Origin of the sequence: Pseudomonas sp. 5Ae-yellow, from assembly GCF_014077575.1 — a bacterium.
GTDB classification, from domain to species: Bacteria; Pseudomonadota; Gammaproteobacteria; order Pseudomonadales; family Pseudomonadaceae; genus Halopseudomonas; species Halopseudomonas neustonica.
In genome coordinates, this window is record NZ_JACGWE010000015.1 from 1 (window position 1) to 55,745 (window position 55,745).

Sequence of the window (55,745 nt, forward strand, 5' to 3'; positions counted from 1 at the left end):
CCAGCAACGCGGCATCGTGCTTGAACTCAGTTGAAAACGTACGACGTTGTCTTGTCATGGAACACCTCAGCTATGGCGGTAAATTTACCACCCATTTCGGTGTCCGGGATTAGTAGACCACTACACCTGATTCCATCGCGCCGCAACAATCACAAGCCACTTTTATTTCTTAAAATAATTTGAGGTCAGATGAAAATTAATTCTGAGCAAGCAAAATTAGAGCTATTGCCTTGCAATTACCGTTAAGCTACTTCGAAATCCAGATGATGGAGTACATCTAGTTTGATCGTATTGCGGGCTATCCAGAGGCCGTACATGTCCTGCATTGCCAACCAGCTTTCAGGTGTACGCCCAAGAACTTTGGATAGCCGCAGAGCCATTTCCGGGCTCACACCGCTAGCCCCTTTGAGCAAGCGAGACAGCGTAGAGAGTGAAACCCCCAAACTGGACGCGAGCTGACGGGAGCTGACGCCGAAAGGTTCAAGGTAAACCTCCCGAATGAACTCACCTAGATGCGGCGGATTATGCATAGTCTTCATAATCAAACCTTAGCGTGTTGCGCATCACGCAACAACCGTGTTTAGTACTGAAGACATGCGGCATCCACGCTGTAAGCTGTCCTCCTTGGCTCACCAGTAAGCCGAAAAGCGAACTACCGGTTTGCACATCAATTAGCTAGGCAGTATTCGTTCAGACACTTGATTTTAGGGGTGGCAGGTATGGACGCGAAGCGTCCGGGACTGCGTTCCCACGCTGGAGCATGGGGACGATCTGAGTGTTGAGTCTGAGGTTCGGTTTACGCTGCCAGGACGGGTAGACGCAGAGCGCCAGAGGCTGCATTCCCACGCTGGAGCATGGGGACGATCTGAGTGTTGAGTCTGAGGTTCGGTTTACGCTGCCAGGACGGGTAGACGCAGAGCGCCAGAGGCTGCATTCCCACGCTGGAGCGTGGGAACGATCAAGCTAGCAGTGGCGCCTCAATCCTGCGCAGGGATTGCCAGCCCCCGCTGCACCGCAGGCCGCGCCAGAAACGCATCGTACACCCGCCGTACCTGGGTGAACTGCTCGAAATCAATCAGCGGACCAGCCTCATAAAACTCCAACATCCCGCGAATCCACGGAAAGACCGCGATATCAGCAATGCTGTAATGCCCGCCCATGATCCAGTCCTTGCCTTTAAGGTGCTTGTCGAGCACACCCAGTAGTCGAGCCGTCTCATCGATGTAACGCTGACGCGGGCGCTGGTCTTCAACATCCTTGCCATCGAACTTTACGAAGTAACCCAGCTGGCCAAACATCGGCCCTATGCCACCGATCTGAAACATCAACCATTGCAGGCATTGATAGCGCTCGCCCGGATCGTGAGGCATCAGTTTGCCGCTTTTTTCTGCCAGGTAGAGCAGGATGGCGCCGGACTCGAATAGCGCCAGCGGTTGGCCGTGCGGCCCGTTGGGGTCGAGAATCGCGGGTATCTTGTTATTGGGGCTGACCGAGAGAAACTCAGGGGTGTGCTGATCACCTTCGCCAAAGTCGACCAGGTGTGGCTCGTAGCTGAGGTCGATTTCTTCCAGCATGATCGACACTTTGACGCCGTTGGGGGTGGGCAGTGAATATAGCTGCAACTGGCCTGGGTGTTGGGCGGGCCATTTTTCGGTAACGGCATAACTTGAAAGGTTGGACATGGTGCCTCCATTAATGGGTGGTGGCGGTATTCGCGATGGCGACAGGCGTGCTTTACTCAATGTCTGTCGCGCGTTTTCAAGATGTAACCCTGATAGCCTTTGGAGTCTGTATGTTAGGGTTCGTTCAGGTTTCAGCGTAAACCTTACGAGCTTGCGACAAAACGCCTTCGAGACCTGTTGTTTGGTCGTGAGAGCACGCAACAGAACCTATGACTTATGCAATTTTGCGGAGATGAAAAGTGCAGAACTGGAATGACGTAATGGCCCGTGCCACCAACGGCAACCCCGAGCCTGAGCGCCGGGTGAGCAAAACCGAAGCAGAATGGCGTGAGCAACTGAGCGAAGAAGAGTACCGCGTGACCCGTCAGGCGGGCACCGAGCGTGCTTTCAGCTCCGAGATGTGTGGTCTGTTCGAGCCCGGTATATACGCCTGTGTATGCTGCGGTACCGAGTTATTCGATGCTAATAACAAGTTTGAGTCGCATAGCGGCTGGCCGTCGTTTACCCAGCCACTAAAAGACAATGTGGTGGCCTGCCACGTGGATAATAGCCACGGTATGCAGCGTGTCGAAAACACCTGCAACGTCTGCGATGCGCACCTGGGTCATGTTTTCCCGGATGGTCCGCCGCCGACCGGGCTGCGTTTCTGCATGAACGCCGCGGCGTTGAAGAAGGTAGGCTAAACGCACTGCGCCGCGTGTGAGCGCGGCGCAGTCGTTGGTACTTATTGCGGGGCGTTTACATCGCGTCCCTTACATGGCGTCAATTACATTGCGTCCATTACATGGCGTCACCGTCCATGCGGTGCTCGTAGGTGGCGTTCAGGCGGTAGGTCAGATAATCCGAGCAGCTGATCGGCGGATACTTGGGTTGCTCGTCTGGCACTATGTCGCGCGGATCAACCATGGCGTCCGGGGCTACTTCCAGGAAGAAGGCGATGGAGTAACGCTCTTGCTCTGGTGGGCGCACGCGGTGCGGGGTTGAGACGTAAGTATCATTGCTCCAGCGCATCAGGCAGTCACCGATATTGCAGACAAAAGCGCCGGGGATATGCGGCGCTTCAATCCAGTTACCCTGCCGGGTAGCCACCTGCAGGCCCGCTACTTCGTCCGTCGCCAACAGCGTGACGTTGCCATAGTCGGTGTGCGCGCCTGCCCCACCATCTTCGCGGTCTATCTGGCCGGCGCTGGCCGGGTAATGCAGCATGCGCAGGGTGGCAATGGGCTCTTGCAGGTGCGCGTCGAAAAAGTCTTCCTTCAGTCCCAGGTCAATACTGATGCCGCGGTGAATCAGCCGCCCAAGGCCCAGGCAGGCATCAAAGTAGCCCAGCACCTGTTCGCGCCAGCCGTCGATAGGCGGCCAGAAGTTGACCCCGCGGAACGGCTTGCCCGCGACCACGTCAGGGTGGTCTTCGGGAAAGTCGGTGCCGATGTTGAACGCCTCTTTCATGTCGGCGCCGGCTTCGGGGTTGAGCTTCTCGTCGGCCATGGCGACGTAGCCACGGTTGTGCGGCGATAGCTTGATCGACATGGGCTGCTTGGTTTCCAGCGGCAGGGCAAAAAACGCCTTGGCGTTGCTGAAGGCGCTGGTCATCACGGCGCTTGGAATACCATGGTCGATAGCATAGAAAAAGCCGACTTCGCGGCAGGCCTTGCCGAGTTCGGCGGCAGTCGCGGCGCGAATGGCCGGGTCTTCACTGTTCAGGCCAGCGACTGAAATAATGGGTAGCGATGTCATATCGTCTGTTCCTATCGTTGAGCGTTAAAGCATAGCGGTGCGCAGATGGGAAATGTCCCGACACTGCTGGAAAAGGGCTAACCCCTGCTGTTGTGCCTCGGCCATCAAGCGAGCCTCGCTGACGCGGGTAGCGCGGCCATCGGCAATCAGCTGACGACCGTCAACCCACACGGCGGCGACGTTCTGCGTGCCAGCGGCGAAGACCAGATTCCACAGCAAATTGCCGCCCGAGGTATTGATCTCGGTCGGTGTCAGGTTGGGTTGTGCCAGATCAAGCAATAGCAGGTCGGCCTGCTTGCCGACTTCCAGCGAGCCGATACGATCGTCCAGACCCAGCGCGCGAGCGCCATTAATGGTTGCCATGCGCAGCATTTGCTCGGCGGGTAGTACGGTGGCGTCCAGCCGGGTGGCCTTTTGAATCAGCGAGGCGAACTTCATTTCCTCGAACAGACTGAGGCTGTTGTTACAGACGGGGCCGTCGGTGCCCAGGCCCAGATTGATCCCGGCAGCGAGCATCTCGGGCACGCGTGCCACGCCGCTGGCCAGCTTGGCGTTACTGATGGGGCAATGGGCGATACTGGTGCCAGTGCCGGCAATGCGCTGAATTTCGTCGTCGTTCAGCCACACGCAATGGGCTAGCAGCGTGCGCTCGCCAAGAATGCCGTAGTGATCCAGCTGGGCAATCGAACGACGGCCAAAGTGGGCACTCACCGCGTCATCCTCTTCTTTCTGCTCGCAGGCATGGGTGTGAATACCCACGCCATAGTCTTGCTGGCATTTAAGTGCTTCGCGGTAAGCGTCAGGGGTGCAGTAGAACAGGTGCTCCAGCCCCATCCACACCTGAATGCGGCCGCTCTGGGTATTGTGGTGGCTGTGGATCAGTGCGCGATTCTCGGCGCGGGTGGCGAAAAAGTCCTTGCCTGCTTCGTCGGCTACGTAGGGCGCCAGGTTGACGCGCAGGCCCAGCTCATCAGCCGCTTCGGCGCAGCGATGCATAAAGCGATACATGTCCATCACGCAGGTAGTACCGCTTTTCAACGCTTCCAGATAGCACAGCCGCGCGGAGTGATAGGCGTACTCCTCGGTCAGCGCACGGTGCTCCAACTGATAGTAGGGCAGCCAGTCCATCAGTTGCATGTTCTCGGTGACACCGCGCATCAGGCTGGAGTGCGAGTGGGTATCGATCAAGCCGGGCAGCAACGCATGTCCGCTGGCGTCTATGGTGGGAATGCCTGGCGGGATAATCAGCTGATCGCTGGGGCCAACGGCGCTGATACGGCCGTCCTCAACGATCAGGGTGCCACGGGGAATAACGCGGTTGTCGGCGTCGACAGTGAAAATGGCTGCGTCGCGCAGCGCAAAATGGCTCATCTGTACCTCGGCGGTCAGGAGCACGGCGGGCTCAGGGGCTGTCCGGCTGTAAGACTATGGGTTGAGTTGGCGTGAACTGGTCACTGTTTTTGGCAGAGCCTGGGGCTCGGCCATTAGCAGGCAAGCAAACACCTTCAGGTTATTTTTTAGGGGCCTCAAGGCCGCACCCGCGCAGGATAACATCAGTTAGAAAGTCGGCGGCGTGGTCAAAGTCCTTTTGTTCGTATTCGGCCTTGTTTTCGACCATCAGGATCTGCACCTGAAAGTCGGCGTAGTGCTGGGTTGAAGACCAGATCAGAAAGATCAGCTGCACCGGATCGACCGCGGCCATGCGCCCCTCATCGATCCATTGCTGTAATACGCCGGCACGGCCGCGTACCCAGTCACGCATATTGGTGCGCAGGTGTGGCATCAGGTAAGGCGCGCCCTGAATGATCTCCATGGCGAATAGCCGTGAGGCCAGGGGGTGGGTGCGTGAGGTTTCCATCTTGGTGCGAATAAAGGCAGCCAGGGCTTCGGCCGGATCGTCTTCAGGCTGCACGCTGGAAAATAGCGTATTCCAACGCGAGAGAATGTCGTCGAACATGGCGGCATATATCTTCTTCTTGTTGCTGAAGTAGTACAGCACGTTCGATTTAGGTAGTTCAGCTCGTTCGGCAATGTTCTGGATGGTGGCGCCACGAAAACCGTGCAGGGCAAATTCCTGCTCCGCTGCGGCCAGAATCAACTCGTGGTTGCGTTCTCGAATGCGTCCAGGCCGGTAGGTTTTGGTTTTTGCAGGGGCGGTTGTCATCGGGCGTATCTTCCGTACAAGGGTGTACCTGCTTTTTGAAAAGTGACCTGCCGTTCTTTCGCTTTTCAAAAAGCCGCTACTGGGAGCGAATGCCCGGCTTGCGCCGGGCCTCGCGGTCAATCAGAAGTGCCATTTCACCAGCGCACTGACGGCGTTTTCGGTTTCCATGACGTCGTCGTTCAGGCCGTACTTGTTGTTCCAGTAGGAGTACTCGATACCGGCGTACAGTACCTTGGGCGCGTTGAAGTAGTTACCAATGTCCAGCTTCAGCTGCGGGTTGAAGTGGAAGTCAGACTTGTGGTCGTCTTCAGCGGTAGACCAGTCGATGTAACCGTCGAACAGGATGCGCGTGGAGCCGAACTCCATGGGCATACCCCAGACCACAGTGGTCTGATAATCGTCATCGGTTTCGCTGTTCCAGACGCGATAGAAGTTGGTCTTGAAGTACTGGAAGCCCGGCATGTTCCAGACGATACCAGGACCAATCATGTAGTTATTGACGTCGGTGCCGCCACCCATTTCGTACTGACCGGATAGGGTGAAGTCCTTGATCCAGCCGCCTGCGGTGCTCAGGTCGTTGCCGGTTGCCCAGCCGAGGCTCAGGTCAGGCGCAAACTCGCCGTACAGATCGTCGGAGTCGGAATCTTTCCCGTGGCCCTGGTTGCGGTCAACGAAGAAGAAGGTGCTGCCCCAGTTGTGGCCGGTGGCGTTCTCGAAAGTGAAGAAGGTTTGAGAGGTTTTCTTGCCAGCACCGTCGAAGTTCACGCGGGCGTAATCATCGCTGTACAGGATCGACAGGCTGGAGTCGGAGAAGTACTTCTCGGCGTGTGCTGCGGGTACGAATGCGGCTGCCATGCAGGCCGCGATCAGCGTTTTTTGCATTGTGCTCATATGGTGCTCCTAAGAATCTCAGTTTTAGTTTTGATTGGCATAGTGGGTGACAAGTTATTTACTCGGCCTATAAGGTTGGCCGATTGATAGCGGTGTGTTGAGCCGTGTTCGGGTGGGATTCCAGGACAGCAGCACAAGCACCAAAATAGTGACTACGTAGGGCAGCATCGCCAGCAGCTCGGTCGAGCTCTGCCAGCCAAGACCCTGCAGCACCAAATGCAGAATGCTGGCGGCGCCAAACAGATAGGCTCCCAGCAACACGCGTTCGGGTTTCCAGGTGGCAAAGACCACCAGTGCCAGGGCGATCCAGCCGCGTCCGGCAGTCATGTTCTCGGTCCACATCGGGGTGTACGCCAGTGACAGGTAGGCGCCAGCCAGTCCGGCCATGGCACCGCCAAAAGCTACCGCCAGATAGCGCACCTTAAGCACTTTCAGGCCGTTGGCATTGGCTGCCTCGGGTGACTCGCCCACCGCCCGCAGAATCAATCCGCTGCGGCTGTAGCGCAGGAAGCAATAAACCACTACGAAGAGCACCAGCGACAGGTAGACCAGCGCGTCCTGGGTGAATAGCACCTGGCCGATTACCGGAATGTCGGAGAGCAGTGGAATGGCGATCTTGTCGAAGCCGTCAATGGCCTGGCCAACGTAGCCGCTGCCGACAAAGGAGCTGAGGCCCACGCCAAAGATAGTGAGCGCGAGACCTGCGGCATACTGGTTGGCCGCCAGAGTGACGGCCATCAGTGCGAACAGCATGGACATCATCACGCCGCCGAGCATGGCCGCGAGCACACCAATGGCCAGGCTGCCGGTGGTTACGGCTGCCATGAAGCCAATCACGGCGCCCATCAGCATCATGCCTTCCTGGCCCAGATTGAGTACGCCGGAGCGCTCGCAGACCAGTTCACCGAGGGCGACCAGCAATAACGGGGTGCCGGCAATCACGGTGGCGGCTAATACGTTGGTAATCAATACGGCGTCCATCTCAAGCCTCCCCGGCGCTGGCCGCGGGGGCGCGGCGGAAACGAATGCGGTAGTGAATAAAGGCGTCACAGGTCAGCAGATAGAACAGCAGCAACCCCTGGAATAGCCCGGTAATGGCCTTGGGCATATTCATGGCGATCTGCAGCATCTCGCCGCCCATGAAGGTCAGTGCCAGCAGTGCGGCAGCCAGGATGATGCCGACGGCCTGCATGCGGCCCAGAAAAACGACAATGATCGCGGTGTAGCCATAACCCGGCGACACCTGCGGTACCAGTTGCCCCAGTGGGCCGGTTACTTCACTGGCGCCGGCCAGTCCAGCCAGGCCGCCGGCCAGGATGAAAGCCAGCAGCGTTAGGCGCTTGGCCGGAAAACCGGCAAAGGCGGCGGCGCGTTCATCCTGTCCCAGCACCTTGAGTTGAAAGCCGATAAAGGTGCGCGCAAAGAGCACGCCGACTGCGACGGCGGCAAGCAGCGCGAATAGCAAACCTATATGCAGACGGGTATCGGGAATCAGTTTGGGCAGCAGCGCGGCGGCGGCAAACATTTCCGACTGCGGAAAGCCAAAGCCGTAAGGGTCTTTCAACGGACCGTGGACCGCGAACAGCAGCAGGTTCAGGGCAATGTAGTTGAGCATGATGGTGGTGAGGATTTCGTTGCAGTGGAACTGCGTCTTCAATACCCCGGCCAGCAAGGCCCAGAGCGCACCCGCGATAATACCCGCCAGTAGTACTACGGGTAGCACCCAGAAACCGGTTTGCTCACTCAGATAAAGAGCTGCCGCACTGGCCCACAGGGAGCCCATGAGGAAGTGGCCCTCAGCGCCGATATTCCAGATCTTGGCGCGGTAACAGATGGTCAGGCCAGCAGCACAAAGTAGCAGTGGCGCCATTTTCAGGCCGAGTTCGGCCCAGCCCTGGGCATCGCTAAGGGGAATCAGAAAGAAGAAGGTCAAGCCTTCAATCGGGTCTTTGCCGAGCGCCATAAACAGGAACAGTCCGGTAATGACGGTCAGTAACAGTGCCAGCAGTGGAGAAGCCCATTGCATGGCGCGGGAGTCGACGGCGCGACGCTCAAGCGACAGCATGTTTGGTCTCCGTAGTGGTATTGGTTGCAGCAGTGGGGAAGTCGCCCGCCATCCATTGGCCCAGCTTTTCAATGCTTAGTTCGCTGGTGGGCACCAAGGGTGAGAGCTTGCCGGCGCAGATCGCGCCCATGCGGCCACAGAGTTGAAAGAGTTCGTCCAGGTCTTCGGAGATCAGCAGCACGGCCGCGCCTTCGTCGCGTAATTTGACCAAGGCTTCATGAATCGCCACGGCGGAGCCAACGTCGACGCCCCAGGTCGGATGTGAGGCGACCAGTAGCTTGGGCTGTTGCAGGGCCTCGCGACCGATAATGAATTTTTGCAGGTTACCGCCAGACAGGCTGGTAGCGGCACTGTCGATGCCGGCAGCGCGCACGCCAAACTGCTCTACGACTCGGCCGGCGTAGTCCCTCACCTTGCCCAGGCCGACCCAGCCCTTGCTGATCATGCCCTGGCCGTACGCGGTCAGCAGGCTGTTGTCGACCAGCGACATAGACGGCACGGCACCGCGGCCCAGTCGTTCTTCCGGTACTACGGCTACGCCCAGCTTACGGCGTACGGCGGGACCACTGTCACCGATGCTCATGCCGCTGAGCTGCAGGCTATCGTTGTTGACCTTGGCTTCGCCCGACAGCGCCCGCAGCAGCTCGTCCTGACCGTTACCGGCAACACCGGCAATGCCGACGATCTCCCCGGCGCGCAGCGACATGCAGATATCCTGCAGGCTGGTGCCGAAGGGGTCGCGGGTTTGATAATTGAGGTTGTTGGTCTGCAGCAACAGCTCGCCCGGTTCGCTGGGATCAACCTGAGTCGACAGCGGGGTTTCGTTGCCGACCATCATGCGCGCGATATCGTCGGTGGTGATCTCGCCCGGATTGCATTCGCCGGTCACCCGGCCCTGACGCAACACGGTCGCGCGGTGACACAGATCGCGCACTTCCTGCAGTTTGTGGCTGATGAACAGAATGCTGCAGCCTTCCTTTGATAGCTGACGCAGGGTACGGAACAGTACCTGCACTTCCTGCGGCGTCAGCACCGAGGTTGGCTCGTCGAGAATCAATAACGAGCTATCCTGAATAAGGCAGCGTACGATTTCGACGCGTTGGCGCTCGCCGATGGAAAGGGTGTTGACGAAACGCCGTGGGTCCAGCGCCATGCCGTAGTGTTCAGAGACCTCGCGAATGCGTGTATCGAGTTTGCTGCGGTCACGGGCCTGGGCGGCTGGCAGGCTGAGTGCAATGTTCTCGGCAACGGTCAGGGTCTCGAACAGCGAGAAATGCTGGAACACCATACCGATGCCCAGTTCGCGCGCATGGGCCGGACCTTGCAAGGTAAGCGGGTGTCCGTTCCAGGTAAGGGTGCCAGCGTCTGGCTGAATTACCCCATAGATGATTTTCATCAGGGTGCTCTTACCCGCGCCGTTCTCACCCAGTAGGGCGTGTATTTCACCGGCCTGGACTGAAAGATGAACACCGTCGTTCGCCCGACAGCCGGGATACTCTTTAACGATGTTTTCTAGTCTCAAGCGTTCTGCGGTTGCCATCCAGCATCCTCAATTAAAATAAACTGACCATTCAATCAACATTTTGTCTGCGAGCAATTTGCTTGCCAAAAGCCTAAAAATATTAAAATCTTATTTTCAGACTAGTTGGTCAAGTTTTTGCAAATACCAACGTACAGCCTGCACAGCGCCTATAACTGCACTGTGGCAGACCTCCCGCCGGAAACCGGCGAATAGTGGATAGCGCGGAGACGACAGTGATTGAGTTTTATTTAAATGGGCAGCCGCAAAAACTTGACCAGACTGACCCAAACTTGAGCATTTTAGACTGGCTGCGCACCAAAATGCGGCTTAGTGGTACAAAAGAAGGCTGCGCATCGGGTGATTGTGGTGCCTGCACCGTGTTGCTGGGTAGTCTGGACCAGCACGAACAGTGGCATTACGTGGCCATGAACAGCTGTATTGGCCTGGTCGGCGCATTGCACGGCAAGCACCTGATTACCGTTGATGCGCTGCAGCGCGAACCGGCGCACCCGGTGCAAACGGCGATGGTCGAGTGCAATGGCTCGCAGTGCGGCTTTTGTACGCCGGGCATCGTAATGTCGCTGGTTGGCTTGCATCAGCAGGTGGCGAGTGCCGGGCAACATGCCAATGCGCATCAGTTGATGGAAGCGTTGGCCGGCAATCTTTGCCGCTGCACTGGTTATCGCCCCATCGTGGAAGCGGGCGCGCGCAGTATTGTCGATAGCGTGCAGCAATGGGATGGCAACGCGTTGTTCAGTCCGCAGCCGAGTAGCGAGTTCAAGCAGGCCCGAGCGCAGGCCGCCGTGCTGCAGGATGAAGCAGGCAACCGTTTTACTGCGCCGCTATCGCTCGCGGCGCTGCGCGAGGCGCTGGCCGACCAGCCGCAGGCGCGGCTGGTCGCAGGTAGTACCGACCTGGCGCTGGAGATCACCCAGCAGCTGAAAACCCTGCCGCAGTTGATTTCGGTTGAGCAGGTCGCGGAGCTGCGCGAGCTGGAGCAGGATGATGAAAACCTGACCATAGGGTCCGCGCTGACCTACGCCCAGTTCGGCCCGATACTGGATCAATACTGGCCCGCGTTTACGCCTATGCTGGAACGTCTGGGCTCGCTGCAGATTCGCAACCGCGCGACGCTGGGCGGCAATATAGGCAATGCTTCGCCGATTGGTGACATGCCGCCGCCGCTGATTGCGCTAGGTGCTGAAATTCAGCTCGATAGTCAGCAAGGCATTCGCTGGCTGGCGTTGCAGGGTTACTTCCTCGATTACAAGAAAACCGTGCTGCAGCCGGGTGAGTTTATCCGCGCGGTGCGAATTGCCAAGCCGGCGGCGAACGAGCGTTTGTTTATCTACAAGATTTCCAAGCGTTTGGACGATGATATTTCTGCCGTGCTGGCGGCTTTCTGGCTGCGCTTTAATGGTGACAATATTGAAGACTGCCGTTTGGCCTATGGCGGTATGGCGGGTATTCCCAAGCGTGCGCTGGCAGCGGAGACCGCGCTGCGTGGCCAGGCCTTTGATGAGTCTGCGGTGGCGGCTGCCGCTGCTGCGCTGACGCAGGACTTCAAACCCATGTCTGACGTGCGTGCTTCGGCTGCCTACCGCCTTGAGGTGGCTGGTAACCTGCTGCGCCGCGCGCTTTACGAACACCGCGCTGCCCACACTGGCGGCGCTGCACTGACGGTGACCGACTATGCGTAAACTCCCCCGCGACATTTCCCGCCAGAGCGGCCAGGCCGTCGGCATTGCTGGCCAGAGCGCGCTGCACGACAGCGCCTGGCTACACGTGCGTGGTCAGGCACGCTATATCGATGATTTGCGTGAGCCGGAAGGTCTGTTGCACGCGGCCGTCGGCCACAGCGAAGAGGCGCACGCGCGCATCATCAGCATGGATCTGAGCGCGGTACGCGCCTATCCCGGCGTGGTGGCGGTGATCACCCTCGCCGATGTGCCCGGCCATACCGATATCGGCCCGGTTTTCCCCGGCGACCCGGTCCTGGCCAGTGAGCTGGTCGAGCATATTGGTCAGCCGATCTTTGCCGTGGCGGCGACCAGCCATACCGCTGCCCGTAAGGCGGCGCGACTGGCCAAGGTCGAGTATGAGCCACTGCATGCGGTGCTTAGTACGCAGGAAGCCTTGGATACATCCTTCTTTGTGCGCCCCAGTCATACCCAGCAGCGCGGCGACCCAGACAAGGCTCTGGCCTCGGCACCTCACCGTCTCAAGGGTGAGATCAACGTGGGTGGTCAGGAGCACTTTTATCTGGAGGGACAGGTGGCGATGGTCGAGCCGCTGGAGGACGGTGGCATGTTTGTGCACACCTCCAGCCAGCATCCTTCAGAAGTACAGAAACTGGTTGCCGAGGTATTGGGCCTGCCGATTCATGCGGTGCAGGCTGAAGTCCGCCGCATGGGTGGCGGTTTTGGTGGCAAGGAAACCCAGGCAGCAGCGCTCGGTTGCGTGGCCGCCTTGCTGGCACAGGTGACCGGCAAGCCGATCAAGTATCGCCTGTCCCGCCCGGATGACATGGTGCAGACCGGCAAGCGTCACGACTTTTTCAATACCTACGACATCGGTTTTGACGATCAGGGTCTGATTCAGGGCGCCGAGATCATGGTGGCGGGCCGCTGCGGCTTTTCGCCGGATCTGTCCAACGCCATTGTCGAGCGCGCCATGTTCCACTCGGACAACAGCTACTTTCTGGACCAGGCACGGGTGACCGGGCATTGCTGCAAAACCCACACGGTCTCGAATACTGCCTTCCGTGGTTTCGGTGGTCCGCAGGGCATGATGGTAATCGAGCAGGCCGTGGATGATATCGCCCGTCACCTGCAGCTCGACCCGCTGGACGTGCGCAAGCACAACCTCTATCGCCCCGGCCGCGACACCACGCACTATGGTCAGGTGGTCGAGCAGCACATTTTGCCGGAGCTGGTCGCGCAGCTGGAAGCCAGCTCGGATTACCGCACACGGCGCGACGAAATCACCGCCTTCAACCAGCAAAGTCCGATCCTCAAGCGTGGGCTGGCGCTGACGCCGGTCAAGTTCGGTATCTCCTTTACCGCCAAGCACCTGAACCAGGCCGGCGCTTTGGTGTTGATCTACACCGACGGCAGCCTGCATGTGAACCATGGCGGCACCGAGATGGGCCAGGGCCTGTATATCAAGATCGCGCAGGTAGTGGCGGCGGCCTTCCAGGTGGATGTGGACAAGGTCAAGGTATCGGCCACGCGTACCGACAAGGTGCCCAACACCTCGCCGACCGCTGCGTCTTCCGGCTCCGACCTGAACGGTATGGCGGCGCTGGATGCCTGCGAGAAGATCAAAGCCGGGCTGGTTGCCTTTGCCGCCGAGCAGTATGGCTGCAAGGCCGAAGAGGTGCGGTTCGAAAACAACCAGGTAGTCGCTGGCGAGGCGCGTCTGGATTGGGCCGAGTTTGTGCAAAAGGCGTATATGAACCGCGTGTCTTTGTCGTCCAGCGGTTTCTACGCCACGCCCAAGATTCATTACGATTTTGCCACCGGCAAGGGCCATCCCTTCCTCTACTACGCCAATGGCGCCGCTTGCTCCGAGGTAGTGCTGGACACCCTGACCGGCGAATACCGGGTTATGCGTACCGATATCCTGCACGACGTCGGTCAGTCGCTGAACCCGGCCATCGACATCGGCCAGATCGAGGGCGGCTTTGTGCAGGGCATGGGTTGGCTGACCACTGAAGAGCTGGTCTATAACGATAAGGGTCGCCTGATGACCACCGGACCAGCGACCTACAAGATTCCGGCCGTATCCGATACGCCGCCCGATCTGCGGGTGAACCTGCTGGCGGCCAGCCCCAACCGCGAAGCCACAGTGTTCCGTTCCAAGGCCGTGGGTGAGCCGCCGTTGATGCTCGGCATTGCGGTGTGGAGCGCGCTGCGTGATGCGGTCGCCAGCCTCACCGATTACCGCTACAGTCCGCCGCTGGATACCCCGGCGACACCAGAGCGCATGCTCAACGCGGTGAATGCGGCGCGGGCCTGGGCTAATACCGAGCAGGAGACTGCCTGATGGATAAACGTATGCGCTGGTTTGAAGCGGTCGCTGACTGCGAACAGCGCGGCGAGCCCTATGTACTGGTCACCATCGTTGGCGTGGCCGGTTCGGTGCCGCGTGAGCCGTCGAGCAAGATGGTCGTCACTGGTGAGCAGACTTACGACACCATAGGTGGCGGTCATCTCGAGTATCTGGTGACCGCGCGCGCGCGTGAACAATTGGCGGCCAGCCGCTTTGAAACCCAGCTGGAGCATTTTCCGCTCGGCGCCAGTCTGGGCCAATGCTGTGGCGGCAGCGTCTCGGTGCTGCTTGAAGGTCAACGCGGCAGTGATGCTCGGCTGGTGGTGTTTGGCGCTGGCCACGTGGCGCGCGCGCTAATGAGTATCATGGGACAGTTACCCTGGCAGGTGACCTGGGTCGACTCGCGGGCAGACAGCTTTCCGGCCGAGCTACCAGCTAACGTGCGGCGCTACCATACCGATGATCCGGTCGCCGATGTAGCCGAGTTGTGCGGCGATGCCCACGTGTTGATTCTCACCCACAATCACCAGCTCGATTATGATTTGTGCCGCGCGCTGCTCAATGCTGATGCTGCTTGTAGCGTCGGGTTGATTGGTTCGCAGACCAAGGCTGATCGTTTCCGTCAGCGCTTGAGCCATCGCGGTTACAGCGAGGCGCAAATTGATGGTATTCGCTGCCCGGTCGGGCGCTCCGATGTGCCGGGTAAACGGCCAATGGAAGTGGCGGTATCCATCAGTGCCGAGCTGCTCAGCCTGGCCGCCGACGAAGCACCGCGTAGCCGTCGTCGCGGGGTGAGCTGGCCGGCTCTTCGCGATCTGATGAAACAGGGTGAGGCCGTCGCTGCGACTGAGCCCTGCGCTGAAAACACAACCCCGCCAGTGGAGGCAAAATGAGCCTGGAAGAACTGAACAAGCTGCCGGCAGCGCAAGCGCTGACCCTGTTTCGCGATTGCTGCGCGGCGGATGCCTGGGCACACCCCATGGTCGAGTCGCGGCCCTATGGTTCGGCGGAAGCACTGCACGGCACGGCCCGCGCGCTCTGGCCAAACCTGCATGAGACCGACTGGCTGGTCGCTTTTGAAGCACACCCCAAGATTGGCGACATCAAGAGTCTGAAAGCCAAGTACGCCAGCACCGAGGCCTTGGCCAGTGGCGAACAATCCGGTGCACGTGTGGCACCGGATGAGGTGCTGCAGCGGCTGAAGGATGGCAATGATGCCTACCTCGACAAATTCGGTTTTATCTTTATCGTCTGCGCTACCGGCAAGAGCGCCGAGCAGATGCTGGCGCTGCTGGAAGAACGCCTGCCCCATACCCGTGAAGAAGAGCTCCGCATCGCTGCCGTGGAGCAGGCCAAGATCACCCATATTCGTCTGGACAAACTGTTATGAGCAATAAGAGCCCTATCACTACCCACATTCTGGACCTTGGCGGTGGTTGCCCCGCCGCTGGCGTCGCCATCGTGCTGGAACGCCAGACCGACCATGGTTGGGAAACGCTGGGCCAGGCGTCAACCGATGCGGACGGTCGCGTATTGAACGGCTTTGGCGACAGCGCGCCGCAAGGCGTTTACCGCCTGACCTTTGATACCGACGGCTATTATGCGCGTCAGGGGTTGGAGTGCTTCTATCCGTCAGTCAGCATCGCCTTCAAGCTGACTGATACGACCGCCCACTACCATGTACCGCTGCTGCTCAACCAGTGGGGCTACTCGACCTACCGGGGAAGTTAATGACCATGAACACCTCTACTGCGGCGGCCTTCCCGGCTGGCTGTACGGTCTTTCGCGGGCCTCTGTTGCACTTTATCGGTGAGCCGGGGCTGACTCAGCCCAACCCGGACAGTTATGAGTATCACGCCGACGGCCTGTTGGTGGTTGCCGACGGGCGGGTGCTGGCCAACGGCGCTGCCACTGATCTGCTGCCACGGCTGCCGGCGGGTACCGAGGTCGAGCAGTGGCCCGACAGCCTGATCATTCCCGGCCTGATCGATACCCACGTACACATGCCGCAATTGGCGGTGATGGCCAGTTATGGCACCCAGCTGCTGGAGTGGTTGGAAACCTATACCTTCCCGACCGAAGCACGCTTTGCCGATGCGGGCTGGTCTGCCGATCAGTCGCAGCTGTTTCTGGATTTGCTGCTGGCGCACGGCACCACCTCGGCGCTGGTGTTCAGCACCTCGCACAAGGTGGCCGCCGAGGCGCTGTTCAGCGCTGCCGATGGCTACAATATGGCGATTACCACAGGCAAGGTGATGATGGACTGCCACGCCCCCGATGGCGTGCGTGATGAAACCGAAGCCAGCTACAGCGAGAGCCGCGAACTGATTGAGCGTTGGCACGGCAAGGGTCGTCAGCGTTATGCGGTGACGCCGCGCTTTGCCGCTACCTCTACCGTGCAGCAACTGACCTATGCCGGTCAGTTGGTGGCCGAATACCCGGATGTGTTGATGCAGACCCACTGGGCGGAGAACCACGCCGAGATCGCCTGGATCAAGGAGTTGTTTCCTGAGCGCAGCAGCTACCTGGATGTCTATGACCACTTTGGTCTGCTGGGCGAGCGTAGCGTATTGGCACACGGCATTCATATCGACGACGGTGACCGCGCGCGGCTGGCGGAAACCGGCACTCGCATTGCTTTCTGCCCGACCTCCAACACCTTCCTGGGCAGTGGTCTGTTTGACCTGGCCAGCGCGCGCGCCGCCGAGGTGCAAGTGGGCTTGGCTACTGACGTCGGCGGCGGTACCAGCCTGTCGATGCTCGCCACCATGGCTGAGGCTTACAAGGTCTGTCAGCTGCGCGGCCAGAGTCTGAACCCTTTTCAGGCGTTTTACATGGCTACGCTGGGCAACGCCCATGTGCTGCACCAGGCTGCGGACACCGGCAACCTGCAGCCCGGCAAGTATGCTGACTTTTTGATCCTTGACCGCACCGCCAGCCCGGCCTTGCGCCTCAAGCATAAAGCCGACCGTGACCTGCAGGGCATGCTGTTCGATTTGATGATTCTTGGCGATGATCGCGCCATTCGCCGTACCTATATCGCCGGGCAGTGCCGGTATGACCGTGAAAGCACAAAAGGAGCGGCCCTCAATGCATGCATATCTGGCTGAATGGCTGAGCCTGATCATCCGCTGGTTCCACGTCATTGCTGGCGTGGCCTGGATCGGTGCGTCCTTTTACTTCGTCTGGCTCGACAATAACCTGCGCGAGCCACCGGAATGGAAGAAACAGAAAGGTATCAAGGGTGACCTTTGGGCCATCCATGGCGGCGGCTTTTATGAAGTAGCCAAGTATCACGTTGGCCCGGAAAAAATGCCTGCCGAGCTGCACTGGTTCAAATGGGAGGCCTACAGCACGCTGATGAGCGGCCTGGCGCTGCTGTTTGCGGTCTATTACTTCGGCAACCCCGGTTACCTGATCGATGCCAGCAAGCTCGACCTCAGTATGGGTGGTGCCATCGCCATTGGCATGGGCACGCTGCTTGGCGTCATGGTTATCTATGAAGCGCTGATTCGCAGTCCCTTGGCCAAACACGGCCTGGCGTTCGGGGTGGTGTTGTTTCTGATTCTGGTCGCAGTGGCCTGGGGCATGTTCCAGGTGTTTGCTGGCCGTGGTGCCTTTATCCATGTGGGCGCGGTCATCGGCACCATCATGGTCGCCAACGTCTTTCTGGGTATTGTTCCGGCGCAGCGTGCGCTGGTCAGTGCCGTTGAGAAAGGGGATACCCCGGATGAGCGGGTAGTGATGCTGGCGCAGCGCGCGATGCTGCGCTCACGCCACAATAACTACCTGACGCTGCCGGTCATCTTCATCATGATCAGCAACCACTATCCAATGTTCTACGGTAATGAGTATGGCTGGGCGGTGCTGGCGGCGATTGGTGCTATTACGGCTTACGCGCGGCACTTCTTCAACCTGCGTCACAAGCAGATCAATAAGCCTTCGATCCTGGTCGTCAGTGCGCTGGCTACGCTGGCGCTGATCTGGGCCATGGCCCCCAGCGCACCGGAAACCGCCGCCACGCACAACGCTGACGGTACTCAGGTCGCTCGGGTGGCGGATGCCGATGTCAGTCAGCTGTTGGCAACCCACTGTCAGGCCTGCCATGCCGCGCAGCCAAGCAGCCCGGCATTCCAGGCACCACCTGCGGGCATCATGCTGGAGACTCTGGATCAGTTGAAGTTGCACCGCGCCAAGGTGTATCAGGCAGCGGTTGCGACCCAATATATGCCGCTGGGCAACATGACCGGCATTACCCCGGAAGAGCGCAGCCTGTTGGGACAATGGCTACAGGAGAATCCCTGAGGCTAACTTTAAGCCGCAAGCCGCAAGCGGCAAGCCACAAGCCACAAGCCACAAGCCACAAGCTTAAAGCTTAAAGCTTAAAGCTAGAAGCTAGAAGCTTGGGCTGGCCAGCTTGCCAGTAGTGCCAGCTGTTCTTGCCTGGCTTGCTGCTGACTGATGGGTTGCAGGCGTATTTTTTGGCCTGGGGCGCATTGGGCTAGACGTGCAATTGACGCCGGGGTCAGTGCTCCAAGCCTGGGATAGCCGCCGATGGTCTGGCGGTCGTTCAGCAGCACTATGGGCAGGCCGTCTGGCGGTACTTGTACGGCACCGAGTGGGATGCCTTCGGAGATCAGCGGCTCGCCTTGATACTGCAGCACCGGGCCGGTCAGGCGCATACCCATGCGATCGGCGCGTTGATCCAGCGTCCACTCCCGGTTGAACACTGCAAACAAGCTGGCGCCGCTGAACTGGTTGCTTTGTGCGCCCAGCAGCAGTTGCAGGGTGACTGCGCTCTGGTAGTCCGGGATCGCCTCGGGTGGCATATTTCGACCAATCGCAGGCTGCGCTGAATAGGTGAGCTGATCGCCGGATTTTAGCCCCGTGCCGTCGCCATGCAAGCCTCCCAGCCCCTCACGCATCACGGTCGCAACTGAGCCCAGAACCGAAGTTGCCTCGAATCCACCGGCGGCGGCTAAGTAGGCGCGCACCCCGCTGCGTGGCTGAGTGAATTCGAGTTGTTGGCCGCTGCGTATGGCAAAGGCTTGCCAGGGCGCCAGCGGCTGCTGATCGAGTTTGGTATTGAGGTCGGCTCCGCACAGCGCCAACCAGCCATCGGCCTCGGCCCTGAGGGTCAGTCCGCCCAACGGAATTTCAATCACGCAGGCGTCCAGCGGGTTACCCAACAGCCAGTTGGCCCAGTGCTGGGCGATCCAGTCCAGCGCGCCACCCTGAGTCACGCCCAGCTGCCGCACGCCAAAGCGGCCGCCATCCTGCAATTGCGCGAAGCCCAGGCTGTGCTCTACCCGCAATAGGCTCATGGCGTTGGTTCCATCGGCGTAGGGTCGCCACCGAGGCGCAAAAATTCGGGCTGATCGATAGCGACAAAACGTACCCGGTCGCCGGGCTTGAGCAGACTGTAGCCATCGCGCTCGCGGTTAAACAAGGCTAGCGGGCAGCGGCCAATCAGGTTCCAGCCGCCGGGTGAAGCCATTGGGTACACGGAAGTCTGTCGCTCGGCTATCCCGACACTGCCCTTTGGCACCCGCTGACGCGGTGTGGTCAATCGAGGCGCGGCGATGCTCGGGTCGACCAGCCCCATGTAGCCAAAACCGGGGGCGAAGCCGAGGGTAAATACGGGATAGTCGCGGCTGCAATGGCGTTCTATCACCTGCTCCGCGGTACAGCCTGCACGGTGCGCAAGTGGCTGCAGATCGGGGCCGACGCTGGGGTGATACCAGACCGGCAGTTCGTGCCGTTGGCCGCTGGCGTTCATCGCCAGCGGTTGTAGACCTTTTAACGCCAGCTGCACGCGCTCAAGTGCTTGCGCCTCACTCAATTCGAGGCAGTCGTAGTGCAGCATTAATGTGGTGTAGGACGGCACCAGGTCAATCAGCTGCGCGCCAAAGGCCGCGTGCAGGCGCTCGGCCGCGGCCATCAACCAGGGCATATTGGCTTCGTCGATCTGGTCAAACAGTCGCAGCATCAGACTATCGATGGCGACGGTTTCGATGCGTGGGGTCACAGTGCATCCATGGCCGCGCGAATACGCGCAACCACCGCCACGGATTCGGCGTTGTCGCCGTGTACGCACAGGCTGTCGGCTTGCAAATAAAGATCGCTGCCGTCGCTCGCTGTCAATGGTTCACCGCGCGCGAAGGTCAGCGCCTGAGCAAGGATCTGCTCGGCATCATGGTGCACGGCACCGGGTTGGCTGCGCGGTAGCAGATAGCCGTCGCCGTCGTAGCCACGGTCGGCAAAGGCCTCGAACCAGAGCGGTATGCCCTGCTCTGCCGCCAATGATTGCGCCTCGCGGTTGTCGCGTCGGGCCAGCAGCATTAACGGCAGGCTGGCGTCGAAGGCTGCGACCGCGCGCATGACCGCCCTGAGCAGCGCTGGCTGGCGCATCATGTCGTTGTAGAGCGCACCGTGGGGTTTGACGTAGCTCAGCGTCGCGCCCTCGGCTCGACAGATAGCCTCCAGTGCACCAAGCTGATAGAGCAGCATGTCTTCGACTTCCTGCGCGGAGCAATTCATCGAACGGCGGCCAAAGCCGGCCAGGTCCGGATACGCTGGATGCGCGCCAATCATCACATCATGGCTGACCGCCAGGGCGACGGTGCGGCGCATGATGCCCGGATCAGCGGCGTGGAAGCCGCAGGCAATGTTGGCGCAATCCACGTAGGGCATCACCGCCTCGTCCATGCCCATGGTCCAGGCGCCAAAGCTTTCGCCCATATCGCAGTTCAACCTTGGCTTGTGCATGTGTGCTGATGCTCCTGTCGGGTTGGGCGTACTAAAAAAACTGAACGAAACGCTATTTTAGCTGCCGGATTTACAGTGTATTCATGCTGTTCGGCGCAAATAGCGCATCGCAGCCGCCACTTTCGCATAGATAAGAGAGGCAATATGAAGATTCTCATGGTTCTTACCTCGCACGACAAGCTTGGCGACACGGGCAAGAAAACCGGCTTCTGGCTGGAAGAGTTCGCGGCGCCCTATTACGTGCTTAAAGACGCCGGTCTGGAAGTGACCTTGGCCTCACCCCATGGGGGTCAACCACCGCTGGACCCCACCAGTGCTCAGCCGGACGCGCAGACGCCTGCGACCGAGCGGTTTGCCGCCGATATGGAAGCCCAGTCGCAGCTGGCCAGCACCCACGCATTGTCGGCCATCTCCGCCAGTGACTTCGATGCCATATTCTACCCGGGCGGCCACGGCCCGATGTGGGATCTGCATACCGACGCCACTTCGCTGGCGCTGATTGAAGCCTTCGCCAAGGCCGACAAGCCGATTGGCGCTGTCTGCCATTCGCCGGCTGCGCTGCTGAACGCCAAAGGTAAGGACGGCGAGTACCTGGTCGGCGCCAAGCGCGTGACCGGCTTCTCCAACTCCGAGGAAGATGCGGTAGGTTTGAGCGACGTAGTGCCCTTCATGCTGGAAGATGCGCTGAAGGAAAAAGGCGGCGTTTACAGCAAGGGCGAAGACTGGAGCGAATACGTGCTGGTCGATGGCCTGCTGGTAACCGGTCAGAACCCGGGCTCATCAGAGAAAGTGGCAAAAGAGCTGCTGACCCTGCTCAGGGTATTACCCGGCAACTGAGTCGATAACACCTGTTATTGCTGCAAAAGGGGCGCTCACTGAGCGCCCCTTTTTGCTTTTCCACCCGCGGTGAAAAATAGGGTGAAGCCAGCAGCTAAGCGCTAGTCTTAGCTTGCCGCTGATAGCTACTAGCTGACAATCATATTGGTCGCCGTCGCGTAGGCATATAGCGAACCGGTCTCGTCGCGCAGATAACCTTCCGAAATAATCAATCGACGCGTTTTGTTGATCACCTTGCCTTCAGCGATCAGCGTCTTGTTGAAGGGCACCGGTTTGCACATCTTCACGTTCAGCTCGATGGTGCCGTAGCCCACCCCGGCTTCCAGCATGGTGTGCGCTGCGCAGCCAGTGACCGAATCCATTACGGTAGCGGCAAAACCGCCGTGCACGCCGCCCATGGGGTTGGTATGGCTTTCGTTGGCGGTGGCTTTAAAGACGACGCGACCCTCTTCAGCTGTCTCGAATTCCATAGGCACGGTTTTGGCTATTGGTGCAAAGGGTAATTCACCGCTCGCGACGGCTTGCATGATTTGCAAGCCGCTCATTTCTTTAGGGTTCATGTCTTTTCCTTGCTGCTGTTTAGGTTGATTTTTTAGCTGTATTAAGTTGATCGAACCAGTCCAGCGCATCTTGCCAAAGTGGCTGGGCGTGCGGGCGAAAGTATCCCATGTGGCCTAGCGGTTTGAGCTTACGGCTGGTTGGGTCAATGGTGATGGCCTGGTAATCGGCGCTGCGATACGCCGACATGAAGGCGTCTCTTGAGGCTGGTGAGGCCCAGAGGTCATCCGTGGCACTGACTGCGGTCAGCGGCGTGGTAACCTCGCCAAAGCGCGCTTCCAGTCCAGGCATGTGCGGGTCTTCAAAGAAATAGCGCGGAAAGCGGCACCAGCGTTTCCACTTCTGGTAGACGCCCTTGGGCAGGTCTTCGCCCATCCCCAGTTTGCGCCAGGCCAAATAGCCCTTGCTGCGCACGATCAGCGGGCCGATGACGCGCCACATCAGCAGCACGCGTAACTGTTCGCTGCGGGGCATCCAGCCATGCCAGCCGGCACCGGTGCCAAAGGTATAGAGACCGCCGATGGCGCTGTGGTTGGGCAGCAGGCCAAAGGCGTGGCCGCCGAACGAGTGGCCGACCATGTAGAGTGGCAGGTCGCCGCCTTTCAGGTAATCGACGCCCGCTGCCAGGTCCAGCTCGGCCCAGTCGAGGTAATCCATGTCAAAACCACGCAGGCTGGCCGGTGCTGAGCCACCGATGCCGCGATAATCCAGTGTCAGGGTGCTGTAGCCCCGGCTGGCAGCGTACTCGGCAAATCTTCGATAAAAGCCCTGCGGTACGCCGGTGGCGCTGCCGACCAGCAGTTGGCCAATGGGCTGACTGGCTGGATACAAGGTGGCGCTCAGTGGGTAGCCGTCGGCGGCGGTTAGGGTTAAGGCCTGGCTGGCGATAGTCTCAGAGTTCATGGTGAAAAGCCTTTTGTTGCAATCGAACCTGCCCCAGCAGGGCGCGAAAAGCACGCTCCAGAGGCAGAGTATCGCCTGCTGCGCGGGCCATGATCAGGCCCCCCTCATAGCTGGAAAACAGCAGTGCTGAGAGGTCTTCGCTGTAATCGGAGGGGTAGCCGGCGGCGCTGATGTGCGCGGTAAACTGGCGGTGTATGCGATTGAAGGCGTTGTTTACCGCCAGGCGTAGATCGAGATCTTCAGGGCCACTGTCCAGCGCCGCTGCGGCCAAGGGGCAACCCAGGCTGAACTCGCTAGCTTCAATACGCCGCAGGGCGCTTTGGATCCAGTGCGCGACCGCGTCCAGCGGGTCGGCATGTTCGCTGAACAAGCGGCTGAAAAAGCGCTCCAGCTGATCGGCAGTCTGCGCGATGGCTGCCATTGCCAGCTCTTCCTTGCCGCCCGGAAAGTGATGGTAAAGACTGCCTTTGGGTGCTTTGGCCAGGCTTAGTAGCTCGGTCAGTCCGGTACCGTGCAGGCCGTTGCGTTGCAGCGACCTTTGCATGGTATTTATCAGTCTGGTGCGGGTATCTGAGTTGTTCATGTCATTATTTATAGACTGATCAGTCTACTGAGTAAAGCGGGATCTCAAGTTACTCGCCCTGGTTCGATTGCCTCTGGTCGGCAACCGAGCCGGACGCGGAGCGACCTGAGCGCCATTCCTACGCGGAGCGTGGGAACGATCAAGTTATCTTTCCGGGCTGAATCTCTGCCACAACACGAACAACGGCTCAGCCAGAAACATCACCAGAAACAGGCGCAACACCTGCAAGGCGGTCACGATAGCGACGGACAGCTGCAGCGCCTCAGCGGTCAGGCACAGCTCGGTTATACCGCCGGGCATCATACCCAGCATCAGGCTGACACGGTCAACGTCGCCCAGGGTGCTTAGTAGTGTGGCGGCGCCGGCGGCGACCAGCATGGCAAGTAGGGTGAAGAGTAATACCCGCAGTAAGAACGCGGGTGCCTTGCGAAAGAAAGCGCGGTCGAAGTGGCAGCCCAAAGTACTGCCGATCAGCCATTGGCCAACGTAACTGGCGCCGGTGGGTAGGGCGATATTGATATCCAGCAATACGCCAGCGCCAGCGCAGGCCATCAATGGCCCCAGCATCCACGGGTTGGGCTGGCGCAGTCGGCGCAGCAGCAGCGCCGCAAGTCCGCCTAGTGGCATAAGCCAGGCTAGCAGACCGAGATCGGTGGGCAGTCTGCACGAGGGCGCGGCGGGCGGTTTACTGGTTCGGATCAGCTTTCCTGCCTGAGGCAGTCTTGCCGTAACAGCTCCATAACCAGCCTGCGCTCCTTGCGGATGTTGTACGTTAAATAAAATTACAAGTGTAATTCTATGCAAGCATTTAAATTATGGTTATCATTTAAAGGTGTCATCACTTTTCTTTGCTATTCAGGATCGACGCCATGAAATCTATTGTCATTGCCGGTTACGCCCGTTCTCCTTTCCAGTTCGCCCGTAAGGGCAGTTTGATTAACCTGCGCCCGGATGACCTTGCTGCGCAGGTACTCGCCGGACTGGTCTCACGCCTGGACCTTAACCCGGCACTGCTGGAAGACGTGATTATGGGCTGCGCCTATCCCGAAGCCGAACAGGGCGCCAATATTGCGCGCATCGCCAGCTTTCGCGCTGGCTTCCCGGAAACCCTTGGCGGCGTCACGGTTAACCGCTTCTGTGGCTCCTCCATGACGGCCATTCATTTTGCCGCCGGGCAGATTATGCTGGGCGCAGGTGAGGCCTTCATTGCTGCGGGGGTGGAGTCCATGACGCGTGTGCCGATGGGCGGCTTCAACCCCTCCGCCAACCCGGAGCTGTTGCAGAGCTACCCCGAGGTCTACATGGCCATGGGGCATACCGCAGAAGAGGTAGCGCGGCGTTTTGCTGTCAGCCGTGAAGAACAGGATGAGTTCGCCGTGTTATCCCATGCAAAAGCTGCCAAGGCGCGCGCGGCGGGTTTGCTGGCAGAGGAGATAATCCCGGTGCATACGCCCGATGGCGTAGTGACAGAGGATGGTTGTATCCGCCCCGGCACCAATCTGGAATCGCTGGCGCAGCTCAAGCCAGCCTTTGGCGGCCTGGTCACTGCCGGCACGGCATCACCGCTTACCGACGGCAGCGCAGCGGTGCTGGTGTGCACTGAAGCGTTTGCCCGCCAGCACGGACTGCCTATGCTGGCGCGTATAAAAGCCGTCGCTGTGGGCGGCTGTGCGCCGGAAATTATGGGCATGGGGCCGGTAGAGGCAACGCGTAAAGTGCTTGATCGCGCGGGGCTGAGCATCAATGATGTCGACCTGATGGAAATAAATGAAGCGTTCTCCAGCCAATCCATTGCCTGTCTGCGTGAGTTGGATATGCCGCTGGAGCGCGTCAATCTGGATGGCGGTGCGCTGGCGTTGGGTCATCCCTTGGGGGCTACCGGCGCGCGTATTACCGGTAAGGCCGCTGCACTATTGCAGCGCACCGGCGGGCGCTATGCGATTGCCACGCAATGTATTGCCGGTGGTCAGGGTGTTGCCACTCTGCTCGAAGCCGTAGGCGAATAATTAAAATAATGTCGGGCCCTCGGGGCCCCGCTAGGGAGAGTTCAGGATGTCTGCAGGAAAAACCCTGTTGCTGACGTGTTTACTGCTTGCGGTGGTCGCTTGCAAAAAAGAAGATCAAGCCGGCGCTGCGACTGTCGATACCGCGCCACCGCGTATGGTACTAGCCACTGAAGTACACCCTGCCGCTAGCCGCGGCGCTACCTTTACCGGCGTGGTGGCCGCGCGTACCGAGAGTGAACTGGGTTTTCGCGTGGCGGGCAAGGTCATTGAGCGGCGAGTTGATCCGGGAGAGCGGGTCAGCGAGGGCGATGTTCTGCTGGTGCTGGATGTAGACGACTTTGAGCTGGCACTGCGTGCAGCCAATAATCGGGTGCGTTCGGCCCAGGCAACGCTGCAGCAGGCCCGCGATGACGAAAAGCGTTATAGCGAACTGGTTGAGAGCGGCGCAATCCCGCGCCAGGCTTTTGATGAAGCCGTCACTGCGCTGCGGGTCGCGCAAGCCAATATGGCATCGGCACGGGCCGATGCGGCGCAGATAGAGAATCAGCGTGGCTACTCTACGCTGACCGCCGGCGCTGATGGTGTTATCACTGATGTGATGGTTGATAGCGGGCAGGTGGTTGCCGCCGGACAGGTCGTGGCCAAATTGGCGCACAGCGGCGCGCGTGAGGCGGTTATCAATATCCCGGAAACTCAGCGCCACCTTGCCGATCATACGGCGGCAGCGCAGTTGTTTGGCGATCCCGATACGGTCATTCCAGCAAAACTGCGAGAGCTATCTGCGTCAGCTGATCCGGTTACTCGCACCTATCGTGCCCGTTACGTGCTGGAAGACGGTGAAACGCCCCTGGCGATTGGTGCAACCATCAGTATTCATCTGGACGACACTGCCGCAAACGCCTTAACGCGTGTGCCTTTGGGTGCGCTTTATGACCGTGGTGCGGGCACTGGAGTCTGGGTCATTAATGATGAATCACAGGTGAACTTTACGCCCGTGAAGGTGGCCAGCCTTGGTCAGGAATACGCCTTGCTATCCGAGGGGCTTAGCGAGGGTCAGCGCATTGTCGCCTTGGGTGCGCACCTGCTGCATGAAGGGGATGCCGTGCGACTGTTGCCGGCTGCGTCCTGGGCAGCCGATTCTGCAGCAAGGGAACGATGAGCATGGGGGGCTTCAATTTATCCGCTATGGCGGTACGTAATCCGGCTGTGACGTTATTTCTGCTGATCGCGATTTTGCTCTCGGGGCTCTTTGCCTTCGACAAGCTGGGCCGTGCCGAGGACCCTTCCTTTACGGTCAAGGTAATGACCATCACAGCAGCCTGGCCTGGTGCAACCGCACGTGAAATGCAGGAGCAGGTTGCCGATCGGCTGGAAAAACGTCTGCAGGAGCTGGCTTATTACGACCGGGTAGAAACCACCGCGCAGCCAGGCTTTGTGGCGATGAAACTGCAGTTTCTCAACTCCACCCCCCCAGCTATGGTGCCGGAGCTGTTTTATCAGGCGCGCAAGAAACTGGGCGACGAGGCAGCCAATTTGCCCAGCGGCGTCGCAGGGCCCTTTTTCAACGACGAATACAATGACGTTTACTTTGCGCTCTATGCCCTAGAGGCCAGCGATTTGCCGCATCGTCAGCTAGTGCAATTGGCGGAGCAAATGCGCCAGAGTTTCCTGAGTCTGCCGGGCGTGAAGAAGGCCAATATTCTGGGTGAGCAGTCGCAGCGTATTTTTGTTGAGTTTTCCTATCAGCGCCTGGCTACTCTGGGGCTGACTCCTGATCAGATCTTTTCCGCGCTGGCGCGGCAAAATGCTGTATCGCCGTCCGGCTCGGTCGAGACCGCGGGCCCGCGTACCTATATTCGACTCGATGGCGCTTTTGACAGTATTGAACAGATTGAAAACGTACCCGTGGTCGCCAATGGCCGGGTACTGCGCATGGCCGATGTTGCGAAGGTAAAGCAGGGTTACGAAGATCCGCCCAGCTACCGCATTCGCCATCAGGGCGAGCCGGCGCTGATGCTCGGCGTGGTGATGGAAAAACATTTCAACGGGCTGGAGTTGGACGAGTCGCTGCAGGCCGAAGAACAGCGCTGGGCTGAACAGCTGCCGCTCGGCATCCAGTTTACCAAGGTGTCGGATCAGGCCAGCAAGATCAGTAGCGCGGTGAATGAGTTTATGCTCAAGTTCTTCGTCGCGCTGGGTGTGGTCATGTTGATCAGTCTGCTGGCGCTCGGCTTCCGCGTTGGCCTGGTGGTTGTGGCGGCGGTACCGCTGACATTGGCAATGGTCTTCGTCATCATGATGATGACCGGCCGCGAGTTCGATCGCATCACGCTGGGCGCCTTGATTCTCTCGTTGGGCCTGCTGGTGGATGATGCCATCATTGCCATCGAGATGATGGTGGTGAAGTTGGAAGAAGGCATGGATCGCATCTCCGCCGCGACCTTTGCCTGGTCCTCCACGGCGGCACCTATGCTGACCGGTACGCTGGTCACCATCATCGGCTTTCTACCGGTCGGTTTTGCCAAATCCGGCGCTGGCGAATATGCCGGTAATATCTTCTGGATCGTAGGTTTTGCGCTTATTTCGTCCTGGCTGGTAGCTGTGGTATTCACGCCCTATCTGGGGGTGAAAATGCTGCCCAATATCAAGCCAGTCAGCGGCGGGCACGATGCGATCTACGCCGGTCCCTACTATTCAAAGCTGCGCTCGGTTGTTGAAGGCTGCATTCGCTGGCGCTGGTCGGTGACCGGCGTTGTCGTGTTGGCCTTTGTTGGCTGCGTGTTGGCGATGGGGGTAGTGAATAAGCAGTTTTTCCCCAACTCAGATCGCTCGGAGGTCATGTTGGAGGTCTATATGCCGCCTGGCACCGCCTTCAAAAATACCGAAGCGGTGGTTCATCAGTTGGAGCAGGCGCTGCTGCAGGAGCCAGAAACCGACCTGGTGGACTCCTATGTAGGCGGCGGTCCGCCGCGCTTCTTCCTGTCGTTGAACCCGGAGCTGCCGGACCCGGCCTTCGCCAAGATTGTGGTGCAAACGGCCGACGCCGATACGCGTGATGCCCTAATGGCAGCCATGCGCAAGCGAGTCGATGCTGGCGAGTTTCCGGGCGCACGGGTACGCGTGACTCAGCTGGTATTCGGCCCGCCCGTCCCTTTCCCGGTCGTCTTCCGCGTCAGTGGTCCTGAACTGGGGCCGTTGCGCGAGCTTGCCGAGCAGGTTCGTGAGCGGGTGGAGGCTAATGCCATGACCCGCGATACCTTTATCGATTGGGGCGAAAAGGCCAGCAGCTACCGACTGCAACTTGATCAAGATCGTTTGCGTTTGCTGGGCTTTACCCCCGCACAGGTCAAGACCCAGCTTAACGCTCTGCTGTCGGGTAATCCGATAACCGAGGTACGCGAAGGTAATCGTACGGTGTCGGTCGTGGTCCGGGCTATCAATGCGCAACGCGAGGATCTGCAAAACATCGAGAACCTGACAGTCACCAATGACGCCGGGCGTTCGATTCCGCTGCAACAGGTAGGGCGCTTTGTGCCAGTGATGGAAGATCCGATTCTGCGCCGTCGTGATCGTGAGCCGACCTTTGAGGTGCGGGCTGATATCGTGGCCGGCGTGCAGCCACCCGATGCCGAGATGGCAGCCTATGCCGACCTGGAAGAGCTGGTTGCCGGGTTGCCGCCGGGCTATCGAATCACCATAGGCGGCCCGGTAGAAGAAAGCGCGATTGCCAATAAGGCGTTGGCAGTGCTGTTCCCGGTGATGATTTTGCTGATGCTGGTAGTGATCATGTTCCAGGTGCGCTCATTCGGGGTGATGTTCATGGTCTTCGCTACCGCGCCTCTGGGGCTGGTGGGCGCGGTACCGGCACTGCTGATCTTCAATCAGCCGTTTGGCTTTAATGCGATTCTGGCGTTGATCGGCATTGGTGGGATTCTGATGCGCAACACCCTGATCTTCACCGACCAGATTCGCCAGAATCAGGACCATGGCATGTCTACGCACGAGGCCGTTGTCGAGGCAACGGTGCGCCGCGCACGCCCCGTGGTGCTGACGGCGTTGGCGGCCGCGCTGGCGTTCATCCCGCTCACGCTCTCGGTATTCTGGTCTTCATTGGCCTTTGTACTGATTGGCGGTGTGCTGATGGGTACTCTGCTTACGCTACTGTTTTTACCAGCGCTATGCAGTCTGGTGCTTGGCGCACGTAGCCAGGCGAAGCAGCAGCCAGCAGCCGCGACCAGTGGTCAAGTCTGAGGCTGCGTTCAGCCTGGCATGGGTATAGAATGACGGTCTGAATTTAAAGCGGGGAGTGTTATGCGTTATTCAGAAGATCACAAAGCCAAGACGCACCAGATGATTCTGGACGAGGCGGCGCGGCGGTTTCGTGCCGATGGCGTGGGCGCTACCGGGCTACAGCCGCTGATGAAGTCGTTGGGGCTAACGCATGGCGGCTTTTACGCGCACTTCAAGTCCAAGGATGATCTGGTTGAGCAGTCGCTACAGCATGCTGCAATGCAGCTAAAAGCGTCCCTGTCCTTGAAGACCGGCCCCGATGCACCCTTGTCGCAGCTCATCACCACTTACCTGTCGCCAGAGCACCGGGCCAATCCCGGTCAGGGCTGCCCCTTACCGACGGTGTCTGCCGAGCTGGGTCAGAAAGGGCAACCGAGCGCCACTACCGATCAGCTGATCCTGGATCGGCTGGCCAACATCACTGACAAGCTGTCGGGCGAGGACGCTGCGCAAGAGAGTGTGATGGTGCTATCGGCGATGGTCGGTGCCCTGATGCTGTCACGCAGCGTAACCGACCCTGCCCTGTCGGATGAGTTGCTCAATTGCGCGCGTGAGCAGTTGATCAAACTGGTGGATGCCCCGGCGGACTGATTCGCTGCCGGCCGGCCAGTCTGTCCTAGACAGCCCCAGTCGTTACCGCGGCCGGGGCTGTTGCGTTTCAGGCATAGCGAGCGGCGGGTTGCTTGTGCGACAGGTTGGGTGCCAATTGCATGCGTGCCTGCAGCAGGTTTTGCCAGTCGGCACTGTCGGGCAACGAGGGAATGGTCACCAGCTCCCCCTCATCAAATCCGCGTAGCGCCGCATCAACCATATCGCCCGCTTCCATGATCATGTGGTCGAATGACGAGTCCAGCGTCATTCCGCTGCGCTGCCATATCTCCGTTCGCGTCATGCCTGGCAATACTGCCTGTACCCTGACGCCCCGGTCGCCAATCTCGGCGTGCAGACTTTGCGTCAAGCTAAGTACATAGGCTTTGCTGGCAGCATAAACCGCATTGAACCTCTCTGGCAGCAGAGACGTCACGGAACCGAGATTGATAATGCCGCCTCGGCCAGCAATGCTGAAATTCACGGCCGCAGCGCTCGACAGCAGCGTGAGTGCCAGCACATTCAATTGCAGCAGGGCGGCAATGCTGTGTCGGTCGGACTCTGCCATCGAACCACTGAGCGCGACGCCGGCGTTATTCACTAGCAGGCTGATCTGGTGATCACGGCGCAGGCGCTGGGCTACTCGCTCTATCTCGATTGCTTCGCTTAAATCAGCGATCAGCACCTCAGCCGTCACGCCAAAACGCTCCTGCAGCCGTTGCGACGAGCGTTGCAGTCGCTGCTCATCGCGGGCTACCAGCAGCAGATTGTAGCCGCGTTCGGCGAGACGCTCCGCGTAGGTGGCGCCGATACCGGAAGACGCCCCGGTAACCAATGCGGTGCCCATGTTATTCGCTGTACTCATTTCAGGTGCTCCAGGAGAAAGGTCAACACGCTTTTGAATTACGGTTGTAATACTAGTTATATGTTGATTGTAATTCAATAGAGCTGGCGGGACTCCCGCTTGTTTTGAGTGTGACTGTTTGCAGGGAGGAATTGAGGCGGAGGATGTGGCGCCGACCCTGCGGTCGGCCCCACGGTCGATCAGGAGGTCAGCTTGAGCACGGTTTCTGCGACGTACTTGCCCTGATAGCGGGCAATCGTCTTTTCACGCTCGTCGGGCTGGCGTGAGCCGTCACCGCCAGCAATGGTGGTCGCGCCGTAAGGCGTGCCGCCGGCGCTTTGAGTGATATCGAACAGTTCTTCGGTGCCATAGCCGATTGGCAGCAGAATCATGCCGTGGTGAGCTAGCGTGGTCCAAGTGGAGGTAATGGTCATCTCCTGCCCACCGCCCGTGCCGGTGGAAGCAAATACACTAGCGACCTTGCCGTGCAGTGCGCCCTTGGCCCACAAGGCACCCGTCTGATCGAGGAAAGTGCGCATCTGCCCGCTCATGTTGCCAAAGCGGGTAGGCACCCCAAAGATGATGCCATCGTAATCGCCCAGTTCGGTCGGGCTGGCTACGTCGGCGGCTTGATCGGTCTTGCCGCCAGCGGCCTTGAAGGCTTCATCCGGCATGGTTTCCGGCACTCGCTTGATGGTGACGCTAACGCCGTCCACCTGCTTGGCACCTTCGGCTACCACCTGCGCCATGGTTTCAACGTGGCCGTACATGGAATGATAAAGTACCAGCAATTTCGCCATTGTCGTGACTCCCGGAGTTAAGTGAATAGCTACTGTAATGCCGTGGTTGCTGCCGCAAGGTAAATGCGCACGGCTTCATAGGAACTACCAGCATAGAGCATAAGGTCTGGACGTAGGTTCCCTAAAGTCTTCGGCCAAGCAGGTCAGCAGGACTTTTTGGTTGGCCAGCAAGCCGGAGTTTCCGCGCATGTCTATGCAGCTTTGTGTATTTGACTCAGCCCCCCCGACGCGCATGCTAAGGACTGGTTCTCAGCTGGAGGTAAGCACATGTCGAATGAAACTCAAAAAGTTGCGTTGGTCACCGGAGCTTCTCGTGGCATTGGCGCCGAGATTGCGCGGCGTTTGGCGGCAGATGGTTTCGCTGTGGCGATCAATTACGCTAACAGTGCTGCAGAAGCGGAAAAACTGGTCGCTGAGTTACGCGCCGGTGGCGCCCGCGTGACGGCTATCCCGGCTGACGTGGCGCAACCCGAGCAGGTGCGTGAGCTTTTTGTGCAGTGCGAACAGCAGCTGGGTTCGTTAGACGTGCTGGTTAACAATGCTGGCATCATGCAAACCATGCCATTGGTCGATACCCCAGACGAGGTGTTCGAGCGTACTTTTGCGGTGAACGTGCAGGGCGTCTTTGGTTGCCTGCGCGAAGCTACCAAGCGGATGAATGATGGCGGGCGCATCATCAGTCTGTCGAGCTCGGCCCTGGCTTTGAAGATGCCGGGTTATGCGGTTTATAACGCCAGTAAGGCCGCAGTTGAGGCGATGACGCAGGTATTGGCCAAGGAGCTGCGCGGTCGACAGATTACGGTTAACGCGGTCGCGCCAGGGCCAGTGGAAACCGAGCTGTTTCTGGATGGCAAAACCGTAGAGATGGTGCAGCGCCTGGCGCACATGTCGCCTTTGGAGCGGCTGGGGCAACCCGACGATATCGCTGCTGTGGTGTCTTTTCTTGCTAGTGCACAGGGCGGCTGGGTGAACGGCCAGGTTCTTCGCGCTAATGGCGGCATTGCCTGACCGGCAATCGGCCTGCGTTCAGCTGCGCGGCTTGCGCAGTGGGTCGAGCAGCGCGCTGAGGCCGTTGTGATCAATTTCTTGCATGAGTTGCAGCAGTCGGCCGACTTCGCTATTGGGAAAGCCCTCACGGGCAAACCAGTTGAGGTAATGCCCGGGTAGGTCGGCGAACAGGCGTCCTTTGTATTTGCCGTAGGGCATCTCGCGGCTGACCAGCAGGAGCAGGTCTTCAGGTTTCATAGGTATGCCTCTGCAGTTGTCAGGGTTGCGGCCATTATGCCGCAGCAAAGCGGACTGAATCGAACGGAAATCGTCCTTGTATGGCGCGCTCGTCAGCTCGACGGGCTTGTGTGCGCCGAATCCGGTAAGCTGCGCGCCTGTTTGTTTCCAACTGTGCACTTGATGAGAGAGTCTTTATTCATGCTGTTGAAAGCCCTCCGCGTTGGCCTTGGCCAGCTAATTATTTTTCTGAGTTTCATCACCCGCCCAAGCAAGATGAAGCGTGATGCAGAGGCGCAAGCCAAAGTAGATCAGGCCGCTGCGCAACTGAGCCTGTATCAGTTCAATGCCTGTCCGTTCTGCGTGAAGACCCGTCGCACGCTGCGTCGCTTGAATCTGCCGATTGCCCTGCGTGATGCCAAACACAACCCGGAAGCACGTCAGGCGCTGCTGGAACAGGGCGGCAAGATTCAGGTGCCCTGTCTACGCATTGATGAGGGTGAGCAGACCACTTGGCTGTATGAATCAAAGGCGATCAACAGCTATCTGGAACAACGCTTCGCCGCTTGACCTGCTATACTTTTGTTAGACCCCTAGGCGTTTACGCAGGCGCGTGAAGTTACCGCGGTCTAGCCCCAGTGCCTGTGCTGCCTGTGCCTGGTTGTTTTGATGCTGCGCTAACGCGGCTTCAATGCGGCTGCGCTGGAATTGCTCAGTAGCTTGACGCAGGTTGAGCCCAGCGGTGCCGGGCTGCTCGTGATCAGCCGTTGTGATCATGGGGGCTGATGGTGCCGCGCTGATATCCAGCATATCGGCGCTGAGAGTCAGCAGTTTGCGACTGTCATCCTGAGTGAGACGGGCGCGCAGCACCGCGCGGCTGATTAGGTGCTCTAGTTCGCGCACGTTGCCCGGCCAGTCGTAGCTGAGTAGCGCCTCCCGCGCATCAGCGCTTAAGCGCAAGCCGCGCAGGCCCATGCGCCGCCGATTCTGCTCAAGAAAGTGACCCGCCAACAGCAATACGTCCTTGCCGCGTGTCCGCAAGCTGGGCGCCTCGATGGGATACACACTCAGGCGGTGATAAAGGTCGGCGCGAAAATGCCCGGCCGCGACTTCCTTGTGCAGGTCGCGATTGGTCGCGGCGATGATGCGCACGTCCACCTGATGCTGCGCATCACTGCCCACCCGCTGTATTTCACCGCTCTGCAGCGCGCGTAGCAACTTGGGTTGCAGGGCTAGCGGTAGTTCACCGATCTCGTCGAGAAACAGAGTGCCGCCGTTGGCCAGTTCAAACTTGCCCGCACGTTTTTGTGCCGCGCCCGAGAAAGCACCGCGTACATGGCCGAACAATTCACTTTCCACTAAATTATCCGGTAGTGCTGCGCAGTTAACATAAACCAGTGGTGAGTCACTGCGCGCCGAGCTAGCGTGCAGGCGCCGGGCTATCAGCTCCTTGCCCACACCGGTTTCGCCGGTGATAAGCACCGCCAAATCGGATTGCGCGACCATGTCGATCTCGCCGCGCAGACGTTGCATGGCCGCGCTCTGGCCGATTAACTCCTGCTGGCCAAGGTCGGCTACTACCGCCTGAGCCATTTGCTGATGCCGTTCGGCGCGGTCCTGCAGGCGGCTGATCAGGTTAGCGATTTTTACCGTGGCCTCGGTCAGACGGGCAAAGGCGCGCAGATCCTGCGGGTCGATACGGTCAAAGGCACCGGGCTGCATGGCGTCGAGTGTCAGTACACCCCAAGGGGCATCATCGACATACAGCGACAGGCCCAGGCAGTCGTGGACGTGTAGCTCGCCCGGGCGCTCCTGCACCAGGCCGTCGTAAGGGTCAGGCAGGGGCGAGTCGGCATGGAAGCGCACCGGCTCACGGCTGAGCAGAATTTTCGCTAACCGAGGCTGCGCTTCCACCTCGAAGCGGCGACCCAGCGTGTCGGTACTAAGCCCATCAATGGCCAGCGGCACCAGTACTGAGCCGCGCAGCTGTAACAGCGCAGTTGCATCGCAGGGAAATACTTGCCGTAACCCCTGCAGTAGATTTTGCAGTCGCTGCTGGGGCGGTAGCTCGCGCGATAGGTCGGTGGTGATGGCAAGAAACACGTCAGCGGTGTTTGGTGTTGTCATAAAGACACCATGTAGTCATAAAGACAGCGGTATTGCTGTTGTCATTATGACTCATTCTGAGCTGAAGGCCAGTAAAAACGCTGGTTTCTGGCTTGGCACGCGCTGTGCTCTGTATTTGAGTAAGCAAATGCCATGAGGAATCACCATGCTCTCGCAACACAGCAAAGACATCATTGCCGCTACCCTGCCCGCGGTCAAAATCCACGCTACTGATATTACCGGCGTCTTCTACCCGTTGATGTTCGAGCGTTATCCGCAAGTGAAGGCCTACTTCAATCAGGCGCATCAGCAACAGGGTACGCAGCGTCAGGCGCTGGCGAATGCCGTCGTTGCTTACGCCAGCAACCTGGATCGCCTGGAAGTGCTCGGCGACGCGGTCTCTTTGATTGTCCAAAAACACGTGTCGCTGGGCATTCAGCCGGAACATTATCCGATTGTCGGCGAGTGTCTGCTGGCGGCCATCCGGGAGGTGCTCGGTGAGGCGGCGAGCGACGAGGTGCTGGCCGCTTGGGGCGAAGCTTACGGTCAGCTGGCCGATCTGTTGATTGGCGCTGAAGAGCAAAACTACCAGTTGAACGCGCAAATGCCCGGTGGATGGCGCGGCGAGCGTAGTTTTACCCTGCAGCGCAAGGTACGTGAGAGCGAGGTGATTACGTCTTTTTATCTGGTGGCCAGTGACGGCGGCGCGCTACCCGAGTTCAAACCGGGGCAGTATGTTTGCTTGATCCTGCAGATTGATGGGCAGACCGTACGCCGCAACTATTCACTGTCGGATTGCCCCGGCCAGCAGCACCTGCGCATCAGCGTAAAGCGCGAAACCGGCGGTGTGGTTTCACCTCATCTGCACGACCAGCTGAATGAAGGCGATGAGCTGTTGTTGACCGCGCCAAGTGGCGATTTCGTGCTGAACGACAACACGCGTCCGCTGGTGCTGTTGAGTGGCGGAGTGGGCATTACGCCGACCTTAAGTATGCTCAAACCGGCATTGGACAGCGGTCGTGAAGTGCACTTTCTGCATGCCGCGCTGAACAGCGAACACCACGCATTCCGCGCTCAAGTTCAGGCGCTGAAGCAGCAGTACAGCAACCTTAAAGTGAGCTACGCCTACAGCAACCCGCTGCCGCAGGACGCGGACCAGGCACACGGTTTTTTTGATGCCGCCAAGCTGGACCAGCTGTTGCCGGCGGAGCGTGATCTGGATGTGTACTTCCTTGGCCCTAAGCCCTTTATGCGTAACTGTTATCAAGTGCTGCCGGCTCTGGGAGTGCCTGCGGCCAACCTGCGCTATGAGTTCTTCGGACCGTTGGAAGACATGAGCGCCTGACCTACACACCATGCGCTATGGATTTACGCAGGCGGGCAATCTCGTCTGCATTCTTTAATTTAAAAATATCTTATCTAAATTCAATTATTATTGATTTGTTGTTACTTAAATTTGTCGGCAGACTAGCGCGGCCTTGAGTTCTGCCCGATAAATTTCAGAGTGAAACGGATCCTTAATGACCCTTAATACACCTACCTCCGCCAATCCAATAGCGCCGTTGTATAACTACGACGTGGTCCGCAAGTTCACTCTGATGACACTGGTTTGGGGCGTCTTGGGCATGGGTATGGGCGTGTTACTTGCTGCTCAGCTGGTCTGGCCTGAACTGACGCTAAACCAGCCCTGGAGCGCTTTTGGACGCCTGCGCCCCATTCATACCAATCTGGTTATCTTTGCCTTTGGCGGTGGCGCTTTGTTCGCTACGTCGCTATACGTCGTGCAACGCACTAGCCGCGTGCGCCTGATATCCGACAAGCTCGCCAGCTTTGTATTCTGGGGCTGGCAGGCCAGCATTGTGGCGATCATCATTAGCTATGCGCTGGGCTATACCACCAGCAAAGAATACGCAGAAATGATCTGGCCGATTGCAACCTGGGTAACCGTGGTCTGGGTTGCCTATAGCTACCTGTTCTTCGCCACCATTGCCAGGCGCAAAGTTTCGCACATCTATGTTGGTAACTGGTTCTACGGCGCTTTTATAGTGGTGACTGGCTTGGTCCATGTGGTTAATCACATTTCCGTCCCTATCAGCCTGCTGCAATCCTATCCGGTGTATGCCGGTGCCACGGACGCGATGATCCAGTGGTGGTACGGGCACAGTGTGGTGGGCTTCATTCTGTCGGTTGGTTTTCTTGGCATGATGTATTACTTCGTGCCCAAGCAGGCGGAACGGCCCATCTACTCGTATCGACTGTCGATCGTACACTTTTGGGCGATCATCTCCCTGTATATCTGGGCTGGCCCGCATCACCTGCATTACACCGCACTGCCGGACTGGGCCCAGTCACTGGGCATGGTGATGTCGATCATTCTGTTGGCGCCCAGCTGGGGCGGTATGATCAACGGCATGATGACGCTCTCGGGTGCTTGGCATAAGTTGCGCACCGATCCGATTCTGCGTTTCTTGGTGGTGGCGCTGGCGTTCTACGGTATGTCTACTTTTGAAGGTCCAATGATGGCTATCAAGACGGTGAACGCGTTATCGCATTACACCGATTGGACCATCGGCCACGTCCACGCCGGCGCGCTCGGTTGGGTGGCGATGATCAGTATTGGCACTCTCTACCATATGGTGCCTAAACTGTGGGGCCGCGAGCAGATGTACAGCACCGTGCTGATCAACGCGCACTTCTGGCTGGCTACCATCGGCACGGTTCTCTACATCGTTGCGATGTGGGTCAACGGTATTACCCAAGGCTTGATGTGGCGCGCAGTTAACGTCGACGGCACGGCCACCTATTCGTTTGTCGAAGCGTTGGAAGCCAGCCACCCCGGCTATGTTGTGCGATTGATCGGTGGCGGTATGTTTGCCAGTGGCATGTTGTTGATGGCTTATAACGTATGGCGCACCTTGCGTGCCGCACCTAAGCGTTCAGCCGTTGACGCTACCCACGCGGGAGCTAGCGCGTGAGCCTTTATCTCTTGCTACTGGCTGTCGCCGTGTTTTGGCTGGGGGTTTCATTAAGTCAGCGCCGCTTGGTCGGCAGTGAGTTGGAAGAGGCAGCAGCGCTGCCGTTTATTGAAGAGCCGCAAGTCGATTCACAAGGCCGTTCCGGCGACCTGTTTCAAGCCTGAGGGTCTTTTACTTAAGGCGTCTGGCAATCTTGCATGAGTGATATGTTTTTGAGTTTATCGCGTCGTTTCACCGGGATTATCCCCACACTGACCAATACCCGCCCACGGGAATGGCTGCGTGCCTCGGTGGGTGCTTCTCTGGGTATTCTGTTCAGCGTTTGGCTGTGCCAGCAGTTATTCGGCCTGTCCGTTGCGTTGCTGTTGATTGGCCCGCTGGGCGCTTCTGCCATTTTATTATTCGCTGTGCCCTCGGGTGCCCTAGCGCAGCCTTGGTCGATTCTGGGCAGCTATTTTTTGGCGTCGGTAGTCGCTACCGCGGTTGCTCATTATGGCGGCCATACATTGGACATGGCGGCGCTGGCGACGGGCGTCACACTGGTGTGCATGTTTGTGCTGCGCTGCGTGCACCCGCCGGGCGGCGCGGTCGCGCTCGGTGTGGTCCTCGCTGGCCCGGCGTTGCAGGCGCTGAGTGAAATGGCGATCTTGCCGGTCATGCTGAATGCTTTTGCGTTGCTGGCCAGCGCGCTGCTCTATAACAATCTGACCGGCGTGCCATATCCCAAACGCCCGGCGCCAGCGATTGATCTGCACCACACCAATGATCGCTCGCCAGAGTTGCGAGTGGGCATTACCGATGCGGATATGGATGCGGCATTGGATGAGTTTGGCGAGTTTGTAGATATCACCCGCGAGGATCTGGCACTGATTATCCGCAAAACTGAGGGGTCGGCGCTGCGCCGCAGTATGGGCGAGATTCGGGCCGGCGATATCATGTCCCGCGATTTGCGCTGGGCAACGCCCGAGACCAGTGTGCGCGAGGCCTTGCAGTTGTTGCAGCATCACCGCCTGCGCGTGCTGCCGGTACTGGATGCTGAGCTGAAACTGGTGGGTATTGTCAGCCTGGTGGATCTGTCTGACTTCGCAGGCCGCGCGGGTGGCCGTCGCTTGTTGCGTCGTGGCGGCGGCCAGAAAACGCCGCTCAGTGAGGTTATGAGTTCACGCGTGGTGGCGGTCGATCGTCATTGCCACATTGTTGATCTGGTGCCCATGCTGTCGAGCCAAGGGCTGCATTGCCTGCCAGTGCTTGAGCAAGGGCAGCTAGTCGGTCTGATTACGCAAACCGATCTGATTGCTGCGCTGCATCGGGATTTGTTGATGCATCTGAATTAGCCGGATGGCGACTACAGCGCAGGATTCCAGCGCTGTGACCAATCGGTGCTATCTCTTGCCGCTTCACGCAGCAAGCCGATGGCCTGTTGCAGGACCGGGGTGTCGCGCTCGCGGGAGTAAACCAGATAAGTAGGGAAGCTGAATTCCGGCGCCATTGGCACGCGTAGTAATACACCGCTGTCGAGATAGCTTTGTACTACCCGCGTGCGAAAGTAGCCCGATCCGCCACATTCCAGCAGGTATTGCAGCGCCAGTGGACCGAGATTGAAACTGAGTTCTGCCTTGGCTTTGTCGGGCAGCGCAGCGTCATGTTGGCGCCGGAACCCTTCGCCCCAGTCGATATAGATATAGGGTTCCGGGTTCTGCGGCAGGTAAACCTGAATCAGCTTTTCTTCCAATAGCTCTTCTACCTGCAAGCCGGGCCAGTAAGCCGGCTGAAATACCAGTGCGGCGTCCAGCGTGCCTTGTTCGAGCTTGCGTAGCAGGACCGCGCCATCACCCACTTCGGTGCGAATTGCGTGGCTGCTTATTTGGCTACGCAGTTTGCGTACCCAATGCAGAATCAGCGGGTTGTGCAGGCTGGTTTCACCGCCCACGTGCAGTACGTTATCGAAGCCCTTGAGCAGCGGAAGATCGCGTTGCGCCGCCTCCCATAGCTGTACCATCTGATTTGCATAGGCAACAAAGGCTTCGCCGTCGGCGGTTAGTCTGGCGCCGGCGCGGTTGCGCACAAAAAGGGTGCAGTTGAGCTGGCTTTCCAGGCTCTGCACCCGCGCTGTGATTGCGGCCTGGGTCACGTGCAATTGCTCGGACGCGGCAATCAAACTGCCGCTGCGCACTATTTCCAGAAAGGTTCGTGCCAGGCTTATGTCCATTGCAGGTCAGGCGCTCTGGTAGCTGTCGATCACTTCCTGCGCAGCGCGAAAGGCATCAATGGCTGCTGGTACGCCGGCATAGACCGCACAATGCAGCAGGGCTTCGCGGATTTCTTCAACCGTGCAGCCATTGTTCAGCGCGCCGCGTACATGGCCTTTGAGTTCTTGCGGGCACTTGAGCGCGGTTAGCGCGGCCAGGGTGATCAGGCTGCGTGTTTTGCGGTCCAGCCCTTCGCGGTTCCAGACGCCGCCCCAGGCGTGCTCATTGACGAACTCCTGTAACGGTTGGCTGAATTCGGTGGCGTTGTTCAACGCGCGATCAACAAAGGCGTCGCCCATGACTTCGCGGCGTACTTGCACGCCTTCCAGTTTGCTATTGCTCATCAGATGTTCCTCCATTTAATTCGCTTGATCGGCGGCAAGTCATTTACGTTGCGCGATCCAGATAGTGTGGCGGGTACCGCTGTTGCCGTGCGCATATACCTGCTCTTCACGCGCCTTGAAACCAGCCTTGGCGAGGCGTTGCGAGAAGGCCCGGTCGGCACTGGCCGACCAGACCGCCAGGGTGCCTTTGGGTCTTAGCGCGCGTGCGCAGGCTTCCAGCCCGCCAGGTGAGTACAGCCAGCTGTTGGATTTTTGGGTCAGGCCTTCTGGGCCGTTATCTACATCCAGCATGATGGCATCAAAACCGCTTGTTTCGGCCTTTAGCAGTTCGGCTACATCCTGGTTGGCTACGCGGGTGCGCGGATCGTTAAGGGGATGGCCGGACTTGGCGCCGAGCGCGCCCTTGTTCCACTCGATCACCCCGGGCACCAGCTCGGCTACGATTGCCTCGGCATCAGGGCCAAGATGCTGTAGCGCCGAGGCCAGAGTAAACCCCATACCCAGGCCGCCAATCAGTACCCGCGCGCCGGGCTTGCTGTTCAGGTTGCGACACGGGATGGCTGCGAGCGCATCCTCCGAGCCGTGGGTGCGGGTATTCATCAACTGCCCGCCTTTGCCGCCCTGAATCTTGATGACGAAGTCCTCGCCGTATTCAAACAGGCAGAGTGCATCGGTGGTGCCGGGAATAGGGGCGGTGTCGAGCAGGATGAAACGTTTCATGGCGGGTCCGTAGGCAACAAAGGCTGGATTCTAGCAGCCAGAACGCCGCCAGTGTGCTCGCCGCATTCGATCAGATAGACTGGTCTGTATAAAATGTCCGCCACCGTCCTCAGGTAACTGCCATGGCCGCTGCCGCCAAGCACCGCAATAGCATCATCGCTTCAGCCATTCGTCTGTTCCGCCAGCGTGGCTACGCCGCCACCGGCCTGAACGACATTCTCAAACATAGCGGCGCGCCCAAGGGCTCGTTATATCACTACTTTCCTGGCGGCAAAGAGCAGCTGGGTGAAGAGGCGGTGGTGGTTGCCGCTAGCGTCGTCACTCAGACCCTGGCAGAGCTACGCGCCAAACACGCCAGTGCGGCGGACATGCTCAGAGGCTATGGTCAGTTGCTGGCTGGCTGGATGACGCAGGCGGAGTTCGCCGAGGGCTGTCCGATCGCCACCACGCTGCTGGAAACTACGCCGAAGTCGCAACCGCTGGCTCTGGCCGGGCAGCAAGCATTTGCCTGTTGGCGTGGGGTGTTTGTGGCGCAGCTGCAGGACGATGGGGTGGCAGCCGAGCGCGCGCAACGCTGGGCGCAGCTGATGATCATCACGGTTGAAGGCGCCATGTTGATGGCGCGGGTGCAAGCCAGCGCGCTACCCATTACCCAGGCCTGCGATGATCTGGCCGTATTAATAGAAACCACTGACCCTGCACGTTAAAACCCTTACTGCTGTGCTGCCATTCTCCTTCCGCTAGCGGCTTGAGCTTCTCTTAACCAGCCCTTTATGAGAGTTTGACTCCTCATTGATATTATATAGACTGGTCTACATCAAAATAATAAGCACGGAGTGGATTATGAGCGACGCGGAGATTCCGGCCGGGTACCAACTACATGACCGCCGCAGCGGCCTGACTGACCCCTGGCAGCCCATCTATCAACGCCCTCACAACGATGGACTGAGCCTGGGGCTGCGCGCAGGAAAGGCGCATGTGAACAGCCGCGAGTTTGTGCACGGCGGCTTGATCTCGGCGCTGGCAGACAATGCCATGGGGCTGAGTTGCGCCGCGCGCATGTCGGATATTCGGGGTCTGGTGACTGTCAGCATGACGCTCGACTATCTGGGTGTCGCGCGTCAGGGCCAGTGGCTCGAGGTGCGGGCAGAAGTGCTGCGCACCGGCGGCTCGCTGTGTTACGCGGCGGCGCGGATCTATGCCGACGAGCAGCTGTGCGCTTCTGCCAGTGCCGTTTTCAAAGTCGCGCGCTGACCCACCATCCTATAGCCAGAGGTAAGCCATCATGCAGAAACATCAACCATTGCAGGACAAGATTCAGCAGATACTGCCCATGGCCGCGTTCAACCGCTGGCTGGACCTGCAGCTGGTGTCGGCGGCACCGGGTGAGGTGACTTTGCATGTGCCATGGCGTGACGAGTTTGGCCAGTACAGCGGTTTTCTCCACGCGGGTATTTTGGGCGCGCTGATCGATACCGCCTGCGGCTTTGCCGCCATCACCCAAACTGATCGCGTGCTGGCCTCACAATACACGGTGCGCTGCCTGCGGCCAGCCGTTGCTGAAACTTTTGTGGTGCGCGGCTGGGTGGTCAAGCCGGGTCGACAGCAGGTTTTTTCCGCAGCGGAAATTTACGCGTTGGGTGATGAGTCGCGCAAACTCTTTGCCGTTGGTGATGCGATGTTGGTGCCGGTAACGGCCTGAATTCTGGCGCGTGCCAGCCAGAAAAGCCCCGCCAGCTTCATGCTATGCGGGGCTTTTCAGTCGTTGTGCTGAGCGTTAGAACTCCTGCACCGTTGGGCGCAGCACGATCTCGTTGATGTCTACGTCGTCTGGTTGCTCGATGGCGTAGGCGATGGCGCGGGCGACTGAATCAGAGGGAATCGCCTGCCGATAGAAATCCTTTACGGTGTTGGCGCTCTGCTCATGCGAGCTGCCGAACTTGAGTTCGGAGTCGACCGCACCGGGCAGTATGGTGGTAATGCGAATCGCCCCGCCCACTTCGTGGCGCAGACCCTCACTGATTGCGCTGACGGCATACTTGGTGCCGCTGTAAACGGTGCCGCCGGGGCTGAATACCTTGATACCGGCTACCGAGGAAATATTGATGAAGTGCCCGCTGTTCTGCTGCTGGAAGATCGGCAGTGCCGCCGCGATGCCGTAGAGCACGCCCTTGATGTTGATATCAATCATGCGGTCCCACTCATCAACCTTGGTTGCGGACAGCGGAGCTATGGCCATCAGGCCCGCATTGTTGATCAAGACATCGATGCGACCGAAGTGCTCAACCGCACCCTGGATCAGTGTTTGTACCTCTTGCTGGCGCGTCACGTCGGTTGCAAAGGCGATGGCCTTACCGCCAGCGGCAGTAATTTCATCTACCAATTGGTCCAGTCGATCCTTGCGGCGAGCGGCCAATACAACGCTGGCACCAAGGGATGACAGGTGACGTGCTGTAGTTTCACCAAGACCGCTGCTGGCACCGGTAATAACAACAACCTTATTCGCAATATTGTGCTGCATAAAAACCTCCAAAGGTTCGCGTGGCGAGGCAAATGAGTGCCCGACCTAGGGTGAAATTATGCAAGCGTGCGGCGTTGCCTGGAATGAAATGCTTTGGATTGAACTATTCCGATAAATGGAATAAAAAGACTTATGCACAATCGAATTCAGTTACTCCGTATTTTCTGCAGCGCCGCAGAAGCCCCCAGTTTTAGAGAGGCGGCCAGTCGCCTGGGCACTTCCCCGCAAACCGTCACTCGGGCGGTAAAAGAGCTTGAAGATCTGCTTGGCGAGCCGTTGTTTCATCGCAATACCCGGCAGATTCGCATCACTACTTTCGGCGAAAGCATGGCGCTGCAGGCGCGTGAAGCATTGGCGACGGTCGATGGCCTGTTCAGTCGTAATCGTCAGGCTGCCGAGGCTGCTGATACGGTCGGCCGGGTCGGCATAGCCGCGCCGCATGCGGTAGGGCGGCGTTTTCTGCTTGAGCTGCTACTGCCCTTGTTGCGCGAACACCCGGGGTTACAGCTGGATATCCGACTGGATGACGAGCCGACCGATGTGGTGGGCGCACAGATCGATGTGGGCGTGCGTATTGGTGGTATGCAGGACCGTAGCTACATTGCTCGGGCGGTGACACCTATAGGGTTTATGGTGGTCGCCAGCCCGGCGCTATTGGAGCAGGCGACAATACCAACAAGGCCTGCGGAGTTGCTGGAGCGCCCCTTGTCGGTGGTGATTGACCGGCGTACCGGCAAGCCGTGGCCGTGGATGTTTCGTGGTAGCGAAAACCTGCTGGTGCCGCGTCCGGCGTTTCGCTGTGACGATGCGGAGGCAGAGCTGGATGCCGTGCTTGCCGGTTTGGCGATAGGCCAAATACCGACCTATCTGGCATTGCCGTACGTAGCGGATGGGCGCTTGGTGTCATTGCTGGATGCCTATGCACCCGAGCCAACGCAGCTGTACGTGTATCGTCCGCAGCGGGGCCCCATTTCTGGCCGGGTGCGTTTGGTGTACGAGCACTTGTGCGCGGCTTTTGCTGACCCGCTACAGTTTCCACGCTAGCCCTAAGGCAGATACAAAAACACCCGCCGGAGCGGGTGTTGGTAGTCGGTGTTCAGCGCTAGAGCTTGGGTCGACGCCCGATGATGAACGACACGATAAAGAGTACCAGGAAGACCAGGAACAGAATCTTGGCGATACCAGTCGCGGTGCCAGCAATACCACCGAAGCCCAGAACGGCAGCGATGATGGCGATGATCAGGAATGTAATAGCCCAACTAAGCATAATGTTTCTCCTTGTTATAAAGCCTTTCGGCGCTTCCCTTTAGTAGGGGCAGTCGCACTGGCTCTGACTTCGGTTTGTCAGGCCAGAGCGAAGCTCCGGCCATGATCAAAACGCGTTAACTACGTTATTGCGTACCGCTGAAACTTACTGCGCTTTCTTCAGGTCTCGCATGCGATCGTGGCAAGCGCGCACTTTCGGCATTTGCGTTGCAAGGTCGGCGCGAAGATCTGGCTCGTTGCTTGCCATGGCATCTTCAAACGCATGCAGAATGCGGTCCTCTGCCTCTTCCAGCTGAGCAATGTAGGTGGCACCTTCATCACTCGACAGTGCTGCACGAGTATCGGCGTATACCTGACGGATCTTGCCGGTCATGGTGCCACCGCTCGCAGGCTGCTCGTGGTTGGCAGCAACTTTGCCTTCCAGTGCTGCGATCACTTCAGTTTTGGCGTGAGCCATGTCAGTGAACAGCGCCTTGAGTTGCGCGTCTTTTACCTCGTCACGTGCGTGGTCATAAAAACGCTTGCCGTCACGGGTGATTTCGATCAGCTCATTCAGTTCGGATGTCTTGTCGCTCATGATCTATCTCCTGCTATTCAATTGGATTAACTGTAGCGGTGAAGCAGGCCAGCCTTGTGGGCCGGCCTGACGATCAGTTGGCGGTGTGCAGGGCGTCTGCAGACACGTCGGTAACGCCTTTGATGTTTTTCGCAGTGCTAACGGCCAGGTCCTTCTCGGCATCTGTCATAACCGTGCCGCTGAGAGAAACTACACCGTTTTTGGTGTCTACCGAGATATCCAGACCGTCCAGGTTGCTGCTCAGCAGGTAGCTGGATTTGATCTTGCTGGTAATCCAGGCATCGCTGATGGCTTCACCGGCTTCGTCAGCGGTGTTCTGAGCTTTGGCGGCGGTGGTAGCGTTCGCGCTGACTTCAATGTTGTTCTCAACACGGCGCACGCCGTCGGTGTCTTTGGCGAGCATGCCAGCCAGGTCCTTGGCTGCATCAGATTGGGCTGTGCCTGTCAGGGTAACAACATGGTTGTTGGTTGTTACGTTGACGTCCAAACCTTCGGTGTTGCTATTCCACAGTAGCTTTGACTTGATCGTCGCTGTAGTGGTGGCGTTGCTGAAGCTCTGTGACAGAGTAGGTTCGCCGTTTTCAGTTTTCTTGGTCTCAACATCAGGATTGACCGTCAACTGGTTGTCTACTTCGGTTACGCCGTCGATGCTCATGGCCACTTCTTCGGCCAGGTCGCGATCCACGTCGTTCTCTACTTCACCCGTCAACTTGGCGACGCCGTTCTCGACATCTACATCAATGCTGAAGGGATTCAAATGGCGGTTCAAGGCAATTGCTGTCCAGACAGAACCTTCCTGGCGGGCTTCAGCCAGATCGCCATTGTCGGCATGGGCAGCCAGCGGCATCATGCCGATAAGGCCGGCGGTAGCGGTAGCAAGTGCGATTGATTTCATCTTGAACATGGGTGTTTCTCCTGTGACGCGTTTTTGTCCGTGTTCGGCGCTTTCTCTGCCGCCGATGTAATAACTGTTGCACGGGCTGTGCCAGCTTTTTTATTTTGAATAAATCAATAAAAACAATGGCTTGTGCTGTTTTGACGAAGTGCCATCACTTGCGCTTTGCACGACGCGGCTATTTCCTTCGTGCAAATTGCAAGACTCGAAAGGCTGTTAGGAGGGGCAGTGCTAATGGCTGGGGCGGGTTACGTTAAAGTGCGCGCTGGTAAACAGTATTGCGCATCAGCCTGTGATCTATTGCAGGCTCTATACTGTATGTTGTTGGCCAGTGGATTTTGATCACCTTGTGGAGTATTAAAATGCGTTCTTTATTTTTACTGTTGCCTGCGCTGCTATTGATGTCTGCTTGTCAGGGTGCTGCAGTGCAGCCTGATTACGATACCTCACGCAATTTTGCCGACTACCGCACTTGGCAGTTTGCCGAGCCTGCCGTGTCTTCGCTGCCGGAAAATGATCCCCGTCTCAGCGGTGAGTTGATCAGTGATCGGGTCAAGGATTCGGTAGCCAATCAGATGGAGTTGCGTGGCCTGCGTCCGCCAGTAGCGAACCAGGGGGCTGATCTGAAGGTGAAGACTTACCTGATGATTGAGAATCGTCAGGACAATGTCAGTACCAGCTTTGGTGGCTACTGGGGTACCGGTTGGGGTGGTTTCTGGGGCGGTCCGTCGATTCAGACCCAGCGGATTGACTATAAAGAGTTGATTTTGCAGATAGACATGCTCGACGCCAGCGATGGCAAATTGGTGTGGCGTGGCAGCGAAGGCGAAACATTGAGCGATCGTCCGCAGTCACCAGTCAAGCGCGACGAGCAGATCAATCGTCTGGTAGGCAAGATTCTGGGTAGCTTCCCACCAAACTGATTTGGTGGGGAGTATCTAGATTACATGCTGGCGAGCATAGGTTGCTCGCCACGGAGTTTGATCACGTCCGCTCTGGGCGGTGCGCCAAACATGCGCCGATACTCGCGGCTAAAGTGTGAAGGGCTTTCGTAACCTACACGATAACTGGCAGTCGCCGCTTCCAGCCCCTCACTTAGCATCAGCCTGCGCGCTTCGTGTAAGCGCAATTTCTTCTGGAATTGCACCGGTGACATCCGCGTTACCTGCTTGAAGCTGTGAAACAGGGTGGATTCGCTCATATTTACATCTTCAGCCAGGTCTCGCACGCGCAGCGGCTCGGCAAATCTGTCTTTGAGTACCGCAATGACTTTGGAGATGCGATGAGCCTGGCTGTCGGTAGAGACAAAGTCGCGCATGCGCCAGCCCATCTCGCCGATTAGCGCGCGGTAAATGATCTCGCGGCGGGCCAGCGGTGCCAGAATGCGACAGTCTGCGGGTGACTCAAGTAAAGATACCAATCGCGTCATGGCCTCCAGAATGCCCACATCTACCGGGGCCACACAGAGCCCGCAGGAGGCCGCTGGGCAGTCACGTTGCTGATCCAATGGAGGTAGGGTATCGCCTAACTCGAGCACCATTTCCGCTACTTCCTGCGGATCTATTGCCAGCTTTACCGCCAGGTAGGGCGTTTCTGGTGAGGCATCCACCACGCAGCCCACAACGGGAAGCTCTACCGCCGAGATCATATAGGTCAGTGGGCCGTAAATGATTTCCTTGTCGCCCAGCTGTAATGTCTTGCTGCCCTGCGCCATGACGCAAAGAGAAGGCTCGTATACCGAGGAGCTGACGCTGGTTGGATGATCGGCCCGAAAAACTTGCAAGCCGGGTATGCAGGTGTCTTGAACACCTTCTTCCGAGGTGTGCTTCACCACGAGCTCCGCTAAGCGGCGACACATGGGCGCTTCAGGTTGCGCAAGCTGGGCATTGATGTCGATCATGCGATAACACCTCGTTCTGGAGTTTCGCGATAGTATACGCATGAAGACTTAGACGCTGATTACAGCCTGATGTAAATTGCAGGATAAGGCAATAAGCTTGCAGGATCGCGCAAATCAACAGTTGTGGCAGGTTGTTTTGCCATTTTAAGGTGCGCTTTGCTGGTATTTTTGCCCTGCAAAGGTTCATTCAAGCGATTGCCTTTTTCTCTAATTAAGTAGAATTAGGCAATTCATGCGCAGAGCCGGGATACCTGCTCTGCGCCTGTGCGCGTATCTTTCCCTTCCATACCAGAGCCCAGTCCTACCGTCTCGTCTATTCGCGCGGTGAAACGCATTGCTTTTGCCAAAGCAGTGCTTTTTCAGCGTAGCGCCTGCGAGTCGGCTGTAGTGCTGTTGCCGGTCATTTTAATAGGGAGCAAAGAACAGATGAACACCTTCACCTTTAGGCGCGCGGGACAGCTGGGTATGGCGAGCGTCCTGGTAGCGCTGCTAGCGGGTTGTGATGCCAAGGGGCAAGAGGCGGCAACGCAACCACCACCGCCCGAGGTCGAGGTTGCCACTGTTAACGTCCGCGATGTAACGCTATGGGATACCTTCACCGGACGGATCGCCGCTCCGGAGACGGTCGCGTTGCGCCCCCGCGTCAGTGGTTATATTGATCAGGTTGCCTTTACCGAGGGTGAGCTGGTTAAACAGGGTGATGTGCTCTTCGTGATTGATCAGCGTCCTTATCAGGCGCGCCTGCAGATGGCCAAAGCCGAGCTTGAACGCGCTCGTAGCCAGCAGCGGCTGAGCAACCGTGAAGCGCAACGGGCCGAGCAGTTGTGGGAGCGCCGGGCGATTTCCCGTGAAGAGCTGGAACAACGCAGCGCGGCGCGTTCAATTGCTCGTGCAGGTGTGGACTCGGCTCAAGCGGCATTGGATAACGCCAAACTGGACCTCGCCTATACCGAAGTGAAAGCGCCGGTGGGCGGGCGCATGGGCCGGGCCGAAATAACCCGTGGCAACCTGGCTACCGCTGACAGCACCTTGTTGGCGACCCTGGTATCGGTTGATCCCATGTATGTGTACTTCGAGAGTGATCAACAGACTGCGGACGCTAATCCTTACGCCACGGCGGATCATGCAGTGGTGCCGGTGCGAGTTGGCCTGACCAACAGCGATGACTATCCGCACACCGGGCAACTGGATTTTGTCGATAACCAGTTCAATGCAGCGACGGGCACCTTGCAGTACCGCGCGGTCGTTGCCAATCCGCAGGGCAGTCTGCGACCCGGTCAGTTTGCTCGGGTACAGATGCCAGTAGCGGCAGGCAGCCAGACCATTCTGATTGATCAAAAAGCAGTATTGACCGATCAGGACCGCCGTTATGTTTACGTGCTCGATGAGCAGGATCACGCCAGTCGCCGCTTTGTACAAACGGGTCGCCGTTTTGATGGCCTGCTGGTGATCAGCGAAGGTCTCAGCAGTGGTGACCGCCTGGTGGTCAACGGGCTGCAGAAAATTCTCTTTCCGGGTATGCAGGTAGCGCCTCAGCCAGTGGCCATGGCGAGCACCGAACGTCAGGCCGCGGTGGCGCAGAACAGCTTCTAGGCAGCCATAACACACCTATAACCCAGTCATTATTGCCAGGGACGCGTTCAGCTGAGCGCGTCGAAGGGAGAGTCTTGCCGTGAATATTTCACGTTTCTTTATCGACCGTCCGATTTTTGCCTCGGTACTGTCGATTATCATTTTTGCCGTTGGCCTGATCAGCATTCCTTTGTTGCCGGTCAGCGAATACCCCGAGGTAGTGCCACCCAGCGTGCTGGTCAGCGCCAGTTATCCCGGAGCCAACCCGAAAACCATCTCGGAAACCGTCGCTACCCCGTTGGAAGAAGCCATCAACGGCGTCGAAGACATGATCTACATGAAGTCGGTGGCCGGCAGCGATGGCAGTCTGGCGCTGACCGTGACCTTTGCGCTTGGCACCGATCCGGATCAGGCGCAGGTGCAGGTGCAGAACCGGGTATCCCAGGCGCTGCCGCGGCTACCCGAGGATGTGCGCCGTTTGGGCGTTACCACGCAGAAGCAGTCGCCCAATCTGATGATGGCGGTGCATCTTATCTCGCCGGACGACAGCCTGGATGCGACCTACATTCGCAACTATGCAGTTCTGCATATACGTGATGAGCTGGCGCGTATTCCCGGTGTAGGTCAGGCCGGGTTGTTTGGCGCGGGCGACTACGCCATGCGCTTGTGGATTGATCCACAGCGTGCGGCCGCCTTGGAGGTAACTGCTGGCGATATCAGTGCTGCAGTGCAGGAGCAGAATGTGCAAGTCTCCGCCGGGCAGATTGGCGCCCCGCCGATGCCTAACGGCTCTGACCTGCTGATTTCGATTAATGCCAAGGGCCGCTTGGATAGTACCGAGTCTTTCGGCGATATCGTATTGAAGACCGGCGATGATGGCCAGATTACCCGTCTGCGCGATGTAGCGAGGATTGAGCTGGCGGCGCAGGAGGATTCGTTGCGCGCGCTGCTCAATGGCCGTCAGGCGGTCGCCCTGCCGATCTTTCAGGCGCCTGGCTCCAATGCGTTGGACGTATCCAAGGCGGTGCGCGCCAAAATGGATGAGTTGGATGACCGCTTCCCGAAAGGTTTGAAGTGGGAAATCGCCTATGACCCCACGGTGTTTGTCAGTACCTCCATCAGCTCGGTGATCACCACTCTGCTGGAGGCGGTGGCATTGGTCGTGCTGGTGGTGATTCTGTTTTTGCAGACCTGGCGCGCCTCGTTGATTCCCTTGCTGGCGGTACCGGTGTCCATTGTTGGTAGCTTTGCCGTGCTGCTAATGCTGGGTTTTTCGATCAACACCCTGACGCTGTTCGCCATGGTGCTGGCTATCGGCATCGTGGTGGATGACGCCATCGTCGTGGTGGAGAACGTCGAGCGTAATATCGAGCAAGGGCTGGCACCGCTGGCGGCAGCGCACCAGGCGATGCGCGAAGTCAGCGGGCCGATCATCGCCATCAGTCTGGTGCTCTGTGCGGTCTTTGTACCCATGGCGTTTCTGGATGGGATCACCGGCCAGTTCTACCGCCAGTTCGCGGTGACTATCGCGATTACCACGGTGATCTCGGCGATTAACTCGCTAACCCTGTCACCCGCCTTGGCGGCAACGCTGCTCAAGCCGCATGGCGCTGCACCTGATTTGCCCGCGCGCCTGCTGGATCGGGGGTTTGGCTGGTTGTTCCGCCCGTTCAACCGTTTCTTTCAGCGCAACGCGCTGCGCTATGAGCGGTTTGTTGGTCGCAGTTTTAGTCGTCGTGGTCTGGTGTTGGTCGTGTACCTGGTGTTGCTGGCGAGTACCGCCTTTATGTTCAACAAGGTGCCGGGCGGCTTTATCCCTACTCAGGACAAGACCTATCTGATCGGCAGTATTCGCCTGCCTGAAGGCTCGACGCTGGACCGCACCGAAGCGGTAGCACGGCGCGTGAGTGATATGGCGCTCGGCACCGAAGGGGTTGCTGACGCGGCGGCCTTTGTCGGCTTCAATGCACTACAGGGCACCAATACGCCGAATATCGCCACCGTTTTCGTGTTGTTCGATGACTTTGCTATTCGTGATCGCACGGCGCTGGAGATTGCTGATGAGCTGAATGCCAAGCTGGGCGCGATCAATGAAGGCTTTGCCATTACCTTCATGCCGCCACCGGTATTCGGTCTTGGCGCGGGCTCGGGGTATTCGCTCTATATTCAGGATCGCAGCGGTGCCGGTTATGGCGCGCTGCAGCAATCTACTGATGCGTTGGCCATGGCGCTGAGTCAGACGCCGGGGCTGGGCTTCCCGATTACCTCTTATCAGGCCAACGTGCCGCAACTGGATGCCGAGGTAGATCGATTGCAGGCCAAGGCACAGGGCGTGCGCCTGGATGACCTGTTCGGTACGTTGCAAATGTACTTTGGCTCGCAGTACATCAATGACTTCAATCTGTTTGGCCGCACTTATCAGGTCAAGGCGCAGGCCGACGCGTCCTTCCGTGATGAGGCCAGCGATCTGGATCATTTGTATACGCGCAATGCCCAGGGCGAGATGGTGCCGCTCAATACCATGGTCAGCCTGACGCCAAGCTTCGGGCCCGATCCGGTGATCCGTTATAACGGCTATCCGGCCGCGGACCTGATCGGGCAGTCTGACCCCAGCATGCTGTCGTCCGGCGAAACCCTGGCTACCGTTGCCCGAGTCGCGGGGCAGACGTTGCCGGCGGGCATGAGCGTGGAGTGGACTGATTTGAGCTTCCAGCAGATCACCCAGGGCAATGCCGCGCTGGTGGTCTTCCCGCTCGCCTTGTTACTGGTCTTCCTGGTATTGGCTGCACTGTATGAAAGCTGGGTGATGCCGCTGGCGGTGATTCTGATCGTACCCATGTGCCTGCTCGCCGCGCTCTTTGGTGTCTGGTTGAGTGGTGGCGATAACAACGTCTTCGTGCAGGTGGGGCTGGTGGTGTTGATGGGGCTGGCGTGCAAGAACGCCATCCTGATTGTCGAGTTTGCCCGTGAGTTGGAGATGGCTGGCATGGATACCGTTAAAGCTGCGTTGGAGTCGAGTCGTCTGCGCTTGCGCCCGATCATCATGACCTCGGTGGCCTTTATCGCCGGTGTGGTGCCGTTGGTATTGGCTAGCGGAGCGGGTAGTGAAGTGCGTAACGCCATGGGTATCACGGTGTTTACCGGCATGCTTGGGGTGACGCTCTTTGGTCTGCTGCTGACACCGGTCTTTTATGTCGCCCTCCGTAAGCTGTCGGGCAAATCCCTGGCAGTTAAACCGACCAGTGCGGCAACTGAAGAGGAGCACTCCCATGTATAAGTCGCTGCCTAAGTTAATGCCTTTTGCCTTGAGTCTGCTGGTTACCGCTTGCGCTGTTGGGCCGGATTACCTAGCGCCCCAGCCGGTTCAGGTAGACAGCTTCAGTCAGGCGACAAACAGTCTGTCTGACCCGGCGGCGGAACAGCGTTTCTGGGCCGGCTTTAATGACCCTATCCTGGCGCAGTTGGTTGATCGCACCTTGGCTGGCAACCTGGATTTGCAGACCCTTTTGGCACGGTACCAGGGGGCTGAAGCACTGCTGCGTGGCGCACGCCGCGATCGTTGGCCCAGCGTACGGGCCGAGGGTGGCGCCTCTGAGCAGCATTTGGCAGAAGTTGAGCGCAGCACGCCAGACCAAGAGAGGGTTGAGCGCTATTCCGCTGGTTTGGTTGCCAGCTGGGAGCTGGATTTTTATGGACGCCTGGCGCGAGGAGTAGAGGCCAGTGAGGCCGAGCTACAAGCATCGGCCGGCGACTTTCAGGCGTTACAGGTGGCGCTGACGGGGCAACTGGCGAGCAGCTATTTCGCGCTACGTGGCCAGCAACAGCTCCTCGCCGTGGCACGCCAGAATGTGGCGCTGCAGCAGGAGTCGCTGGATATCGTCAGCGCGCGCCTGGACGCCGGGCGAGGCACTCGTTTCGATCAGCTACGAGCCGAGGCTGAGTTGGATTCGTTGCGTGCCCTGGTGCCTCAGCGCGAGGCCACAGTGCAGGTGAGCATGCATCGTTTGGCGGTGCTGACCGGACAGCCACCAGCGGCGCTAAATGCGTTGCTGGGCGAGGTTAAGCCGATGCCGGCAGTGGTCGCTGAGATCCCGGTGGGTACGCCAGCGCACGTATTACGCCGGCGTCCAGATATACAGGCAGCAGAGCGTCGTCTGGCAGCAGCTACCGCGCAGATTGGGGTGGCGACAGCCGACCTGTTTCCGCGTTTTACCCTGGGTGGGCTATTGGGCTCAGTGGCGGGTAATGGCAGCGATCTGTTCACCTCTGGTGCTGAATCACGTAGCGTAACCCTTGGTATTGATTGGACTTTTTTGGATGTAGAAGGTGTGCGCGCGCGCATTGCAGCGGCGGACGCGCGTGGCGAGGAGCGTCTGGCGCAATATCAGCAGGCGGTACTTAACGCACTGGAAGAAACCGAAAATGCGCTGGTCAATGTGCGGCAATCACAGCACCGCAGCGCCTTTTTGCAGACCGCCAGTGAGTCCGCTGAGCAGGCTGTTGAACAGGCGCGACTGCGTTACGAACAAGGCTATATTGAGTATTTTGAGGTGCTGGATACCGAACAAGCCTTAACCGCGGTGCGCAGTGAGCTGGTGCAGAGCCGGATTGATTCGGCGGTCGCCATGGTGTCGGTGTATCAGGCGATAGCCGGAGCGCCGGCAGGGGAAAGCCCGGCGCTGGTGCAGCGCTAACTAAGATGGCGCTGCTGGCTCAGAAGTTGGCTGGGGTGGTGGCGCTGATCAGCACGCAATCTTCTTTATCGGACGGGTTGCGAAAGCGGTGTGGCTGGCTGCTCTCAAAGTAGTAGCTGTCACCAGTGTCCAGAACATAGACCTCACTGCCTACCGTTACTTCCAGCTGACCCTTGACCACAGTTCCGGCTTCTTCACCTTCATGGGTGAGCATGTCCGGACCGGTGTCGGTGCCTGGTGGATAGGTCTCGTTGAGGAATGAGAAGGCACGGTTAGGATGCCCCTTGCCTACCAATTTCATGGTGACGTCATTGGTACCGATATTGAGTAGCTCGTCGGCACGGTAGATCACCTTGCGTTGGCTGTCTTCTTCCAGCTCCAGCGAAAAGAAATCAACCAGCGACATGGGGA

At 58.6% G+C, this 55,745-nt stretch carries 55 protein-coding genes and 1 pseudogene (1 of these 56 running past the window's edge); 27 read left to right on the forward strand and 29 right to left on the reverse strand.

From position 1 onward, the window contains the following. Nucleotides 1-242: 242 nt before the first annotated feature. Nucleotides 243-530, reverse strand: a complete 288-nt coding sequence (locus H4J77_RS10920; RefSeq protein ID WP_220469336.1) for a HigA family addiction module antitoxin — start codon at nt 528-530, stop codon at nt 243-245. 447 nt (nt 531-977) lie between these two features. Next, on the reverse strand, nt 978-1,682 hold the full coding sequence (locus H4J77_RS10925; protein WP_182248378.1) for a glutathione binding-like protein: 705 nt from the start codon (nt 1,680-1,682) through the stop codon (nt 978-980). Nucleotides 1,683-1,942: 260 nt separating this feature from the next. Here H4J77_RS10925 and msrB point away from each other — a divergent pair, with 260 nt between their 5' ends. Beyond that, nucleotides 1,943-2,365, forward strand: a complete 423-nt coding sequence (msrB, locus tag H4J77_RS10930; RefSeq protein WP_218565727.1) for a peptide-methionine (R)-S-oxide reductase MsrB — start codon at nt 1,943-1,945, stop codon at nt 2,363-2,365. 97 nt (nt 2,366-2,462) lie between these two features. Here the strand turns inward: msrB and H4J77_RS10935 are convergent, their stop codons facing one another. From H4J77_RS10935 to H4J77_RS10965, 7 genes are all read right to left on the reverse strand, one after another. After that, a complete protein-coding gene (locus H4J77_RS10935) occupies nt 2,463-3,419 on the reverse strand; it encodes an isopenicillin N synthase family oxygenase (RefSeq protein ID WP_182248380.1) in 957 nt (318 codons plus the stop codon). Nucleotides 3,420-3,443: 24 nt separating this feature from the next. Next, a complete protein-coding gene (locus tag H4J77_RS10940) occupies nt 3,444-4,814 on the reverse strand; it encodes an amidohydrolase family protein (protein ID WP_218565722.1) in 1,371 nt (456 codons plus the stop codon). 115 nt (nt 4,815-4,929) lie between these two features. Then, on the reverse strand, nt 4,930-5,583 hold the full coding sequence (locus tag H4J77_RS10945) for a TetR/AcrR family transcriptional regulator (RefSeq protein WP_123888865.1): 654 nt from the start codon (nt 5,581-5,583) through the stop codon (nt 4,930-4,932). A 120-nt stretch (nt 5,584-5,703) separates the two neighbouring features. Further along, nucleotides 5,704-6,474 (reverse strand): hypothetical protein, encoded by a 771-nt coding sequence (locus tag H4J77_RS10950; protein ID WP_182248382.1) that lies wholly within the window; start codon nt 6,472-6,474, stop codon nt 5,704-5,706. Between the two features lie 54 nt (nt 6,475-6,528). Then, nucleotides 6,529-7,455, reverse strand: a complete 927-nt coding sequence (locus tag H4J77_RS10955) for an ABC transporter permease (RefSeq protein WP_123888863.1) — start codon at nt 7,453-7,455, stop codon at nt 6,529-6,531. Nucleotide 7,456: 1 nt separating this feature from the next. Continuing rightward, on the reverse strand, nt 7,457-8,539 hold the full coding sequence (locus H4J77_RS10960; RefSeq protein ID WP_123888862.1) for an ABC transporter permease: 1,083 nt from the start codon (nt 8,537-8,539) through the stop codon (nt 7,457-7,459). Then, nucleotides 8,526-10,079, reverse strand: a complete 1,554-nt coding sequence (locus H4J77_RS10965) for an ABC transporter ATP-binding protein (RefSeq protein ID WP_123888861.1) — start codon at nt 10,077-10,079, stop codon at nt 8,526-8,528. The genes H4J77_RS10960 and H4J77_RS10965 overlap by 14 nt, the downstream gene beginning before the upstream one ends. A gap of 215 nt (nt 10,080-10,294) precedes the next feature. On the opposite strand from H4J77_RS10965, the gene xdhA reads away from it, so the two are divergent. From xdhA to H4J77_RS11000, 7 genes are read left to right on the forward strand one after another with little or no spacing between them, the layout of a single operon-like run. Next, nucleotides 10,295-11,761, forward strand: coding sequence for a xanthine dehydrogenase small subunit (gene xdhA / locus H4J77_RS10970; protein ID WP_182248384.1), 1,467 nt, complete (start codon nt 10,295-10,297; stop codon nt 11,759-11,761). Continuing rightward, complete coding sequence (gene xdhB, locus H4J77_RS10975) at nt 11,754-14,108, forward strand: xanthine dehydrogenase molybdopterin binding subunit (RefSeq protein ID WP_182248386.1); 2,355 nt, start codon at nt 11,754-11,756, stop codon at nt 14,106-14,108. Before xdhA ends, xdhB begins: the two co-directional genes overlap by 8 nt. Further along, complete coding sequence (xdhC, locus tag H4J77_RS10980; protein ID WP_182248388.1) at nt 14,108-15,007, forward strand: xanthine dehydrogenase accessory protein XdhC; 900 nt, start codon at nt 14,108-14,110, stop codon at nt 15,005-15,007. The genes xdhB and xdhC overlap by 1 nt, the downstream gene beginning before the upstream one ends. After that, nucleotides 15,004-15,504 carry a 2-oxo-4-hydroxy-4-carboxy-5-ureidoimidazoline decarboxylase gene (gene uraD, locus H4J77_RS10985; protein ID WP_182248390.1) on the forward strand — a complete coding sequence of 167 codons (501 nt, stop codon included), beginning with the start codon at nt 15,004-15,006 and terminating at the stop codon, nt 15,502-15,504. Before xdhC ends, uraD begins: the two co-directional genes overlap by 4 nt. After that, on the forward strand, nt 15,501-15,845 hold the full coding sequence (uraH, locus tag H4J77_RS10990) for a hydroxyisourate hydrolase (RefSeq protein WP_123888856.1): 345 nt from the start codon (nt 15,501-15,503) through the stop codon (nt 15,843-15,845). The genes uraD and uraH overlap by 4 nt, the downstream gene beginning before the upstream one ends. A 5-nt stretch (nt 15,846-15,850) precedes the next feature. Continuing rightward, on the forward strand, nt 15,851-17,224 hold the full coding sequence (guaD, locus tag H4J77_RS10995; protein ID WP_220469333.1) for a guanine deaminase: 1,374 nt from the start codon (nt 15,851-15,853) through the stop codon (nt 17,222-17,224). Further along, on the forward strand, nt 17,205-18,419 hold the full coding sequence (locus tag H4J77_RS11000; protein ID WP_182248394.1) for a urate hydroxylase PuuD: 1,215 nt from the start codon (nt 17,205-17,207) through the stop codon (nt 18,417-18,419). Before guaD ends, H4J77_RS11000 begins: the two co-directional genes overlap by 20 nt. 83 nt (nt 18,420-18,502) lie before the next feature. Here the strand turns inward: H4J77_RS11000 and H4J77_RS11005 are convergent, their stop codons facing one another. The 3 genes from H4J77_RS11005 to H4J77_RS11015 are packed head-to-tail and all read right to left on the reverse strand — an operon-like array spanning nt 18,503 to nt 20,882. Beyond that, nucleotides 18,503-19,438, reverse strand: a complete 936-nt coding sequence (locus H4J77_RS11005) for a biotin-dependent carboxyltransferase family protein (RefSeq protein ID WP_182248396.1) — start codon at nt 19,436-19,438, stop codon at nt 18,503-18,505. Next, nucleotides 19,435-20,142 (reverse strand): 5-oxoprolinase subunit PxpB, encoded by a 708-nt coding sequence (pxpB, locus tag H4J77_RS11010; RefSeq protein ID WP_182248398.1) that lies wholly within the window; start codon nt 20,140-20,142, stop codon nt 19,435-19,437. Before pxpB ends, H4J77_RS11005 begins: the two co-directional genes overlap by 4 nt. Next, a complete protein-coding gene (locus H4J77_RS11015; protein ID WP_182248400.1) occupies nt 20,139-20,882 on the reverse strand; it encodes a 5-oxoprolinase subunit PxpA in 744 nt (247 codons plus the stop codon). The genes pxpB and H4J77_RS11015 overlap by 4 nt, the downstream gene beginning before the upstream one ends. Nucleotides 20,883-21,026: 144 nt before the next feature. On the opposite strand from H4J77_RS11015, the gene H4J77_RS11020 reads away from it, so the two are divergent. Beyond that, nucleotides 21,027-21,719 (forward strand): type 1 glutamine amidotransferase domain-containing protein, encoded by a 693-nt coding sequence (locus H4J77_RS11020; RefSeq protein WP_182248402.1) that lies wholly within the window; start codon nt 21,027-21,029, stop codon nt 21,717-21,719. A gap of 128 nt (nt 21,720-21,847) precedes the next feature. Here H4J77_RS11020 and H4J77_RS11025 read toward each other — a convergent pair whose 3' ends face one another. The 4 genes and pseudogenes from H4J77_RS11025 to H4J77_RS11040 form a co-directional block, all read right to left on the reverse strand. Next, a complete protein-coding gene (locus H4J77_RS11025) occupies nt 21,848-22,279 on the reverse strand; it encodes a PaaI family thioesterase (protein WP_182248404.1) in 432 nt (143 codons plus the stop codon). Nucleotides 22,280-22,298: 19 nt separating this feature from the next. After that, nucleotides 22,299-23,180, reverse strand: a complete 882-nt coding sequence (locus tag H4J77_RS11030; RefSeq protein WP_182248406.1) for an alpha/beta fold hydrolase — start codon at nt 23,178-23,180, stop codon at nt 22,299-22,301. Beyond that, nucleotides 23,170-23,724, reverse strand: a complete 555-nt coding sequence (locus H4J77_RS11035) for a TetR/AcrR family transcriptional regulator (RefSeq protein ID WP_259364814.1) — start codon at nt 23,722-23,724, stop codon at nt 23,170-23,172. The genes H4J77_RS11030 and H4J77_RS11035 overlap by 11 nt, the downstream gene beginning before the upstream one ends. Before the next feature lie 183 nt (nt 23,725-23,907). Then, nucleotides 23,908-24,453, reverse strand: a pseudogene (locus H4J77_RS11040) (AbrB family transcriptional regulator); the annotation flags it as partial. A 179-nt stretch (nt 24,454-24,632) separates the two neighbouring features. On the opposite strand from H4J77_RS11040, the gene H4J77_RS11045 reads away from it, so the two are divergent. The 4 genes from H4J77_RS11045 to H4J77_RS11060 are packed head-to-tail and all read left to right on the forward strand — an operon-like array spanning nt 24,633 to nt 30,650. Beyond that, nucleotides 24,633-25,769 (forward strand): thiolase family protein, encoded by a 1,137-nt coding sequence (locus H4J77_RS11045; protein WP_182248409.1) that lies wholly within the window; start codon nt 24,633-24,635, stop codon nt 25,767-25,769. 46 nt (nt 25,770-25,815) lie between these two features. Next, nucleotides 25,816-26,928, forward strand: a complete 1,113-nt coding sequence (locus H4J77_RS11050; RefSeq protein ID WP_182248410.1) for an efflux RND transporter periplasmic adaptor subunit — start codon at nt 25,816-25,818, stop codon at nt 26,926-26,928. Nucleotides 26,929-26,930: 2 nt separating this feature from the next. Then, entirely contained in the window at nt 26,931-30,020 is a 3,090-nt protein-coding gene (locus H4J77_RS11055) for an efflux RND transporter permease subunit (RefSeq protein WP_182248411.1), read from the forward strand. Between the two features lie 60 nt (nt 30,021-30,080). After that, nucleotides 30,081-30,650, forward strand: coding sequence for a TetR/AcrR family transcriptional regulator (locus tag H4J77_RS11060; RefSeq protein WP_182248413.1), 570 nt, complete (start codon nt 30,081-30,083; stop codon nt 30,648-30,650). A 67-nt stretch (nt 30,651-30,717) separates the two neighbouring features. Here the strand turns inward: H4J77_RS11060 and H4J77_RS11065 are convergent, their stop codons facing one another. Together H4J77_RS11065 and wrbA are read right to left on the reverse strand one after the other, a co-directional pair. Continuing rightward, complete coding sequence (locus tag H4J77_RS11065; RefSeq protein ID WP_182248415.1) at nt 30,718-31,512, reverse strand: SDR family oxidoreductase; 795 nt, start codon at nt 31,510-31,512, stop codon at nt 30,718-30,720. Nucleotides 31,513-31,691: 179 nt separating this feature from the next. After that, the gene (gene wrbA / locus H4J77_RS11070) at nt 31,692-32,291 is read right to left on the reverse strand and encodes an NAD(P)H:quinone oxidoreductase (protein WP_182248417.1); all 600 of its coding nucleotides are present in this window, start codon (nt 32,289-32,291) and stop codon (nt 31,692-31,694) included. Between the two features lie 267 nt (nt 32,292-32,558). On the opposite strand from wrbA, the gene H4J77_RS11075 reads away from it, so the two are divergent. After that, entirely contained in the window at nt 32,559-33,299 is a 741-nt protein-coding gene (locus tag H4J77_RS11075) for an SDR family oxidoreductase (protein ID WP_182248419.1), read from the forward strand. 18 nt (nt 33,300-33,317) lie between these two features. On the opposite strand, the gene H4J77_RS11080 is transcribed toward H4J77_RS11075, so the two are convergent. Then, the gene (locus H4J77_RS11080) at nt 33,318-33,536 is read right to left on the reverse strand and encodes a DUF3820 family protein (RefSeq protein ID WP_182248421.1); all 219 of its coding nucleotides are present in this window, start codon (nt 33,534-33,536) and stop codon (nt 33,318-33,320) included. Nucleotides 33,537-33,716: 180 nt separating this feature from the next. Between H4J77_RS11080 and H4J77_RS11085 the strand changes: the two genes are divergently transcribed. After that, the gene (locus tag H4J77_RS11085) at nt 33,717-34,085 is read left to right on the forward strand and encodes a glutaredoxin (protein WP_182248423.1); all 369 of its coding nucleotides are present in this window, start codon (nt 33,717-33,719) and stop codon (nt 34,083-34,085) included. A gap of 15 nt (nt 34,086-34,100) precedes the next feature. Here the strand turns inward: H4J77_RS11085 and norR are convergent, their stop codons facing one another. Then, nucleotides 34,101-35,642, reverse strand: a complete 1,542-nt coding sequence (norR, locus tag H4J77_RS11090; RefSeq protein ID WP_182248425.1) for a nitric oxide reductase transcriptional regulator NorR — start codon at nt 35,640-35,642, stop codon at nt 34,101-34,103. A 145-nt stretch (nt 35,643-35,787) separates the two neighbouring features. On the opposite strand from norR, the gene hmpA reads away from it, so the two are divergent. The 4 genes from hmpA (at nt 35,788) to H4J77_RS11110 (ending at nt 39,930) form a co-directional block, all read left to right on the forward strand. After that, on the forward strand, nt 35,788-36,966 hold the full coding sequence (gene hmpA / locus H4J77_RS11095; protein ID WP_182248427.1) for an NO-inducible flavohemoprotein: 1,179 nt from the start codon (nt 35,788-35,790) through the stop codon (nt 36,964-36,966). Between the two features lie 175 nt (nt 36,967-37,141). Beyond that, nucleotides 37,142-38,596: a cytochrome-c oxidase, cbb3-type subunit I gene (ccoN, locus tag H4J77_RS11100; protein WP_182248443.1), complete on the forward strand. Its 1,455-nt coding sequence runs from the start codon at nt 37,142-37,144 to the stop codon at nt 38,594-38,596. Then, entirely contained in the window at nt 38,593-38,760 is a 168-nt protein-coding gene (locus H4J77_RS11105; protein ID WP_182248445.1) for a hypothetical protein, read from the forward strand. Before ccoN ends, H4J77_RS11105 begins: the two co-directional genes overlap by 4 nt. Nucleotides 38,761-38,793: 33 nt before the next feature. Beyond that, nucleotides 38,794-39,930: an HPP family protein gene (locus H4J77_RS11110; RefSeq protein ID WP_259364815.1), complete on the forward strand. Its 1,137-nt coding sequence runs from the start codon at nt 38,794-38,796 to the stop codon at nt 39,928-39,930. Between the two features lie 11 nt (nt 39,931-39,941). On the opposite strand, the gene H4J77_RS11115 is transcribed toward H4J77_RS11110, so the two are convergent. The 3 genes from H4J77_RS11115 to H4J77_RS11125 are packed head-to-tail and all read right to left on the reverse strand — an operon-like array spanning nt 39,942 to nt 41,909. Beyond that, nucleotides 39,942-40,805, reverse strand: a complete 864-nt coding sequence (locus H4J77_RS11115) for a LysR family transcriptional regulator (RefSeq protein WP_182248447.1) — start codon at nt 40,803-40,805, stop codon at nt 39,942-39,944. 6 nt (nt 40,806-40,811) lie between these two features. Then, entirely contained in the window at nt 40,812-41,189 is a 378-nt protein-coding gene (locus H4J77_RS11120) for a carboxymuconolactone decarboxylase family protein (RefSeq protein WP_182248449.1), read from the reverse strand. 39 nt (nt 41,190-41,228) lie between these two features. Beyond that, complete coding sequence (locus H4J77_RS11125; RefSeq protein ID WP_182248451.1) at nt 41,229-41,909, reverse strand: spermidine synthase; 681 nt, start codon at nt 41,907-41,909, stop codon at nt 41,229-41,231. A 122-nt stretch (nt 41,910-42,031) separates the two neighbouring features. Between H4J77_RS11125 and H4J77_RS11130 the strand changes: the two genes are divergently transcribed. The 3 genes from H4J77_RS11130 to H4J77_RS11140 all read left to right on the forward strand — a co-directional run bounded on the left by H4J77_RS11130 (nt 42,032) and on the right by H4J77_RS11140 (nt 43,611). Further along, the gene (locus H4J77_RS11130; protein ID WP_182248453.1) at nt 42,032-42,616 is read left to right on the forward strand and encodes a TetR/AcrR family transcriptional regulator; all 585 of its coding nucleotides are present in this window, start codon (nt 42,032-42,034) and stop codon (nt 42,614-42,616) included. A 136-nt stretch (nt 42,617-42,752) separates the two neighbouring features. Further along, nucleotides 42,753-43,163: a PaaI family thioesterase gene (locus H4J77_RS11135; protein WP_182248455.1), complete on the forward strand. Its 411-nt coding sequence runs from the start codon at nt 42,753-42,755 to the stop codon at nt 43,161-43,163. A 31-nt stretch (nt 43,164-43,194) separates the two neighbouring features. Further along, nucleotides 43,195-43,611, forward strand: a complete 417-nt coding sequence (locus H4J77_RS11140; RefSeq protein ID WP_182248457.1) for a PaaI family thioesterase — start codon at nt 43,195-43,197, stop codon at nt 43,609-43,611. A 75-nt stretch (nt 43,612-43,686) separates the two neighbouring features. Here the strand turns inward: H4J77_RS11140 and H4J77_RS11145 are convergent, their stop codons facing one another. Next, complete coding sequence (locus H4J77_RS11145; protein WP_182248459.1) at nt 43,687-44,430, reverse strand: SDR family oxidoreductase; 744 nt, start codon at nt 44,428-44,430, stop codon at nt 43,687-43,689. 132 nt (nt 44,431-44,562) lie between these two features. Between H4J77_RS11145 and H4J77_RS11150 the strand changes: the two genes are divergently transcribed. After that, a complete protein-coding gene (locus H4J77_RS11150; protein WP_182248461.1) occupies nt 44,563-45,474 on the forward strand; it encodes a LysR family transcriptional regulator in 912 nt (303 codons plus the stop codon). A gap of 58 nt (nt 45,475-45,532) precedes the next feature. Here the strand turns inward: H4J77_RS11150 and H4J77_RS11155 are convergent, their stop codons facing one another. From H4J77_RS11155 to H4J77_RS11165, 3 genes are all read right to left on the reverse strand, one after another. Then, a complete protein-coding gene (locus H4J77_RS11155) occupies nt 45,533-45,697 on the reverse strand; it encodes a DUF1328 domain-containing protein (protein ID WP_083728890.1) in 165 nt (54 codons plus the stop codon). Between the two features lie 144 nt (nt 45,698-45,841). Continuing rightward, a complete protein-coding gene (locus H4J77_RS11160) occupies nt 45,842-46,273 on the reverse strand; it encodes a PA2169 family four-helix-bundle protein (protein ID WP_182248463.1) in 432 nt (143 codons plus the stop codon). A 73-nt stretch (nt 46,274-46,346) separates the two neighbouring features. After that, the gene (locus tag H4J77_RS11165; RefSeq protein ID WP_182248465.1) at nt 46,347-47,177 is read right to left on the reverse strand and encodes a BON domain-containing protein; all 831 of its coding nucleotides are present in this window, start codon (nt 47,175-47,177) and stop codon (nt 46,347-46,349) included. A gap of 353 nt (nt 47,178-47,530) precedes the next feature. Between H4J77_RS11165 and H4J77_RS11170 the strand changes: the two genes are divergently transcribed. After that, nucleotides 47,531-48,091, forward strand: a complete 561-nt coding sequence (locus H4J77_RS11170; protein ID WP_182248467.1) for a DUF4136 domain-containing protein — start codon at nt 47,531-47,533, stop codon at nt 48,089-48,091. Nucleotides 48,092-48,111: 20 nt separating this feature from the next. Here H4J77_RS11170 and H4J77_RS11175 read toward each other — a convergent pair whose 3' ends face one another. Further along, nucleotides 48,112-49,068, reverse strand: coding sequence for an AraC family transcriptional regulator (locus H4J77_RS11175; protein ID WP_123888830.1), 957 nt, complete (start codon nt 49,066-49,068; stop codon nt 48,112-48,114). A 426-nt stretch (nt 49,069-49,494) separates the two neighbouring features. Here H4J77_RS11175 and H4J77_RS11180 point away from each other — a divergent pair, with 426 nt between their 5' ends. The 3 genes from H4J77_RS11180 to H4J77_RS11190 all read left to right on the forward strand — a co-directional run bounded on the left by H4J77_RS11180 (nt 49,495) and on the right by H4J77_RS11190 (nt 55,334). Then, entirely contained in the window at nt 49,495-50,661 is a 1,167-nt protein-coding gene (locus H4J77_RS11180; protein WP_182248469.1) for an efflux RND transporter periplasmic adaptor subunit, read from the forward strand. A 79-nt stretch (nt 50,662-50,740) separates the two neighbouring features. Beyond that, nucleotides 50,741-53,917: an efflux RND transporter permease subunit gene (locus tag H4J77_RS11185; protein ID WP_182248471.1), complete on the forward strand. Its 3,177-nt coding sequence runs from the start codon at nt 50,741-50,743 to the stop codon at nt 53,915-53,917. After that, a complete protein-coding gene (locus tag H4J77_RS11190) occupies nt 53,910-55,334 on the forward strand; it encodes an efflux transporter outer membrane subunit (RefSeq protein ID WP_182248473.1) in 1,425 nt (474 codons plus the stop codon). Before H4J77_RS11185 ends, H4J77_RS11190 begins: the two co-directional genes overlap by 8 nt. A 19-nt stretch (nt 55,335-55,353) precedes the next feature. On the opposite strand, the gene H4J77_RS11195 is transcribed toward H4J77_RS11190, so the two are convergent. Continuing rightward, nucleotides 55,354-55,745: the 3' portion of a cupin domain-containing protein gene (locus H4J77_RS11195; protein ID WP_123888826.1), read on the reverse strand. 160 nt of this gene lie beyond the right edge of the window; only the last 392 of its 552 coding nucleotides appear in the window; the start codon falls outside the window, past its right edge — the gene reads right to left on this strand; it ends in the stop codon at nt 55,354-55,356.

Coding starts and splice junctions, on each gene's coding strand:
- H4J77_RS10920 (WP_220469336.1), bottom strand. CDS start 530: ATGCATAATCCGCCGCATCTAGGTGAGTTCATTCGGGAGGTTTACCTT.
- H4J77_RS10925 (WP_182248378.1), bottom strand. CDS start 1,682: ATGTCCAACCTTTCAAGTTATGCCGTTACCGAAAAATGGCCCGCCCAA.
- msrB (WP_218565727.1), top strand. CDS start 1,943: ATGGCCCGTGCCACCAACGGCAACCCCGAGCCTGAGCGCCGGGTGAGC.
- H4J77_RS10935 (WP_182248380.1), bottom strand. CDS start 3,419: ATGACATCGCTACCCATTATTTCAGTCGCTGGCCTGAACAGTGAAGAC.
- H4J77_RS10945 (WP_123888865.1), bottom strand. CDS start 5,583: ATGACAACCGCCCCTGCAAAAACCAAAACCTACCGGCCTGGACGCATT.
- H4J77_RS10950 (WP_182248382.1), bottom strand. CDS start 6,474: ATGAGCACAATGCAAAAAACGCTGATCGCGGCCTGCATGGCAGCCGCA.
- H4J77_RS10955 (WP_123888863.1), bottom strand. CDS start 7,455: ATGGACGCCGTATTGATTACCAACGTATTAGCCGCCACCGTGATTGCC.
- H4J77_RS10960 (WP_123888862.1), bottom strand. CDS start 8,539: ATGCTGTCGCTTGAGCGTCGCGCCGTCGACTCCCGCGCCATGCAATGG.
- H4J77_RS10965 (WP_123888861.1), bottom strand. CDS start 10,079: ATGGCAACCGCAGAACGCTTGAGACTAGAAAACATCGTTAAAGAGTAT.
- xdhB (WP_182248386.1), top strand. CDS start 11,754: ATGCGTAAACTCCCCCGCGACATTTCCCGCCAGAGCGGCCAGGCCGTC.
- xdhC (WP_182248388.1), top strand. CDS start 14,108: ATGGATAAACGTATGCGCTGGTTTGAAGCGGTCGCTGACTGCGAACAG.
- uraD (WP_182248390.1), top strand. CDS start 15,004: ATGAGCCTGGAAGAACTGAACAAGCTGCCGGCAGCGCAAGCGCTGACC.
- uraH (WP_123888856.1), top strand. CDS start 15,501: ATGAGCAATAAGAGCCCTATCACTACCCACATTCTGGACCTTGGCGGT.
- guaD (WP_220469333.1), top strand. CDS start 15,851: ATGAACACCTCTACTGCGGCGGCCTTCCCGGCTGGCTGTACGGTCTTT.
- H4J77_RS11000 (WP_182248394.1), top strand. CDS start 17,205: ATGCATGCATATCTGGCTGAATGGCTGAGCCTGATCATCCGCTGGTTC.
- H4J77_RS11005 (WP_182248396.1), bottom strand. CDS start 19,438: ATGAGCCTATTGCGGGTAGAGCACAGCCTGGGCTTCGCGCAATTGCAG.
- H4J77_RS11015 (WP_182248400.1), bottom strand. CDS start 20,882: ATGCACAAGCCAAGGTTGAACTGCGATATGGGCGAAAGCTTTGGCGCC.
- H4J77_RS11020 (WP_182248402.1), top strand. CDS start 21,027: ATGAAGATTCTCATGGTTCTTACCTCGCACGACAAGCTTGGCGACACG.
- H4J77_RS11025 (WP_182248404.1), bottom strand. CDS start 22,279: ATGAACCCTAAAGAAATGAGCGGCTTGCAAATCATGCAAGCCGTCGCG.
- H4J77_RS11030 (WP_182248406.1), bottom strand. CDS start 23,180: ATGAACTCTGAGACTATCGCCAGCCAGGCCTTAACCCTAACCGCCGCC.
- H4J77_RS11035 (WP_259364814.1), bottom strand. CDS start 23,724: ATGCAAAGGTCGCTGCAACGCAACGGCCTGCACGGTACCGGACTGACC.
- H4J77_RS11045 (WP_182248409.1), top strand. CDS start 24,633: ATGAAATCTATTGTCATTGCCGGTTACGCCCGTTCTCCTTTCCAGTTC.
- H4J77_RS11050 (WP_182248410.1), top strand. CDS start 25,816: ATGTCTGCAGGAAAAACCCTGTTGCTGACGTGTTTACTGCTTGCGGTG.
- H4J77_RS11055 (WP_182248411.1), top strand. CDS start 26,931: ATGGGGGGCTTCAATTTATCCGCTATGGCGGTACGTAATCCGGCTGTG.
- H4J77_RS11060 (WP_182248413.1), top strand. CDS start 30,081: ATGCGTTATTCAGAAGATCACAAAGCCAAGACGCACCAGATGATTCTG.
- H4J77_RS11065 (WP_182248415.1), bottom strand. CDS start 31,512: ATGAGTACAGCGAATAACATGGGCACCGCATTGGTTACCGGGGCGTCT.
- wrbA (WP_182248417.1), bottom strand. CDS start 32,291: ATGGCGAAATTGCTGGTACTTTATCATTCCATGTACGGCCACGTTGAA.
- H4J77_RS11075 (WP_182248419.1), top strand. CDS start 32,559: ATGTCGAATGAAACTCAAAAAGTTGCGTTGGTCACCGGAGCTTCTCGT.
- H4J77_RS11080 (WP_182248421.1), bottom strand. CDS start 33,536: ATGAAACCTGAAGACCTGCTCCTGCTGGTCAGCCGCGAGATGCCCTAC.
- H4J77_RS11085 (WP_182248423.1), top strand. CDS start 33,717: ATGCTGTTGAAAGCCCTCCGCGTTGGCCTTGGCCAGCTAATTATTTTT.
- norR (WP_182248425.1), bottom strand. CDS start 35,642: ATGACAACACCAAACACCGCTGACGTGTTTCTTGCCATCACCACCGAC.
- hmpA (WP_182248427.1), top strand. CDS start 35,788: ATGCTCTCGCAACACAGCAAAGACATCATTGCCGCTACCCTGCCCGCG.
- ccoN (WP_182248443.1), top strand. CDS start 37,142: ATGACCCTTAATACACCTACCTCCGCCAATCCAATAGCGCCGTTGTAT.
- H4J77_RS11110 (WP_259364815.1), top strand. CDS start 38,794: ATGAGTGATATGTTTTTGAGTTTATCGCGTCGTTTCACCGGGATTATC.
- H4J77_RS11115 (WP_182248447.1), bottom strand. CDS start 40,805: ATGGACATAAGCCTGGCACGAACCTTTCTGGAAATAGTGCGCAGCGGC.
- H4J77_RS11120 (WP_182248449.1), bottom strand. CDS start 41,189: ATGAGCAATAGCAAACTGGAAGGCGTGCAAGTACGCCGCGAAGTCATG.
- H4J77_RS11125 (WP_182248451.1), bottom strand. CDS start 41,909: ATGAAACGTTTCATCCTGCTCGACACCGCCCCTATTCCCGGCACCACC.
- H4J77_RS11130 (WP_182248453.1), top strand. CDS start 42,032: ATGGCCGCTGCCGCCAAGCACCGCAATAGCATCATCGCTTCAGCCATT.
- H4J77_RS11135 (WP_182248455.1), top strand. CDS start 42,753: ATGAGCGACGCGGAGATTCCGGCCGGGTACCAACTACATGACCGCCGC.
- H4J77_RS11140 (WP_182248457.1), top strand. CDS start 43,195: ATGCAGAAACATCAACCATTGCAGGACAAGATTCAGCAGATACTGCCC.
- H4J77_RS11145 (WP_182248459.1), bottom strand. CDS start 44,430: ATGCAGCACAATATTGCGAATAAGGTTGTTGTTATTACCGGTGCCAGC.
- H4J77_RS11150 (WP_182248461.1), top strand. CDS start 44,563: ATGCACAATCGAATTCAGTTACTCCGTATTTTCTGCAGCGCCGCAGAA.
- H4J77_RS11155 (WP_083728890.1), bottom strand. CDS start 45,697: ATGCTTAGTTGGGCTATTACATTCCTGATCATCGCCATCATCGCTGCC.
- H4J77_RS11160 (WP_182248463.1), bottom strand. CDS start 46,273: ATGAGCGACAAGACATCCGAACTGAATGAGCTGATCGAAATCACCCGT.
- H4J77_RS11165 (WP_182248465.1), bottom strand. CDS start 47,177: ATGTTCAAGATGAAATCAATCGCACTTGCTACCGCTACCGCCGGCCTT.
- H4J77_RS11170 (WP_182248467.1), top strand. CDS start 47,531: ATGCGTTCTTTATTTTTACTGTTGCCTGCGCTGCTATTGATGTCTGCT.
- H4J77_RS11175 (WP_123888830.1), bottom strand. CDS start 49,068: ATGATCGACATCAATGCCCAGCTTGCGCAACCTGAAGCGCCCATGTGT.
- H4J77_RS11180 (WP_182248469.1), top strand. CDS start 49,495: ATGAACACCTTCACCTTTAGGCGCGCGGGACAGCTGGGTATGGCGAGC.
- H4J77_RS11190 (WP_182248473.1), top strand. CDS start 53,910: ATGTATAAGTCGCTGCCTAAGTTAATGCCTTTTGCCTTGAGTCTGCTG.